At 31.2% G+C, this 57671-nt stretch carries 51 protein-coding genes (2 of these 51 running past the window's edge); 37 read left to right on the top strand and 14 right to left on the bottom strand.

Features of this window, described 5'->3' with window-relative positions; genetic code table 11:
• The 3 genes from BQ7358_RS04070 to cysE form a co-directional block, all read left to right on the top strand.
• Positions 1-617, top strand: the 3' portion of a protein-coding gene (locus BQ7358_RS04070) for an RluA family pseudouridine synthase (RefSeq protein ID WP_062174580.1). 265 nt of this gene lie to the left of the window's left edge; the window shows 617 of its 882 coding nt (coding positions 266-882); its start codon lies off the left edge, out of view; the stop codon is at positions 615-617.
• Between the two features lie 233 nt (positions 618-850).
• On the top strand, positions 851-1759 hold the full coding sequence (locus tag BQ7358_RS04065) for a PLP-dependent cysteine synthase family protein (protein WP_062174579.1): 909 nt from the start codon (positions 851-853) through the stop codon (positions 1757-1759).
• Positions 1759-2280, top strand: coding sequence for a serine O-acetyltransferase (cysE, locus tag BQ7358_RS04060; protein ID WP_083577634.1), 522 nt, complete (start codon positions 1759-1761; stop codon positions 2278-2280). The genes BQ7358_RS04065 and cysE overlap by 1 nt, the downstream gene beginning before the upstream one ends.
• 214 nt (positions 2281-2494) lie before the next feature.
• Here cysE and BQ7358_RS04055 read toward each other — a convergent pair whose 3' ends face one another.
• Both BQ7358_RS04055 and recU read right to left on the bottom strand, forming a co-directional pair.
• Positions 2495-4621: a transglycosylase domain-containing protein gene (locus BQ7358_RS04055; protein WP_072520240.1), complete on the bottom strand. Its 2127-nt coding sequence runs from the start codon at positions 4619-4621 to the stop codon at positions 2495-2497.
• Between the two features lie 6 nt (positions 4622-4627).
• On the bottom strand, positions 4628-5203 hold the full coding sequence (recU, locus tag BQ7358_RS04050) for a Holliday junction resolvase RecU (RefSeq protein WP_062174574.1): 576 nt from the start codon (positions 5201-5203) through the stop codon (positions 4628-4630).
• Between the two features lie 168 nt (positions 5204-5371).
• On the opposite strand from recU, the gene BQ7358_RS04045 reads away from it, so the two are divergent.
• The 5 genes from BQ7358_RS04045 (at position 5372) to pta (ending at position 14143) form a co-directional block, all read left to right on the top strand.
• The gene (locus BQ7358_RS04045) at positions 5372-7072 is read left to right on the top strand and encodes a proline--tRNA ligase (protein ID WP_062174572.1); all 1701 of its coding nucleotides are present in this window, start codon (positions 5372-5374) and stop codon (positions 7070-7072) included.
• Between the two features lie 108 nt (positions 7073-7180).
• A complete protein-coding gene (locus tag BQ7358_RS04040; RefSeq protein ID WP_072520239.1) occupies positions 7181-11524 on the top strand; it encodes a PolC-type DNA polymerase III in 4344 nt (1447 codons plus the stop codon).
• Between the two features lie 179 nt (positions 11525-11703).
• Complete coding sequence (murA, locus tag BQ7358_RS04035; protein WP_072520238.1) at positions 11704-12972, top strand: UDP-N-acetylglucosamine 1-carboxyvinyltransferase; 1269 nt, start codon at positions 11704-11706, stop codon at positions 12970-12972.
• A gap of 9 nt (positions 12973-12981) precedes the next feature.
• Positions 12982-13149 carry a DNA-directed RNA polymerase subunit beta gene (locus tag BQ7358_RS04030; protein WP_021752888.1) on the top strand — a complete coding sequence of 56 codons (168 nt, stop codon included), beginning with the start codon at positions 12982-12984 and terminating at the stop codon, positions 13147-13149.
• 13 nt (positions 13150-13162) lie between these two features.
• Positions 13163-14143: a phosphate acetyltransferase gene (gene pta, locus BQ7358_RS04025; RefSeq protein ID WP_062174566.1), complete on the top strand. Its 981-nt coding sequence runs from the start codon at positions 13163-13165 to the stop codon at positions 14141-14143.
• A gap of 35 nt (positions 14144-14178) precedes the next feature.
• Here the strand turns inward: pta and BQ7358_RS04020 are convergent, their stop codons facing one another.
• Genes BQ7358_RS04020 through BQ7358_RS04010 form a run of 3 tightly spaced genes read right to left on the bottom strand, consistent with a single transcriptional unit; the run spans position 14179 to position 16630 of the window.
• Positions 14179-14814 carry a TetR/AcrR family transcriptional regulator gene (locus tag BQ7358_RS04020; protein ID WP_062174564.1) on the bottom strand — a complete coding sequence of 212 codons (636 nt, stop codon included), beginning with the start codon at positions 14812-14814 and terminating at the stop codon, positions 14179-14181.
• Positions 14815-14832: 18 nt separating this feature from the next.
• Positions 14833-15909, bottom strand: coding sequence for an ABC transporter permease (locus tag BQ7358_RS04015; protein WP_062174562.1), 1077 nt, complete (start codon positions 15907-15909; stop codon positions 14833-14835).
• Complete coding sequence (locus tag BQ7358_RS04010) at positions 15887-16630, bottom strand: ABC transporter ATP-binding protein (RefSeq protein WP_062174560.1); 744 nt, start codon at positions 16628-16630, stop codon at positions 15887-15889. Before BQ7358_RS04010 ends, BQ7358_RS04015 begins: the two co-directional genes overlap by 23 nt.
• A 233-nt stretch (positions 16631-16863) precedes the next feature.
• Between BQ7358_RS04010 and BQ7358_RS04005 the strand changes: the two genes are divergently transcribed.
• The 8 genes from BQ7358_RS04005 (at position 16864) to BQ7358_RS03970 (ending at position 23579) form a co-directional block, all read left to right on the top strand.
• Entirely contained in the window at positions 16864-17523 is a 660-nt protein-coding gene (locus BQ7358_RS04005) for an O-methyltransferase (RefSeq protein ID WP_062174558.1), read from the top strand.
• Positions 17524-17543: 20 nt separating this feature from the next.
• Positions 17544-18470, top strand: coding sequence for a peptidase U32 family protein (locus BQ7358_RS04000; protein ID WP_062174556.1), 927 nt, complete (start codon positions 17544-17546; stop codon positions 18468-18470).
• Between the two features lie 225 nt (positions 18471-18695).
• Complete coding sequence (locus BQ7358_RS03995) at positions 18696-19967, top strand: peptidase U32 family protein (RefSeq protein WP_062174554.1); 1272 nt, start codon at positions 18696-18698, stop codon at positions 19965-19967.
• Positions 19967-20593, top strand: coding sequence for a uridine kinase (udk, locus tag BQ7358_RS03990; RefSeq protein WP_062174552.1), 627 nt, complete (start codon positions 19967-19969; stop codon positions 20591-20593). Before BQ7358_RS03995 ends, udk begins: the two co-directional genes overlap by 1 nt.
• A gap of 49 nt (positions 20594-20642) precedes the next feature.
• Positions 20643-21131: a transcription elongation factor GreA gene (gene greA, locus BQ7358_RS03985; RefSeq protein ID WP_021752879.1), complete on the top strand. Its 489-nt coding sequence runs from the start codon at positions 20643-20645 to the stop codon at positions 21129-21131.
• An 8-nt stretch (positions 21132-21139) separates the two neighbouring features.
• Entirely contained in the window at positions 21140-21823 is a 684-nt protein-coding gene (mtnN, locus tag BQ7358_RS03980; RefSeq protein WP_062174550.1) for a 5'-methylthioadenosine/S-adenosylhomocysteine nucleosidase, read from the top strand.
• 194 nt (positions 21824-22017) lie between these two features.
• Positions 22018-22986 (top strand): lysylphosphatidylglycerol synthase domain-containing protein, encoded by a 969-nt coding sequence (locus BQ7358_RS03975; RefSeq protein ID WP_021752877.1) that lies wholly within the window; start codon positions 22018-22020, stop codon positions 22984-22986.
• Positions 22983-23579, top strand: coding sequence for a glycerol-3-phosphate acyltransferase (locus tag BQ7358_RS03970; RefSeq protein WP_072520237.1), 597 nt, complete (start codon positions 22983-22985; stop codon positions 23577-23579). Before BQ7358_RS03975 ends, BQ7358_RS03970 begins: the two co-directional genes overlap by 4 nt.
• A gap of 80 nt (positions 23580-23659) precedes the next feature.
• Here the strand turns inward: BQ7358_RS03970 and BQ7358_RS03965 are convergent, their stop codons facing one another.
• The gene (locus BQ7358_RS03965; protein ID WP_072520236.1) at positions 23660-26734 is read right to left on the bottom strand and encodes a YhgE/Pip domain-containing protein; all 3075 of its coding nucleotides are present in this window, start codon (positions 26732-26734) and stop codon (positions 23660-23662) included.
• 453 nt (positions 26735-27187) lie between these two features.
• Here BQ7358_RS03965 and BQ7358_RS03960 point away from each other — a divergent pair, with 453 nt between their 5' ends.
• The 4 genes from BQ7358_RS03960 (at position 27188) to BQ7358_RS03945 (ending at position 30086) form a co-directional block, all read left to right on the top strand.
• Positions 27188-27844 (top strand): HAD family hydrolase, encoded by a 657-nt coding sequence (locus BQ7358_RS03960; RefSeq protein ID WP_072520235.1) that lies wholly within the window; start codon positions 27188-27190, stop codon positions 27842-27844.
• Positions 27845-27957: 113 nt separating this feature from the next.
• Positions 27958-28953: a D-2-hydroxyacid dehydrogenase gene (locus tag BQ7358_RS03955; protein WP_062174542.1), complete on the top strand. Its 996-nt coding sequence runs from the start codon at positions 27958-27960 to the stop codon at positions 28951-28953.
• Positions 28954-29196: 243 nt separating this feature from the next.
• Positions 29197-29631: a LytTR family DNA-binding domain-containing protein gene (locus BQ7358_RS03950; protein WP_062174540.1), complete on the top strand. Its 435-nt coding sequence runs from the start codon at positions 29197-29199 to the stop codon at positions 29629-29631.
• An 11-nt stretch (positions 29632-29642) separates the two neighbouring features.
• Positions 29643-30086 (top strand): DUF3021 domain-containing protein, encoded by a 444-nt coding sequence (locus tag BQ7358_RS03945; RefSeq protein ID WP_062174539.1) that lies wholly within the window; start codon positions 29643-29645, stop codon positions 30084-30086.
• Positions 30087-30495: 409 nt separating this feature from the next.
• Here the strand turns inward: BQ7358_RS03945 and mscL are convergent, their stop codons facing one another.
• The 4 genes from mscL to pepF all read right to left on the bottom strand — a co-directional run bounded on the left by mscL (position 30496) and on the right by pepF (position 35046).
• Positions 30496-30873, bottom strand: a complete 378-nt coding sequence (mscL, locus tag BQ7358_RS03940; protein WP_062174537.1) for a large conductance mechanosensitive channel protein MscL — start codon at positions 30871-30873, stop codon at positions 30496-30498.
• A gap of 181 nt (positions 30874-31054) precedes the next feature.
• Positions 31055-31570, bottom strand: coding sequence for a DUF948 domain-containing protein (locus BQ7358_RS03935; protein WP_062174534.1), 516 nt, complete (start codon positions 31568-31570; stop codon positions 31055-31057).
• 82 nt (positions 31571-31652) lie between these two features.
• Positions 31653-32951, bottom strand: coding sequence for a UDP-N-acetylmuramate--L-alanine ligase (murC, locus tag BQ7358_RS03930; protein WP_062174532.1), 1299 nt, complete (start codon positions 32949-32951; stop codon positions 31653-31655).
• A gap of 286 nt (positions 32952-33237) precedes the next feature.
• Positions 33238-35046, bottom strand: a complete 1809-nt coding sequence (gene pepF, locus BQ7358_RS03925) for an oligoendopeptidase F (protein ID WP_062174529.1) — start codon at positions 35044-35046, stop codon at positions 33238-33240.
• 257 nt (positions 35047-35303) lie between these two features.
• On the opposite strand from pepF, the gene BQ7358_RS03920 reads away from it, so the two are divergent.
• Positions 35304-36680: an ISL3 family transposase gene (locus BQ7358_RS03920; RefSeq protein ID WP_072520105.1), complete on the top strand. Its 1377-nt coding sequence runs from the start codon at positions 35304-35306 to the stop codon at positions 36678-36680.
• A 10-nt stretch (positions 36681-36690) separates the two neighbouring features.
• Here the strand turns inward: BQ7358_RS03920 and BQ7358_RS03915 are convergent, their stop codons facing one another.
• Positions 36691-37017, bottom strand: a complete 327-nt coding sequence (locus tag BQ7358_RS03915) for a YutD family protein (RefSeq protein WP_231723782.1) — start codon at positions 37015-37017, stop codon at positions 36691-36693.
• A gap of 3 nt (positions 37018-37020) precedes the next feature.
• Positions 37021-38220, bottom strand: coding sequence for a serine hydrolase family protein (locus BQ7358_RS03910; RefSeq protein WP_072520234.1), 1200 nt, complete (start codon positions 38218-38220; stop codon positions 37021-37023).
• Between the two features lie 539 nt (positions 38221-38759).
• On the opposite strand from BQ7358_RS03910, the gene rpsF reads away from it, so the two are divergent.
• From rpsF to BQ7358_RS03840, 14 genes are all read left to right on the top strand, one after another.
• Complete coding sequence (gene rpsF / locus BQ7358_RS03905) at positions 38760-39047, top strand: 30S ribosomal protein S6 (protein WP_062174525.1); 288 nt, start codon at positions 38760-38762, stop codon at positions 39045-39047.
• 13 nt (positions 39048-39060) lie between these two features.
• Positions 39061-39612 carry a single-stranded DNA-binding protein gene (locus tag BQ7358_RS03900; protein ID WP_062174523.1) on the top strand — a complete coding sequence of 184 codons (552 nt, stop codon included), beginning with the start codon at positions 39061-39063 and terminating at the stop codon, positions 39610-39612.
• A gap of 24 nt (positions 39613-39636) precedes the next feature.
• Entirely contained in the window at positions 39637-39885 is a 249-nt protein-coding gene (rpsR, locus tag BQ7358_RS03895) for a 30S ribosomal protein S18 (RefSeq protein WP_021752292.1), read from the top strand.
• 99 nt (positions 39886-39984) lie between these two features.
• Positions 39985-41205, top strand: coding sequence for an HD domain-containing protein (locus BQ7358_RS03890; protein ID WP_062174521.1), 1221 nt, complete (start codon positions 39985-39987; stop codon positions 41203-41205).
• Positions 41206-41438: 233 nt separating this feature from the next.
• The gene (locus tag BQ7358_RS03885; protein ID WP_072520233.1) at positions 41439-42980 is read left to right on the top strand and encodes a DEAD/DEAH box helicase; all 1542 of its coding nucleotides are present in this window, start codon (positions 41439-41441) and stop codon (positions 42978-42980) included.
• An 11-nt stretch (positions 42981-42991) separates the two neighbouring features.
• On the top strand, positions 42992-43594 hold the full coding sequence (locus BQ7358_RS03880) for a ComF family protein (protein WP_062174517.1): 603 nt from the start codon (positions 42992-42994) through the stop codon (positions 43592-43594).
• Between the two features lie 151 nt (positions 43595-43745).
• Positions 43746-44291, top strand: a complete 546-nt coding sequence (gene hpf, locus BQ7358_RS03875; protein WP_062174515.1) for a ribosome hibernation-promoting factor, HPF/YfiA family — start codon at positions 43746-43748, stop codon at positions 44289-44291.
• Positions 44292-44466: 175 nt separating this feature from the next.
• On the top strand, positions 44467-45042 hold the full coding sequence (locus tag BQ7358_RS03870) for a DJ-1 family glyoxalase III (protein WP_062174512.1): 576 nt from the start codon (positions 44467-44469) through the stop codon (positions 45040-45042).
• 409 nt (positions 45043-45451) lie between these two features.
• Entirely contained in the window at positions 45452-47557 is a 2106-nt protein-coding gene (locus tag BQ7358_RS03865) for a Cna B-type domain-containing protein (RefSeq protein ID WP_072520232.1), read from the top strand.
• Between the two features lie 50 nt (positions 47558-47607).
• A complete protein-coding gene (locus tag BQ7358_RS03860) occupies positions 47608-48648 on the top strand; it encodes a Cna B-type domain-containing protein (RefSeq protein ID WP_072520231.1) in 1041 nt (346 codons plus the stop codon).
• Positions 48649-48958: 310 nt separating this feature from the next.
• Entirely contained in the window at positions 48959-50512 is a 1554-nt protein-coding gene (locus BQ7358_RS03855; RefSeq protein ID WP_200773558.1) for an SSURE domain-containing protein, read from the top strand.
• A 105-nt stretch (positions 50513-50617) separates the two neighbouring features.
• Positions 50618-51310, top strand: a complete 693-nt coding sequence (locus tag BQ7358_RS03850; protein WP_062174509.1) for a response regulator transcription factor — start codon at positions 50618-50620, stop codon at positions 51308-51310.
• Between the two features lie 47 nt (positions 51311-51357).
• Positions 51358-52407, top strand: coding sequence for a sensor histidine kinase (locus BQ7358_RS03845; protein ID WP_062174508.1), 1050 nt, complete (start codon positions 51358-51360; stop codon positions 52405-52407).
• Positions 52408-52542: 135 nt separating this feature from the next.
• Positions 52543-53817 (top strand): MFS transporter, encoded by a 1275-nt coding sequence (locus BQ7358_RS03840; protein ID WP_062174506.1) that lies wholly within the window; start codon positions 52543-52545, stop codon positions 53815-53817.
• Between the two features lie 55 nt (positions 53818-53872).
• Here the strand turns inward: BQ7358_RS03840 and BQ7358_RS03835 are convergent, their stop codons facing one another.
• Together BQ7358_RS03835 and BQ7358_RS03830 are read right to left on the bottom strand one after the other, a co-directional pair.
• Positions 53873-54943 carry an SH3 domain-containing protein gene (locus tag BQ7358_RS03835; RefSeq protein WP_062174504.1) on the bottom strand — a complete coding sequence of 357 codons (1071 nt, stop codon included), beginning with the start codon at positions 54941-54943 and terminating at the stop codon, positions 53873-53875.
• Between the two features lie 12 nt (positions 54944-54955).
• Entirely contained in the window at positions 54956-55735 is a 780-nt protein-coding gene (locus BQ7358_RS03830) for a M15 family metallopeptidase (RefSeq protein WP_062174502.1), read from the bottom strand.
• Between the two features lie 303 nt (positions 55736-56038).
• On the opposite strand from BQ7358_RS03830, the gene BQ7358_RS03825 reads away from it, so the two are divergent.
• Complete coding sequence (locus BQ7358_RS03825) at positions 56039-57031, top strand: DUF2232 domain-containing protein (protein ID WP_062174500.1); 993 nt, start codon at positions 56039-56041, stop codon at positions 57029-57031.
• 4 nt (positions 57032-57035) lie between these two features.
• Positions 57036-57671, top strand: partial view of a DHH family phosphoesterase gene (locus BQ7358_RS03820; RefSeq protein ID WP_062174498.1) — the 5' end (the start) only. Its footprint extends 1314 nt past the window's final position; only the first 636 of its 1950 coding nucleotides appear in the window; the start codon lies at positions 57036-57038; the stop codon falls past the right edge of the window.

Below are 57671 nucleotides of genomic sequence, written 5' to 3'. Positions count from 1 at the left end.
TATTAATTGTAAATAAAGAGATTAATCTCCCCTCTATACCATCACGTAATGAAGAAGATGAATCACTTTTAGAAAGGGTAAATTATTATTTTAAAGAGCAAAAATATACAACAATTCCACATATAGTAACAAGACTTGATAAAAATACTTCAGGATTGGTATTGATAGCTAAGCACAGACATATTCATGCTTTATTCAGCAAAATGAAGATTAATAAGTTTTATTTAGCACTTGTCTTAGGTAAAGTCGAAGAACAAGGAGTTATAGAAGCTAATATAAAACGGCAAAAAAATAGTATAATTATACGAGAAGTGGCAGAAGACGGGGAATATGCGAAGACATTTTTTGAATTGGTGAAATATTATAACAAAAAAAATATCAGTTTGGTAAAACTTCAACTTTTTACCGGAAGAACTCATCAAATAAGAGTTCATATGAAGTATATAGGACACACTCTTTTAGGAGATGAGTTGTATGGAGGAAGTTTACAGCTGATAAAACGACAGGCACTGCATTGTAGACAGTTGCAGTTTGAACATCCGATAACTAAAAATAAAATAGATATAACCTGCCCTTTGCCAAATGATATGGAAAAAATAATAAGGGAAAATTACTAGATAAAAGTGTGGAAAATATTTAAAAATAATAGTAAAAGAAAATTTAACAACTTGCATTATAACAAATTAACATTGAAAAATTTAATTATAGCAGGTTGTTTTATTAATTATTTGAAAATGTATTAGAATGCGAAAAAATTCAAGCAAACTCTTTATTTTTATCAAGGGTTTATGTTATAATCATAGTCAATAAATAAAATATTCATAATTGGAAAGAAAAAGGAGGAAGTTTTATGATAGCGACATCACTAAAATTTGTGGGGAATACACCTATTTATCAACTGGATAACACAAATATTTTTGTGAAACTGGAGAAGTATAATTTAGGAGGTAGTGTAAAAGATCGTGCTGTTCTTGGAATGTTAGAAGAGGCTATGCGTCAAAATGCAATCAATAAAGATACGATTATTGTTGAACCGACCAGTGGAAACACCGGTATTGCCGTTGCAATTTTAGCTTCAGTTCTTGGGATTAAGGCTGTTATTATCATGCCTGAGAGTATGAGTGTAGAACGTCGTAATATTATTAAGGCATACGGCGCTCAGTTAATTCTTACACCTAAAGAATTAGGGATAAAAGGTTCTATTGAAAAAGCTGCACAAATTATAGAAAAATACGATAATGCCATTTCATTAAGTCAATTCGATAATCCCGCTAATCCGAATTATCATTACAAAACAACGGCAAAAGAAATTTTGGAGCAAGTTCCGGATATTGATGTGTTTGTAGCCGGTGTAGGAACAGGTGGTACTTTTACCGGGGTAGCTAAGTATTTAAAAGAGCATAAACCTGAAGTTATATCGATAGCAGTAGAACCGGCAGAGTCTCCTGCTATTAGTGAAGGACATGGTGGAGTTCACAAAATTCAAGGAATTGGTACAGGATTTATACCGGAAAACTTTAAAAAAGAGTATATGAATGATATATTTACGGTATCAAGTGAAGAAGCTATTGAAGAAACAAAAAATTTCTTAAGAACGACAGGTATAGGGATAGGTATTTCATCAGGTGCGGCAATAGCCGGTGCCAAAAAGGCAGCAGAGAAGTATCCAAATAAAAAAATTGTAACCATTCTTCCTGATGGTGTAGATAAATATTTATCTGTACTTGAATTCGAAGATATTGTTCATGTAGAAATATAATGAAATTTTTTGAAAATTTACGCTATAATATTAATAGAGTGCTGAAAGAGGATCCTGCTGCTAAATCTAAATTAATGGTTTATTTAACTTATCCCCATATAAAAGCTCTTAATTATCATTTTTTTGCACATAAACTCTATAAGAAAAATCACCACACTTTGGCTAGGATATTTTCTAAAAGGGCGAGAAGAATAACAGGGATAGAAATTCATCCCGGTGCAAAAATAGGGAAAGGTTTATTTATTGATCACGGAATGGGAGTTGTAATTGGAGAAACAGCTGTAGTTGGTGATAATGTAACCCTTTATCATGGTACAACGTTAGGTGGTACAACTTTTAATCCTATAAAACGTCATCCAACAGTTGGCAATAACGTCATGATAGGTGCCGGGGCTAAGGTGTTGGGTAATGTAACTATTGGTGATAATGTAAAAATAGGAGCGAATGCTGTTGTTAAACATGATGTGCCAACAGGGGCTGTGGTGTATGAAGCAAGACCGACTGTAAAATTAAAAGATTAGTATATGGAAAAGAGGGATTGGTTCAAACTCTTTTTTATAGGTATTTTCAGATAAAATAAAATCTACAAGAAGAGAATATATAATAAAAAAGTGTCCGGCTTAAAAGTTAAAAATTTTAATAAAATTTACTTTAAAGAGCCTTTCCAAAAGTAAGGAAGCGACTTAGAAACCGTGATTTCATTAGAAATCGATTTTTAAGTCGCTTTTTTTAGTTTTATCTTCTGGTGTTTCGTTTTGTATTTCTACTGTTAGTTGTTGAATTAGATCCCGCAGTACCACTTATTGAATTAAATGCTGTGGTAAGAGAAGATCTGCCGTTTCGTTCATTTTCTGCAGCTTTAGCCTGATACACTGCATCACGGTTACTACCGGCGTACATATAATCCGTTTCCGTGTTTCGTTCTTTGGAGTATTCAACACCATTTTTAGTAACAATACCGGCAGGTTTTTCAAAAGGAGCGGGTGCTTTGTTGTCCGAAACCTTCTTCATTATATCTGCCATTATTTGTTGTGTTGTTCCTGCATGAGTGGGAGAAAGAGCTTTAGCTGCGGAGTCCACCGTATCTGCACCTTGCCAAACGGAAACGGTGTATTCCGTAGAATATCCGATCATCCAGCTATCTTTGGTTGAGTTTACTACATCAATTCCATAGTTGAGATATGCACTATCGTCAAAGGTACTTGATCCGGATTTGCCTGCCATATTAAAGTTTTTAACTTTGCCGTTTGGTGATGTACCGTTGTTTGATAATACGTCTTTCAGTATTGAGGTCATAATGTAGGCTGTTTCCTCCGACATTGCTTTTACTGGTTGTTCTTTCATGGATTGTAGTTCTCGTCCGTTAGCATTAAATATTTTCACGACCGTTGATGGTTTATTGTAGTATCCTTTATTACCGAAACTTGCGAATGCTCCTGCCATTTGTAACGGAGAAACTCCATCAACGTTACCACCAATAGCGGTGGTCGGTTCATCTTTTGAAACGGGAATACCTAATTTTTCAGCGAAATGTTTAGAACGTTCGAAACCAACCCTTTCAAAGGCTCTAACCGCCGGTATATTATATGACCAAGACAAAGCTCGACGCATAGAAATATTTCCGTGGTAAGCTCTATCCCAGTTTTGAATATAGAAGTTTGTCCCGGCTATTTTATAAGGTGTATCTGAGAATGTAGTTTGACTGTCCCAGCCATAATACTCAATGCCGGGTGCATAGTCCACTAGCGGTTTAATCGCAGAACCGGGTTGGACTTTTGCATCTGTCGCATAGTTATAACCGCCGGCTTTATAATTTTTACCTCCACCGACAGCCTCGATTAAGCCGGTTTTTGTATCAATAACTGATATTGCGGCTTGAGAAGCGTGCGGTTTCATTGGGGCACGTTGATTATCCAACATATCTTGAACATAAATTTGAAGTTCTGAATTAAGGTTAGTATAGATTTTTAAACCTAAAGAAAAAGGATCTTTAACATTTTCAAAGTTTTTATTCTCTTTTAATTCTTTATTTAATAAATCTATATAGGCAGCATATTTAGGGTTATATGTATGTTGATTGGCTCTTTCTTCTTTTGTTTTGCTTACTAGACCTTCGGTTATTGGAGTATTTATCGCTTTGTCGTATTCATCTTTTGTTATTTTGTCATTGTTTAACATGGCATACAAAACGGTGTTACGACGTTTCGTTGCATCTTCCGGATAATCATAAGGATTATATAGGATAGGTTGTTGAGGAATACCGGTCAAAAGTGCTATTTGCGGTATAGTAAGCTCATTCAAGTTTTTATTGTAAAAATATTTTGCTGCTGTTTTTATTCCGTATTGACCATCAGAGTAATAAATTTTATTAAGATACATCTCAAGTATATCGTTTTTGGAATATTTGTTTTCCAATTTTAAAGATAAGTAGGCTTCTTGAGTTTTTCTTTCTAATGATTTCTCTGCTGTAAGTAGAGAAGTTTTAACTACTTGTTGTGTTATTGTACTGGCTCCTTCACGTGCGGAGTTTGAACGAACATTAACAATGATGGCTTTAATCAAACGTATAGGATCTAAACCGATATGTGAATAAAAGCGGGAATCTTCAGTAGAAAGTACGGCATCTTTTACGTTTTCCGGAATGTCGTTAATTGATACATAATCTCTTTTTTCCGCACCGACGGTTGCGATTAAGTTAAGGTTTTTATCATATATTTCCGACGATAGCGGATCTTGAAGATTTGCTCTTGTTATATCAGGTACATCTTTAAGTTCTTTAGCAAAAAATGCCAGAACAACAAAAAATAAAATTAAGGCTAGCGTAAAAAATATTGAACTAATATACTTAAATATGTTTTTCATTTAATACTAAAACTCACTTTCATTATTTTTTATAATACTTAAATAATCTAATCTAATTTTGTAGTGGAAAGATAATTCAAATCCGTTTTCTTCGAATTCGATTAATTTTATAGATTTTCTTCCGCCATTTATTGCTCTTTCATAAAAAAACAGAAAATTTTTAAAGGGGAGAAGAAAAGTTCTATCTATTTTTTTAAATCGCACAATAATAAATGTAATACCACCATGCTTTAATATTTGTTTCATATGAATAATTTGATGTTCATGAATATTGGTTAAGGAAAAAGATGTTGTTGAATTAGTTTCTTTAGCCTCAAAATCAATATACTTTCCATTAAAAACACCATTATAATCTGTAGTAGACGGTATTTTATAAAATGCTTTTGTAATCATCGCACTTGCTCGATTTGGATAATTGACCTCTACTATTTGAATAGGTATCGGTTTTTTATGAATGACGGCAACATTATTATTTAAGTAATATTTATTCGCAAAGTTAATATCACTTTCTAGTTCCATTCCACGATTGGAATATTTAGTCTTCTGAACGAAATTATTTTTTTTATTTGGATAGTTAAACATCTTAATTCTCCATAAAATTATTATCCTTTTATTATACTATATAATTTTAATAAAAGAAAATGCTATATACAATTTTAGAAAAAATTTTAAATTTTATAATATTGTGAGCCAATATCCAACTTTTATGGTATAATAGTATTAATTTTAAAATATAAGAGGTGGTATTACATGAGACAATCAAAAACGTTTATTCCAACGACAAGAGAAGTACCATCCACTGCAGAAGCAATTAGTCATAAGTTGTTAATTAAAGCGGGGATGGTTAAGCAAGTATCTTCTGGAGTTTATACTTACTTGCCGCTTGCGACTAAAGTAATTCAAAAAATAGAAAAGGTAATTAGAGAAGAACACGAAAAAATCGGTGCTTCAGAATTGTTAATGCCGATCCTTCAATCAGAAGAATATTGGAAAGAATCTGGACGTTGGTACAAAATGGGTGACGAGCTTATGCGTGTTACCGATAGAAAAGGTGCAGGATATGCCCTTAGTCCAACTGCAGAAGAGGTGGTTTGTCAAACTGTAAATAACATGGTGACGTCTTATAAACAACTTCCGGTGAATTTATATCAATTTCAAACTAAATTCCGTGATGAAATTCGTCCCCGTTTAGGCCTTTTAAGAACAAAAGAGTTTATAATGAAAGATGGTTATACATTCCATGATACTCCGGAATCATTGAGAAAGTCTTATAATGATTATTATGGTGCATATAGTAAAATTTTTAGTAGATTAGGTTTAAAATATCGTATAGTAAAAGCGGACTCAGGAAATATTGGCGGTAGCTACACGCATGAATTTCAAGCATTAGCGGAAATAGGGGAAGATACGATTGTTTATACCGAGGGAAGTGACTATGCTGCAAATATTGAAACTGCCGTTGTCGTAGAAGAAAATTACAAAATGCCGACAGGTTTTGAGAAAAAAGAACGTGAATTGTTAGAAACACCTGAACAACAAACAATTGATGCAATAGCTGCATACTGTGGAGTTGAAACTAATCGTGCTATGAAAGCTCTGGCACTAAAAGCGGATGGCGAATATTATTTAGTTCTAATGCGTGGAAATGATCAATTAAATGATCTTAAATTTAGGAAAGCCACCAACACATCAGAAGTAGAGATGGCTACCGAACAGGAAATTGAAGAAATTATGGGCGGTTATGTAGGTTATATGGGGCCATTCGGTATTAAAAATTGTAAAATAATCGGAGATAATGCGATTAAATATATGTATAATCACAGTTGTGGAGCGAATAAAAAAGGATTCCACTATATTAATGTAAATCCCGGCGATTATCCTATTGATGCACATTATGATTTGCGTATGATTGAAGAAGGGGACTTGGCAGAAGATTTATCAGGTCCGGTAAAATTTGCTAAAGGTATCGAAGTAGGGCAAGTGTTCGAGCTTGGTAAAGGTTATTCGGAGGCTATGGATGCAACTTACCTTGATGCTAACGGACGAGCGAATCATTTTTACATGGGGTGTTACGGCATTGGTGTAACACGTATTATTTCTGCAATTATTGAACAACACAATGATGAAAAAGGTATTATCTGGCCATCAATAGTTGCACCATATCAAGTACATCTTGTTTGTATAGATACTAAAAAAGCTGAACAAATAGAAGTTGCGGAAAAATTATACGAAGAATTAACAGCAGCAGGAATAGAAGTCCTTTATGACGACAGAAATGAACGTGCGGGAGTTAAATTTAATGATGCCGACCTGTTGGGTATGCCTTTACAAGTTATTGTAGGAAATAAAGCAAGTGAAGGTTTAGTAGAAATAAAAGAACGAAAAACACTGGAAAAACAAGATACATCTGTGGCAGATGTTCTAACCGTTGTGCAAAAGTTTTTTAAATAATTACTAAAATAAAAAAAGTAGCTAAGCGGTGCAGAAGTTATATATTTTACATCGTTACAATAATATGCAACCATTTTATATATTAAGCTACTTAAAAAAGGAGACACAATGAGCAATAAACATTTTTCTCTATTAATAGATACTCTTGAACTGGCTGAGGAATTAACCGATTCAAATTTTGAAAATTTTTCGCTGGATAATATAGAAAAAGATAACAACAATAAAGTATGGACTTTTAACTTTAGTGGTAATGCACTGCCGGATGTTGCTCACTGGACACTGTTTATTCAAAAATTACGAGATAGTTTTCTAGGAGACTATCTCGTTAATTATCGTTTAAGTACAAACGAAAGAGTAACAGATAAAAAAATTATAGAATACTGGAAATATGTTATATTAGAAAATTTTGGTGAGGTATCCGGTGTTCTGATAGAAAGTATTTTATTCAGTGAAGTAAAGGTTCAAGATAAAAACTTATTAATAAAAACAATGGCACCGTCAATTTGGAAAAACTTTGTTAGTGAAAGAAAAAACGCTATCTTAGATAGCTATAAAAAATTAGGGATAATCATTGAAGATATTGTACCTGAATTTGCTAAGACAAATGTTCATGATATAACAGAGCAACAAGAAGCAAAAATTTCCAAAGAAATGGAAAAATTAGAACAGATAGAACAAAAAGAAACTGAGAAAAAAACAAAAGAGCAACCGAAAAAAAATCGAGGTTTTAATGCAGGAACCAAATACGGAAAAGAAATTCATGATGCGGAAATAGTAGACATAAAGGATGTTATCGGCTATTCCGGTGATGTAACCATAATGGCTCAAGTATTCGGAACAGAGCAGATTGTTCACAGGAACGGCTCAAGTCAATATAGATTGAAACTTACAGATTATAGTGATTCTATTATATTACGATTATTCGGTAACAACCCTAACTCTAAATTTCAAAATAATCGTCGTAATCAACTGATTGAATTGATACAAGGTATTAAAAAAGGTCAATGGATAAAAATATTTGGTACTGTCAGCAATGATCCATATTTAAGAGATACGATAATTGAGCCGAAAGCTATAGAGGTGACTGCTAAAGAAGAAAAAAAAGATAGCTACAACGGGCGAAAACGAATTGAACTTAATACCCATACAAAAATGTCACAACTGGAGGGTATTTCTTCGGCGGAAGATTATTTGATAAGAGCAACTTCTTGGGGGCATGAGGCAATTGCATTTACCGATACTTACGGTGTGCAGGCGTATCCGGAAATTTGTTTAAAATCAAAAGAAAAAGATATTAAAACAATATACGGACTTAATGCGTTTATTATGGACGATAGCCTTACAGCGACAACAAATCCAAAAGAACTTCGATTAAAAGATGCAACATATGTTGTATTTGACGTTGAAACAACAGGATTATCAGCGGAAAGAGACAGATTAATAGAAATAGCTGCCGTTAAAGTAAAAAACGGTGCTCAAATTGACACATTTGAAAGTTATATTAATCCGAAACGACCAATATCAGAATTGATTACACGTTTAACGAGCATTACTGACGAGGATGTAAAAGATGCTCCGTTTGAAAAAGAGGTAATGACAAACTTTTATAACTGGCTTGATAAAGATGATATACTTGTTGCTCATAATGCAAAGTTCGATTTAGGATTTTTGGATAAAAGTTTTGAGCGATTAGGCTTAAAGAATAATAATCATGCAAGTATTGATACACTATTTATTTCACGTGCTGAAAATAAAGAAGCAAAACGTCACGGATTAAGTAATCTTACGAAGTTATACAAGGTAAAATTAGTTCAACATCATAGGGCGATATATGATACAAGAGCAACGGCGGATATCTTTATAAAAATGCTCGATCAACTTTATGCACTGGGGATAGAATACCATAATCAAATTGATAGTATGATAGATTTAAAATTAGCACACAAGCGTTCAAGGTCATTTCCTTGTTCAATACTTGTAAAAAATGCCCAAGGATTAAAAGATTTATTTAGATTGGTGTCATATAGCTGTACGGATTATTTATCGTCTGGGAAACCGACTATTCCCCGCAGTTTGTTGATTAAATATCGAAAACATTTACTTATAGGAAACGGAAATTCTGATAATGAAGTATTTGAAGAACTACTTAATGCCAAGGAAGATAAGGTTGAACAAATTATTGATTTTTATGATTATATAGAAATACAGCCCAAACATCATTATGAAAGTTTTATAAGAAGTGAGCGTATTGATGACGAGGCGGAGCTGGAAGAGATTTTAAAACACTTAATCAGTTTGGCTAAGAAAAAAGAAAAGTTAGTTGTTGCTACCGGAGATTGTTATTATTTGGATGATTATCAACATGTTTATCGCCAAATTTTACGACTAACTGTAAAAAATAATCCGGGAGCTAAGGATATTAAGCCGTTGGCTACATTTTTAACAACAGAAGAAATGCTTAAAGAATTTTCATTTTTAGATGAAAAATTAAGACAAGAAATAGTTATTGATAACACACATGTTATTTCCGATATGATAGAAAAAGTAGTTCCGTTGAAAGATAAATTGTATACACCAAATATTGAAGGTGCGGCAGATGAGGTAAGAAACTTAAGTTATAGTATGGCACATAAAATCTATGGAGAAAATTTACCGGAAATCGTAGAAAAACGCCTTGAAAAAGAACTTGCATCAATTATTGGGAATGGTTTTTCGGTAGTTTATTTGATTTCGCATAAACTGGTAAAAAAATCACTTGATGATGGCTATTTGGTAGGTTCAAGGGGCTCTGTAGGGTCATCACTTGTTGCTACGATGATGGAAATTACCGAGGTAAATCCACTATCACCGCATTATGTTTGTCCTAAATGTAAACATAGTGAGTTTTTCGTTAATGCTGAATATGCTTCTGGTTTTGATATGCCGAATAAAAATTGTCCGCATTGTAATGAGAAAATGAAAAAAGACGGTCAGGATATTCCGTTTGAAACTTTTTTAGGTTTTAATGGCGATAAAGTTCCCGATATTGATTTAAACTTTTCAGGAGAGTATCAAGCGACAGCACATAATTTCACAAAAGAAATTTTTGGAGAAGATTATGTTTATCGTGCGGGAACTATTTCAACCGTAGCTGAAAAAACGGCATATTCATTTACACGTGATTATTACGAAAAGCATGAGATTGATAAACGCAGTATTGATATAGAACGTATTGCCGCAGGGTGCGAAGGGGCAAAAAGAACAACCGGACAACATCCGGGAGGAATTTTGGTTGTGCCTAATGATATGGATATTTTTGATTTTACACCATATCAATATCCGGCAGATGATGAAACAAGTACGTGGAGAACGACACACTTCGATTTCCACTCAATTCACGATAATATTTTAAAATTTGATATACTGGGGCATGATGATCCGACTATGATAAGAAAACTTCAAGATTTATCAGGAATAGATCCAAAAACTATTGATGTATCAGATCCGGAAGTTATGGGGATTTTCTCAACAGTTGAAGCACTTGGTGTAACACGTGAACAGGTTGATTCTGCGAGTGGAACATTTGGAATACCGGAATTTGGAACAAACTTTGTTATTCAAATGCTTGATGATACAAAACCGACTACATATTCAGAACTTGTCCAAATTTCCGGATTGTCGCATGGGACGGATGTTTGGCTTGGTAATGCTCAAGAATTAATACGGAACGGTACATGTAAACTGAAAGATGTTATCGGATGTCGTGATGATATTATGGTTTATTTAATTCATGCGGGTCTTGAAGAAGGATTATCATTTAAAATAATGGAAAGCGTTCGTAAAGGTAAAGGTCTTACAGAAGAGTTTGAACAAGCTATGAGAGAAAACGATGTACCGAATTGGTATATAGATTCATGTAAAAAAATAAAGTATATGTTTCCTAAAGCGCATGCTTGTGCGTATGTACTTATGGCACTTCGTATAGCTTGGTTTAAAGTTCATCAACCGTTGATTTACTACTGTGCGTACTACTCGGTAAGAGCAAGCGATTTTGATATTATTACGGTTGTCAGAGGGGAACAGTCACTTAAAGAAAAAATAAAAGAAATTAAAGAAAAGGATAAGAATGAAGTAACGACAAAAGATAAAGACGCACTGGTGAGTTACGAAATAGCAAATGAAATGTTACAACGTGGTTTTACGTTCTCAAAAGTTGATTTGGAAAAATCATTAAGCCATGATTACATTATTGAGGATAATAAGCTGATACCGCCTTTTTCTATTGTGCCGGGATTAGGAGATAATGTGGCAAATAAAATAGTTCAAGCACGTGAAGAAAAACCGTTTTTGTCGATAGAAGATTTATCAAAACGTGGAAGTGTATCAACTACAATAATAGAATATTTAAGAGAAATGGGAACGCTAAAAGGTTTACCGGAAAGAGCGCAATTATCATTTTTTGATGAATTGTAGAAAATGTTTAATCACAAAAGATAAAAAATAACAAATTTAATTTTAGAACATCTTATTTATAACAATGTTTAAAATAGAAGATTTTCATCATTAGAAAAAAAATTCAAACTTTATTTATTTTAAGATTTGTGGTAGTATAGTAACTGTATAAATGTGAATACAGATTTGGAGGAATACACTTGAAAAAAATAGTTGTTAAAGGTGGGACGCCTTTAATAGGAGAAGTACAGATTTCAGGTGCAAAGAATGCGGCACTTCCGATACTTGCGGCAGGACTGCTTGCAACTGAAGGTACGAGTAAATTTTACAATGTTCCTAAATTATCAGATATAAAGACAATAAGCAAACTATTTGAATCATTAGGAGTAAAAGTAGATTATAAACCGGAAGAAAATACATTAGAAATAGATGCGAAAAGACCATTGTTAACAGAAGCATCGTTTGAATTTGTAAGTAAAATGCGTGCATCATTTCTTGTACTGGGACCGATGTTGGCACGTGAGAAAAAAGCGAAGGTAGCAATGCCCGGAGGGTGTTCGATCGGTAGTAGACCTATAGATCAACATTTAAAAGGATTTGAGATATTGGGTGCAAAAATTATTCAAGACGCAGGTTTTGTTGAGGCAAGAGCGGAAAAAGAATTAGAAGGTGCAACGATATTTTTCGATTTTCCCAGCGTTGGGGCGACCCAAAATGTCATTATGGCAAGCTGTTTAGCAAAAGGTAAAACCACGATTGTTAATGCGGCACAAGAGCCTGAAATAGAAGATATGATTAACTTTTTAACAAAAATGGGTGCTAAAATTTCAGGTAAAGGCACTTCTGTCCTTGAAATTGAAGGTGTTGATAAATTGACAGGTGCTGAGCATACTATTATGTCAGATCGTGTGGAAGCGGCAACGTACATGATTGCGGCAGCTGTGACTAAAGGCGATGTTTTTGTAAAAGGTGCATTATATAAAGATAACATAGCACTTGTTAGTAAAATGCGTGAAATGGGCATATCAATCGAAGTATTGCAAGACGGAATGCGTGTGAGTAACCATCTTGATATATTAAAACCGATAGATGTAAAAACACTACCACATCCGGGATTTTTAACGGATATGCAGTCAATAGTAAGTGTATTGACATTATTGGGTGAGGGTGTCAGTACCATTACGGAAACGGTATTTGAAAATCGTTTTATGCATGTCGAAGAATTACGAAGAATGAATGCAAAAATTAGAATTGAAGGACGTAGTGCTTTAATAGAAGGACCGGCACGCTTAGAAGGAACAACAGTTAGAGCGACGGATCTTCGTGCAGGAGCAGCACTTATTATTGCAGGACTGATTGCCAAGGGGACAACGAAAATTATTGATATTTACCATATAGATAGAGGGTATGTTGATATTGAGAAAAAAATGCGTAAACTTGGTGCTCATGTTGAAAGAATTGAAGAGTAGGAACTGCCTATGAAAATAGACAATACTATTCTACGTTACTTACGCAATATAGCCTTGATATTGCTTGTGTTCTATATCGGAACAATTATAGGTTATGTTGTTTTTGGAAAAGGCAGCTTAATGGATGCCGTTAGTTTAAAGTCAATAAAACATATTAAAGATATTATATACAATTAGGAGGAGTAAGAAGATGACAAGTAATTTATTTGTGGAGCTTCAAGAAAAATTAGAAGGGAAAAAAGTTAGAATCGTATTGCCGGAAGCATATGATGAACGTATTTTAGAAGCGGCTGTTAAGCTGAGTTCAACAAGTTATGTACAACCGGTACTAATCGGTAAGCGTGAAGAAGTGGAGAAATTAGCACAGCCGTTATTCTTAAACGTATCAGGTATTGAGTTTATTGACCATGAAAACTACGAAAAATATGACGAAATGTTAGCTAAATTCGTAGAACGTCGTGCCGGCAAAGTAACAGAAGAAAAAGCACGTGAATTGTTAAAAGATGTGAACTATTTCGGTACAATGTTGGTTTATATGGGGGAAGTGGCAGGACTGGTATCGGGAGCAATCCATTCAACCGGAGATACCGTACGTCCGGCATTACAAATTATAAAAACTAAACCGGGTGTAAGCAGAACAAGCGGAGCATTTATCATGTCACGAAATGCGTCACGTTTTATCTTTGCCGATTGTGCGATTAATACAAGTTTAGATGCACAAGCATTAGCAGAAATTGCAGTAGAAAGTGCAAAAACAGCTAAAAGTTTTAATATCAATCCTAAAGTAGCGATGTTGAGTTTTTCAACTATGGGATCAGCTGTTACAGATGAAACCAAAAAAGTGGCGGAGGCTACTAAATTGGTAAGAGAAAAAGCACCAACATTACCGGTTGGAGGGGAACTGCAATTTGATGCTGCCTTTGTCCCACCTGTTGCAAAATTGAAAGCACCAAATTCGGAAATTCAGGGAGATGCAACAGTATTTATCTTCCCAAGTTTAGAAGCGGGTAATATCGGGTACAAAATTGCTCAACGTCTAGGAGGTTTTGAAGCGGTAGGACCGATTTTACAAGGCCTTAATGCACCGGTAAATGATCTGTCACGCGGTTGCTCAAGCGATGATGTATTAAAATTATCACTAATTACAGCGATTCAAGCAATCTCAGAATAATAAATTAAACAACTAAGAAATTGCTAACCAATTTCTTAGTTGTTTTCTATTAACGACTGATATATTTGTTTTTCTATTAATAATAAATCTTCTTCTTCATTTTCACTTTCAATATAAAAAATAAAACATTGTGAAAAATAAGCGAAAAGCGGGCCTACAATTATACGTAATACTTGAGTAATATTTAAATTGTTATTAAAACGTTTATCACTCTTTAAAAGTATGAGGTGCAACGTTTTTAATTTAGAATTAATAGGATCGTTTTTAATCATGTTTTTTAGATTACTGTTAAACTCTTTATTAATAATAAATTCTTGGAAAAAGATACGTACTAATTTTTGATTTTTTTTCATAAATTCAAAACGATTAAATACTAGGAGATGAATCATATCTTTAAGATTTTTTTCCTGATTTATGCCGGCGACAAAAGAAGCGAGGATAGGTGGAAATCCGATAGATATAATACTATTTAATAAATCATCTTTTGTTTTAAAATATTTGAATAAAGTAGCTTGACTCATACCTGCTGTTTCGGCTATCTTAGCGGTAGAAGTACCGTGAAATCCTTTTTTCGAAAAAAGATCGATTGCAGCAAGGATGATTTTCTTTTTTCCGGCAGGCATATTTGCTTCTGATAAGTATTCTGTATAAGACATTAAAATATTTGACATTAGAGCTCCTAACTGATTTTAAACTTTTCTATAACGACGTAAGCCTATTATATTTAAAATTGTTAATACTATTAGAAAAATAATAAGTATTACAATATTTTGGCCTATTTTTCCAAGGCTATAACCGTGTAAAATGATATTACTTAGTGCCTCACCTGCATAAGTAAGTGGTAGAAATTTTCCTAAGTTAACCGCCCAAACACCCATGTTTTTTAGTGGAATGATACCGGATAAAAAGAGTTGCGGTATTATTACCAAAGGAATAAACTGCATCATTTGAAATTCAGATTTAGCAAGAGCTGAAAGTAATAACCCAAATGATAAGGCAATTAAGGCTAAGACTACATTAACTATTATAACATAAAACAGCTTTCCTACAAGTTCGATTTTTAATAAATTTACTGCAGAAACGACAATGACTGTTGTTTGAATAATAGCTAAAATTCCGTATGAGAGCATATAGCCGAAAACTATTTCAAAATGACGAACCGGAGTTGCTAATAATCTTTCTAAAGTACCGCTTGTTCTTTCTTTTAGTAATCCCATTCCGGAAATTAGAAAAACAAAGAAAAAGACGATAAAACCAACTATAATCGGTATCATTTTAGTAAAAAAATTAGTATCCTTATTTCCATATTTGAAGTTTTCATTAATAGTTGATTTATATTGAAGGATATTTATTTGTGGTGGAAGTTTTTTTATAATTTCTGTTGTATTAACTTTTACCAGTGAACTGATTAATACTTGTCTGGTGAAAGATGTTTTGATTGCATCGGTATTTTCATAAGTTACGGTATAACCGGTATTATTGTTATAAGTAATAGTAGCATCAACAGTGTTATTATTTAATAAATCATTACCTTCTTCATTGGAATGGACATTAGTAATAGTTACATTATCAACAGTTTTTAATGTTTCCGTAACAGAGGTAGGAACATTGAAAGTAGCCAGATTAACGGATACTTTATCACTGCTGGAAAACATCAGATTCATCAACCAGAGAACAAAGATAGGAGCTACAAACATCATAGCCAATGTTCTTTTATCACGAAATAATTCTTTTAAAATACGGTTAGTTATTGCTAGAATACGCATAATTATCCCCCTTTTCAATATTTAAAAATACTTCTTCAATATTAGTAGAGTTAAATTGTTTTTTAAGTTTCTCCGGAGTATCGCAAGCTGCTATTTTACCGTCATGTATGAGTGCAACCTTGTCGCATAGCTCAGCTTCATCCATAACATGTGTTGTTACAAGAATACCGGTACCATTATTTTTACGTTCAATAAGTTCATTCCAAATAGATTTTTTTAACAATGGATCAATACCCACGGTCGGTTCATCTAAAACTAAAAGTTTCGGAGAACCGAGAAGTGCGATAGCTAATGATAGACGTCGCTTCATACCGCCGGAATATGTTGAGACATTTTTCTTTAAGTGTGCCGTTAAATCAACGACAGCGGATACTTTTTTAATCTCTTTAGAAAGTTCCTTTTTGGTCAGCCCTTTTAAATTACCGAAAAACTTTAAGTTTTCATAACCGGTTAATAATTCATATAAGGCATTTGATTGTGCCATATAGCCAATACATCCTAAAATTAACCTATTCGGCATTTTACTGTTAAGTATTAAAGCAGTTCCGGCGTCTGCTTTTTCCATGCCTAACATTGTTTTAATAAGAGTAGATTTTCCGGAACCCGACGGGCCCAATAAACTTATAATCTCATTATTAAACAAGGTAAATCGTACATTATTTAAAACAACCGTATTATCAAACTTCTTTTGTAAATCTTTTATGTGAATTAATTTTTCCATAATAGCTTCCTCCTTAATCAAGTGAGTATTCACTCACTCTTACAATTCCATTATAGTGAGTAAACGCTCACTTGTCAAGGGAAAATCTAAATAAATATTTTATAAAAAGTTGTTCTATATATTTGGGAGAATATATGGTGCTTACAATTATGGGCTGTTCAATAATCAAACAAATTGCATTTATTAATATATTTATGGTATTATAATATGATGTATAAATTATGGAGGAAGATATGGTTGCTATAGAATCAAAAGATGATTTATATATCATTAATTTATTAGAAGATTTTGATGAATTTTATCAAATGTTAGAACAATATGCAAAAGAAAATCATGTGCCGATTATTGATAAAATAGGCATTCGCTTTCTATTACAACTATTAAAAATTAAACAAGCGAAAAATGTTTTAGAGATAGGAACAGCGATAGGATATACAGCTCTAAAATTAGCGGAAACTATCGGTTGCAAGGTAACAACATTGGAACGTGATGACAAAATGTATGAAATTGCTACAAATAATGTCATGGAACGTGGGCTTAGCGAAAAAATAACTTTAATACATGGTGATGCACTGAAGTTACATAGTAAGGTAATAGCTAATGCACCATACGACATTGTATTTATTGACGGAGCTAAAAGCCAAAACCGTAAATTTTTTGAATTGTACGAGCCATATTTTACGGATGATGTTGTAGTAATAACGGATAATGTTCTATTCAAAGGTATGGTAGCAAATTCCGATATTATTGAACATAGTAAAAATTTAAAACAACTATTAAAAAAAATTAATAATTATAATGAATGGTTATTAAAACATGAACAATACGATAGTGTAATACTACCTATTGGGGACGGTATTACAATAACTACGAAAAAGAATAAAAAACTATAATTTTTAGAAAGGGCAGTACGATGACGGTAGAGTTAGTAGTGACACCTAAGAGTATCGAACATATTTATGAACTAATTAACGTTGGAGCAGACGGTTTTATCATAGGTGAGGAAAAATATGGTTTGCGTTTGGCAGGAGAGTTTAAGCGAGCCGAATTAAAAAAAGCGATTGAGATTATTCATCAAGCCGGGAAAAAAGCATATGTTAGCGTTAACGCTATCTTTCACAATAAACACTTAGATGATTTGGTAGATTATCTACGTTATTTAGCAACACTGGATATAGATGCTTTGATTTTTGGTGAACCGACGATAATAACAATATTACGAGATGAAAATCTTAATTTCAAGCTGCAATGGGATCCGCATACTTTAGCTACAAATTCATTTTCATGTAATTATTGGGGTAAACGTGGAGCATATCGTACCTGCTTATCTAAAGAATTAACTATTGATGAAATTTTGGAAATAACAAAAGATAGTGAGTACGAAATTGAAGTTCAAGTACAGGGAATGTTGTGTATGTTTCAATCTGTTAGAAAATTAGTTGATAATTATTTTATGTATAGTGAAAAAGAACAGTACATTGAAGAATATAGTAATTCTAAAAAGTTATTTTTATATAGTCAAGATAGAAATGAGCGTTATCCAATTTTTGAAGATTCAAACGGAACGCATATTATGAGTGCTAAGGACATTTGTGCTATTGAAGAGTTGGATAGATTGATTGAAGCGGGAGTTAGTGCTTTTAAAATTGAAGGCGTCTTAAAAGAAGAAGATTATATTACAGAAGTTACAACAATTTATCGAGATGCAATTGATTTATATTATGAAGATAAAGAAGCATATGAAGATGAAAAACAAGATTTTTATAACGACATTGAACGAATAAAACCAAAATATAGAGAAGTTGATTTAGGATTTTTCTATAAAAAAACAATGTATTAGGAGCATATTTAAAAATATTTTATAACGGTAAAGTACATTAAAAGCTCAAATTTTCAATAAAGTTTACGATGTTGAATATTTTAGCGGGAGAAATTTTAAATTCCAGCTGAAAAATTAATTTAATATAGTCATATTATAATGGTCGTATCGAAGTAAAATATTGTTATAAAGTGTTAGAGAAGATATAAAAGGAGGAAGGATCATACTTGAATGTGATCTAACTATATGGCAATAGGAAATATATCAGAAATACAAAATGGGAAACGGGTGATTGTGAAGAAGCCTGAATTACTTCTTCCAGCCGGAAATTTAGAAAAATTAAAAATAGCTATTCACTATGGTGCAGATGCCGTGTTTTTAGGCGGTCAGGAGTTTGGACTGCGTAGCAATGCGGATAATTTTACGATAGATGAAATCCGTGAGGGGTGTGAGTTTGCAGCAAAATATGGAGCAGATATCTATGTAACGGCAAATATTATTATGCACAATGAGAACTTTGCAGGTTTAGATGAATACTTGATTGCCTTGCAAAATGCCGGTGTGCGTGGTATTATTGTAGCAGATCCGTATATTATAGAAAGATGTAAAACGGTAGCACCGGAAGTTGAAATACATATTAGTACCCAACAATCAATCTCAAATTATAAAGAAGTACAATATTGGGAAAGCGAGGGTGTGCATCGTGTAGTATTGGCACGTGAAACAGGATATGAAGAAATTAAAGAAATTCGTGAAAAAACAAATGTAGAAATCGAAATGTTTGTCCATGGTGCGATGTGCATTGCATACTCGGGGCGTTGTACATTAAGTAATTATATGACGGCTAGGGACAGCAATCGTGGTGGTTGTTGTCAATCGTGTCGTTGGAATTATGATTTATATGAAGAAAGCGACACAGATGATATAAAATTATTTGATACCGGAGCAAATCCTTACGCTATGAGTCCCAAGGATTTAACATTAATTGAGGTAGTGCCTAAAATTATTGAGCTCGGTATTGATTCGCTAAAAGTAGAAGGTAGAATGAAATCTATTCATTACGTCGCAACGGTAGCAAGTGTTTACAGAAAATTAATCGATGATTATTGTTCAGATCCGGATAATTTTGTAATGAGTTCAGAATATAAAAAAGAACTGTACAAATGTGCCAATCGTGATACTGCTATGTCGTTTTTCTATGAAATACCGCAATATACAGAACAAATGTTTGGAAATGAGGGCAGCAAAAAAACTAACTATGATTTTGTAGGACAAGTATTACATTATGATGATGCTACGGGTATAGCAACTATTCAACAACGTAACTTTTTTAAAACAGGGCAAGAAGTTGAATTTTTCGGCCCTGAGATTAATACCTTTAGACAAGTAATCGGAGAAATTTACGATGAGGACGGAGAGTTGCTTGATGCAGCACGTCATCCTTTGCAAATTATCAGAACTAAATTGGATAGTAGAGTATTTAAAAGTAACATGATGAGAAAGGAAATGGGACGCTAATGAGTACAAAACGACCTAAAATTATCGGTATTGTCGGTGGAAGCGGGAGCGGTAAAACTACCGTAACAAAAAGAATAATAGAAGAATTAACGATAGATAAAGTGGCGTTAATCGAGCAAGATTATTACTATAAAGATCAAAGTCATATGACAATGGATGAACGTGTTAAAACAAATTATGATCATCCGAATGCTTTTGATAATGAACTGTTATACAACCAGTTGTTAGAATTAATCAACGGTGAAGCTGTAGAACTGCCGGTGTACGATTATGTTAACCATACACGTAGTACAGATAAAAAATATCAAGAGCCGAGAGATGTTATTATTATTGAAGGGATGTTCGGTTTATATTCAGAAAAATTACGAGAATTAATGGATATAAAAATTTTTGTTGATACACCGAGTGATTTACGTATTTTACGACGTCTTTTGCGCGATATTAACGAGCGTGGGAGAACCGTTGAATCAGTAATTAATCAATATTTATTATCAGTACGTCCTATGCACGAAAAATATATTAAACCTACCAAACAATATGCAGATATTATTATTCCGGATGGAGGATATAACGATATTGCGATTGATATTTTAATTACAAAAATTAAATCACTACTAGCAAAATAATAAAAAAAAAGATATAATAAGTAAGAAGACTTAACAAAGGAGCATAAGTATGGCATTAGAAGAAAAATTAGAATATCAAATGACCCAAGAGGGGTATGATAGACTTGTTGAAGAATTAGAACATTATAAAAAAGTAAAACGTCCGGAAGTAATCGAAAAAATTAAAGTGGCTCGTAGTTTCGGTGACCTTTCTGAAAACTCGGAATATGATGCTGCAAAAGATGAACAAGGGTTTATTGAACAAAAAATTCTTGAAATGGAGCAAATGATTCGTTATGCAGTCATTGTCGAATTAGATGAGAAAACGAGTGCTATTCGTTTAGGAAATACGGTAACATATCAAGAACTGCCGAACGGGTTAACGGAAACATATAAAATTGTCGGTAGTGCCGAAGCGAATCCTTTTGAATTTAAAATTTCAAACGAAAGTCCGGTTGCACAAGCATTATTAGGTAAAGAAGTAGGCGACATAGCTAAAGTTTCATTACCTACTGGGCCGGAAGATTCAATGGATATAAAAATCCTTGCCGTTGAATAGGTAGACGTATGATAGCTTTAATCGGAGCGATGCCGGAAGAAGTGGCAATTATTAGAAAAAAAATTAAAAATCTTAAAGAAAATAAGATAGCTCATGTCAATTTTTATGAAGGACAATATGAAAATAAGGATATTGTACTTATGCTAAGTTTACCCGGAAAAGTTAATGCAGCAATAGCAACAACGCTTTTACTTGATAATTATGATATTGATTATGTTATTAATATCGGAACGTGCGGTGCATTGCAAGGTGATATGGAAATAGGCGACATGATAGTAGCGACAGAGGTAAGGCATTTTGATGTTGATGCAACGGAATTCGGTTATGAAATAGGTCAAGTACCGCAAATGCCGGCAAAATACGAAAGTGATAAATATTTACAACAGTTAGCCGGTGAGATTGTGTTGCCAAATCATAAAGTTCATTTCGGTTTGGTGGGGACATCAGACTCATTTATTTCTAATAAAAAAATAAAGAAAAATATTTTAAAAAATTTTCCTACTATGCAGGTAGTAGAAATGGAAGCTGCGGCAATAGCACAAACTTGCTATCAATTTAACACTAAATTTATAGTTTGCCGTAGTGTGAGTGATAAGGCGGAAGAAGGCAATAGAGTAACTTTTGACGAATTCTTAAAAATTGCGGCACTTAATTCGTCAATATTAACAACAGAACTTATAAAGAAGTTGTAGCAATTAATTAAGTAATAAAATATTTATTATCATTCCGATAATGAATATTTTTATTTTATCTTATTTTTATAATTAATAAAGAAATTAAGTTTATTATTTGATTTTTCTTTAATCTTTTAATAATTTGAATTGAAAAAAAGGCGATAAAATGGTATATTATAAATTAGGAAAAATATTTATTTAAGGAAAATAATATGCACAATATAAAAAGTAAGAAATCCTTTAATTATTTAAAAGGTATTATTCAGATAATTTTGGGATTAGCAATATTTTATTTAATTTTTTCCTACTTTAAAAAAGAAATCACAAGTTTAAATTTTCGACAAATAAGGGAGTTAACTTTACAATTAGGTTATGGAAAGTTCTTTTTTATTTTGTTGTGTGGTTTGTTTGGGATAACTATTTTATGTCTTTATGATTATTTTGTTTTAAAAGCGATAAATATAACAAAACATATGTCATCATTTCGAATCTTTAAAATAAGTTTTATGACAAATACACTAAATATGGTATTAGGTTTTGGCGGATTTATCGGTGCAGGATTAAGGTATTATATGTATAAACCTTATACAAAAAGTGGGAAGACTTTAGTGACAGCAATAGGAATGATTTTAATTTCGATGTTATCAGGAATTAGTTTATTATCTATTTTTGTTATTTGTGATGTTTTTCCGGGAGAGGCACTTTATAAAGAAAAAACGATATTTTACTATTGTTTGATATTAATGTCCTTTTTCTTACCGTTGTACCTATTTTTCAGTTTAAAAAAACCGAAAATAAAAGGTGATAGATATTTAAGTGTAAAACTTACTATTATTTCTTTTTTTGAGTGGGTTTTTGCGGCGATTATTATATTAATTATCCTCTATTTCTATACAGGAAAGTCAGTATATAATAAGGAGCTTCAAATAGTCGGAGTCATTATTATAGCATCTATAATAGGACTTTTAACGATGATACCGGGGGGGTTAGGTACTTTTGATACATTAGTTTTAATCGGTTTAAAAAACCTCGGCATTAATCCTGAAGTAATCGGTGCAACGATAATAATATATAGACTTTCTTATTATGTAGTTCCGTTTTCAATAGGTTGTTTGATGCTTGCGTCAGAAGGATTAAGAACGATAAAAGAAAAGTTCAGAAAGAGAGGAGAAAAATTATGATTATAAATATTGTTTATTTTGTTCTAGCTTATTTTTTAGGGAATATAATGGGCGGAAAATTATTAGAAATTATTTATAGAGAAGAGTTTACCAATAAAGGTTCCGGGAATGTCGGAGCAAGGAATGCCGGAAGAGTTTTAGGACCTAAATCATTTGTCTTTGTGCTCGCCGTTGATTTTTTCAAAGGTTTTTTAGTAGTTATTTTATTAAAAATATTTAATATAAATGCCACTATTATTTATATCTGTATTATCTTAGTGATTCTCGGACATATTAAACCTGTTGTTTTTAAATTTAAGGGAGGTAAAGGTGTTGCAACGTTTTTTGGGTGTATAGCTGCATTATCACCGCATATGTTTTTAGTGGTAATACTTTGCGCTTTAGTCATAGCAATTATTGTAAAGAGTTTAACTTTAGGGTTTTATGCCAGTCTTACATTAGGAACTTGCATAAATTATTTAGAAAATCCATCATTTATAATTTTAGGATTATATATATTATTAGTAATTATTCTTTGTATTACGGCGTTAGGTGATATAGAAGAAGCATTTGAAAAATATTTTAGTGCTAAGAAGAATAAATCGGTTCGTTAGTGAGCCGATTTATTTTTTCTCATGCCCCGTATTTGGCACAGAGCCAAAACCCGAAAGAATTTTCTTTCGGGTTTTTATTATTAGTCAGCAGTCTGCATAGTACGATTTTTCTTAGTATAGAAAATATAATTTAGAACTAGGAACACTATTCCTAAAATCGTCAATACTAACATTGAATTATTATAAATGTTATTAGTTAATCCGCCAAGAACGGCATGTTTAACTGACATATCCGCATAGTAAATCGGAGTGAACGGAATTAAACCGTTATACAATGCCGGTAACATTTGGCGAGGAAATAGCGGGGTAGTTAGGACAAACTGCAACGCTACTAGTGAAATATTGATTATATTACCTATTTTACCAAATGTAAATGTAAAGAAATGAGCTATAATCATAAATATGATTGCTGATAATAATAATCCTGAGAAATACATTCCAAAATATTCAACCTTAAAATCAAAGAATAATTTCATAGAAATTACTTCTATTACAACTTCTAATAGGGAGAATATAACCATAACCGACAGTTTACTGATAAACCAAGTTAATGTGGGAATACCGTTTTCTTTCTGGTATATCGGATATAATATATTGAATATTACAGCACCTATAAGTAATCCGAATACTAAGAAAAATGGTGCTAGGGCGTTACCGTAGCTGGTTTCGTTGGCTATATCGCTGGTGTTGGTTTTAATTGGATTTGCCAACATGTCTGAATTTTTATCTCCGGTATGAGCTGTGTTTAACTGAGTAGCTCCATTTACTAAACCGGTGGCTAATTTATCCGAGCCTTCTTTAGCTTTTTGCATTCCATTAATAAGTTCAGGAGTTTTGGCTTTCATATCACCAATACCTTTGTATAATTTTTGTCCGCCGTTATTAAGTTTTTGAATACCGTTCAACAGTTCAGGAGTTTTGGCTTTCATACCATCAATACCTTTGTATAATTTTTGTCCGCCGTCATCAAGTTTTTGAATACCGTTCAACAGTTCAGGAGTTCTGGCTTTCATATCACTAATACCTTTGTATAATTTTTGTCCGCCGTCATCAAGTTTTTGGATACCGATAGAAAGTTCAGGAATTTTAGATTTTAATTTTCTAAGCCCTCTATTCAAATCGGTAGAACCTTTTTGTAGGGCGAAGGTATTATCTGCTAATCTTTTTATCCCTTGAGCCATTTCACCGGTTGTTAAGCTGGTAGCTGTTTCGTCAACTCCATTTTTATATCTTTCGAAACCGCTCGTAAGTTGTGGGCTTTTAGAAATAAGTTCTTTAATTCCATTTGCCAACTTACCACTTGTCAGGCTGGTAACTGTTTCATCAACTCCGGTTTTATATTTGCTAAAACCGTTAGTTAATCTAGGAGTTTTTTGATTCATAACAGAAAGACCCTCTTTTACTTTAGAACTTCCTACAGCTAATGGATTAACACCTGCTTTAATATTGGAATAACCGTCAACCAAAGATAGCAACTGAGTTTTTATATTACCGACATCAACTTTATCTATTTCCTTACCAAGTTTTCCTAGTCTTTCTAGTGATTTATGAAGATCTTGGTAACTTTTCATAATTTGAGCAAGTTCAACTTTAATATCATTGTTATTATTTATCTCTGTATTATTCACTGTTGAAATTTGCGAATTACTTACATCACTTTTAGCGGCATTTAAAATAGCTGTTTTTTGTTCTTCGGTTAAAGAAGTCGAATTTAACTGCTGTTTTAAAGATGAAAATGATACATCGGTAGATTTAACAGTTGTAGTTGTTGTATTATTTTTTAAATTTGTTTTATCAATAAGTTTTTCAAGTTTAGTAATTTCATTTCCAAGTTTTTCAAATTTTGATGATATAGAGCTGTTTAGTTGTCTTGAACTTATTTTTAAATATTGTAACTTCTCGGTTAGAGAAGAAAGTTTAGCTTTATTATCAGCAATCTCCTTATCCGATGGAAGTTTTCTGTTAAGTAAATCAAGACCGTTAGCAATTTGGTAAGCCCCATTGGATAATTTAGGAACACCGTCAGCTAATGTATTAATTCCGTTTGCCAGTTCAATTCCGCCGGTAAGAAGTTTTGTTAAATCTTCCTGCTTAGCATCTAGTCCACCGCCGATTTGTCTAACACCTTCGGTATAACGAGAAATACCATAAGCCAGAGAATTTCCGCCATTAATTAAGGAATTTAGGTTGTCTTTTTTAGAAAATAATTTTTCATTTAAAGTAAGAATACCGTTAGTATATTGAAGCAAACCGGAATGAAGTTTATTATCTCCGTTAAATAATAAATCAATTCCGTTAGCAAGCTCATCTTTTTTACCGTTAAGGATACTAAGTCCGCCTGCAAGTTGCCTTGACCCGTTATGAAGTTGGTCAATCCCGTTACCTAAACGTTTACTACCATCATTAAGTTTTGATAAGCCGCCTGTAAGTTGTCCTGACCCGTTATGAAGTTGGTCAATCCCGTTACCTAAACGTTTGCCGCCGTCATTAAGTTTCGATAGTCCGCCCGCAAGTTGTCCTGACCCGTTATGAAGTTGGTCAACCCCGTTACCTAAACGTTTACCGCCATCATTAAGTTTTGATAAACCGTCAGCAAGTTGTCCTGAACCGTTTGCTGCTTTACTAAGTGAAATTCCAATGTCGGAAAGTTTGTTATAAAGTGTAGAACTATACGTTTTTACAACTTGGTCTTTTACTGTATTGGTAAGGTTACTTGCAACAGTTTCCATGATTTTTTCTCCATTTTTACTTTTTGTAAAATTGGTTTTAAAATCAATATTCATCTTTTCCGGATTTTCATTTGATAAGGTAGTCGCATTTTTAGAGAAGTTTACCGGTATCGTAACTATCATATAGTAGTCACCTTCTCGAAGTTCTTTTTCAGCAGTATCCTTATCAACGAACTGCCAGTTTATTTTCTTATTTTCTTTTAGTTTGTCTACCATAGATTGTCCAATTTCAAGTCGTTTACCATTAAAATCAATGGGTTTGTCCGTATTGACAACGGCAACTTTTAGATTGCTCGTATTATCATAAGGAGTCCATACAGATTTTAAAAATGTTCCTGCATATAAAATTGGAACTAGTGCCACTAACGATAGAGAAACAAGAAGTTTTTTACTTTTAAGTAAATGTTTAAATTCTTTTTCTATCATAGAACCTCCTAAGAGCATATTAATTTTAATTGAGAAAACTAATTGAAATAAAAATTCTTAAATTATATTAGTTAATCTCGTAATGAATATTTTAAACCTATTTACACTAAAAGTCAAAATATTTTTTAGTTATAGTGAAAAAATTAATTTTAATATAATATATAAAAAAACATAATAAAGATAGAAAGAGTAACTAATATTATTGTTATTATTTCCGAAAAAACTGTTATATCAATAAAAGTTATATAAAAAAGGATTTAATTATAATTCAATAAACATAAATATCTTAATTAAAAAAATTATATTATTTAGGATGATTTTCAGTCTATATTAATGAAAAATCTAGTTTATCATTAGCATTTGATATTATATTTTAATATTTATTAAATAATTTGAAAGAGCATCTTGTTTGACGTATAATTTAAGTAAAATAAAGTAAAGTAGGAAAAAAGTATGATAGAAGCAGTGTTATTTGATATGGACGGGTTAATGGTGGATACGGAAAAACTTTCAACAGAGGCGTTGATCCGTTGTGCTAAAGAACAGAATTATGAAATGAGTGTTGATGAAACACTTCAGGTTTTAGGGTTTACAGAAGCTAGTATCTATGAATTTTGGACAAATTATTTTAAAGATACAAAAGTTGATGGAAAAAAGTTGACAGAAGATCATTACAAATATATAGAGAATATTTTATTTACAACAGGCCCGGATAAAAAACTGTTTGTGGAAGAATTATTAATTTATTTAAAAGAAAATAATTATAAGGTAGGTGTCGCTTCGTCTTCGGGACTACATTATATTAAAAATAATCTGAAAAAAACAGATTTAGAAAAATATATAGATGTAATAGCAAGCGGTGCGGAAGTGGAAAATGGGAAACCGGCACCGGATGTATTTTTATTGGCTGCAAAACGCTTAGGAGTAAAACCGGAAAATTGTCTAGTGTTAGAAGATTCAAAAGCCGGAATAAAAGCTGCAAAAAGTGCCGGAGCAACGGTTTATATGGTACCTGATATGTTTATACCCGATAAGGAAGTAATTGAAATAACGGATAACATAGTAGAAAATCTCGGAGAAGTAATAGAAATTTTTAAAAAAATAAATTAAACGTAAATTTATTTCGGGGAATAAAAAATATTATAGAAAACAATTTAAACAAATTGAAAAATTGTAATCGTTTGTGATACAATAAAATTAACGAAAACAGGAGGAGAATAATTATGAAATTAGTTCTATTTAATGTAAGGGAAGATGAGAAGAGTGCTGTGGATAGCTGGATAAAAGCACATCCTGAAGTAGAAGTTGCGACTTATCAAGAGGAATTAAATGCTGCTAATAAACATCTTTTAGATGGGGCAGATGGAGCTGTTTTTGCGGCAAATAAACCTTTTGATAAAGAAATTTATCCCTATGCCAAAGCGCAAGGTGTAAAAGTTTTTTCAACACGTTCAGCAGGGTTTGATGTTTTTGATAGACCTTTGTTAAAAGAATTGGGAATTAAGTTGACGAATGTTCCATCATATTCACCGAATGCAATAGCAGAACATGTTTTAACAACAGCATTAAGAATTAGTAGAAATACAATTAAGATTCAACGTAATGTAGAAAAACATAACTTTACATGGAATCCGGGTATCTTATCTCGTGAGCTAAGAACACTTACTGTTGGAGTAATCGGTACAGGACGAATCGGAACTCAAGCTGCACGTTTATTTAAAGCGGTAGGTTCAGAAGTAATCGGTTATGATGTTTATCCGAATGATGTAGCTCGCGGAATATTAACGTATGTTGATAATGTTGATGAGTTAATCGAAAAATCAGATATTATTACTATTCATATGCCGGCGGTGGAACAATACAAACATATGGTAAGTGATGAATTTTTAGCTAAGATGAAAGACGGCGCAATCTTATTAAATGCGGCACGCGGAATGTTGGTAGATACAAAAGCATTATTAAAAGCATTAGATAGTGGAAAACTTTTAGGCGCAGGATTAGATGTCTATGAGAACGAAAGTAAATACGTTCCGAAAAATTTTGAAGATAAAGATTTTGATGATGAACTTCTACAAACATTGATAGATAGAGATGACGTTATTTATACACCGCATACAGCATTTTATACAGAAACGGCTATTCAAAATTTAGTAGACGGTGGATTAAATTCGGCTATTGATGTTATTAAAACGGGTACATCAGTAAATATTATTGAATAATAGTGGAGAGATATAAAATACACTGCAATTTATTGATAAAAAATTAAAAAATACTAAGTAGTTAAAAAGGGCGATGTAGTAAATGTGTTAATTTCCAATTTAATTTTGGAGATTATAGTTTAAAACATTGTCCTTTTTTCTATTTAATTTACACCATATAGACAAAAGAAATTACCGTATATACAAAGATGGTAGATAAACGTTATCTGTTTTGATATAGTATAAATGAAAGGAGTAATTGGTATGAAACTGGAATTAAATATAAATAAAGATATAAAAGAAACTTTAGTGCATATATATACTCGTACGGTTGATGAGGAAGTACAAAATTTAATAAATTATATAGAACATAATACAACGTATCTTGTAGGGTATAATGAAACGGAAACACGAATATTGAAGTTTGATGAAATAGTGCGTATTTTTATAGAAAATAGAAAATTATATGTAAAAACTATTGATAATATATTTACCATAAAAATGAAATTATATGAAGTGGAGAAAATTTTAGGAAAAGATTTTGTTAAAATTTCTCAGAGTGAAATAGCCAATATACATTATATAAAAAATTTAGATTTAGGAATTAAAGGAACGATAGCAATTAAATACACGAACAAAGATGTAAGTTATGTATCAAGAAGAATGATAAAAACATTTAAAATAAGGTTAGGAATATAGGAGGAAAAAAGATGAAATTAATTAAAACAATATTCATATATGCATTACTGGGTGTCGGGATAGGAAATATTATAACACTGGGGTTCAGCATAGCGTATGGTAGTTATTTACCGGGAGTACCGAAATTTATAGATAGTTTTGGTAGCGTTAATAGTGCGGTTGTAGTGCAAACCGTTATCTATATGATATTGGGTATATTACAAGGCATCGCCGGTATTATTTTTAAAAATGCAGAATATACGGGGTTAGCAAAGATATTTATTGTGCATTATATACTTATAATCGCACCGCTTGTATTAGCCGGATATTATTTATGTTGGTTTAACAGTATAAAAACATTGCTAGGTATGTTGGTATTTTCCAGTATTATATATATTATAATCGCTGTTGTTTCATATTTTACTATAAAATCTGATATAAAAAAAATTAATGCAAAACTTGGGAAATATAATTAAAATAAAATCAAGTAGATATAACGGAATTTTTTAGGTAGATTCATTATTTCTGCTTGATTTTTTAATATACATTATTTTAAAAATATATTTCAGCAATGGTTAGCAGTGGTATGGACGCCTACAACTAACTTAGGTTAATTCGTAGAAATAAGGTATGCAAGGCTACTCTAATCTTTACGAACAAAGTGAGTAAAAGATTAGCTAGTAGCTACTGCCATGGGTCAGCAGTTGACACTAACGTATCATCTACGCCTATGGCTTTGATGATACTAGTGTCTTTGAATACGTCACTTCTAAGATTTATTCGTGCTAAAGGCACTCATAAACCTAAGAATTAAAGAGAGTTCTTAAGGTTGCCACACCACTATAAAATCAGCAACAAAAAATATTTTGTATATAAATATATAGATTATTTTTCTGATTTTAATAAATCTCGAATTTCTTTAAGAAGCTCTTCTTTAGCATCAACTTCAGGTGCTGCTTCTTCAGCTTCTTCCTGTTTAACCATTTTATCTTTGGCAGTGTTAATTGCTTTAACAAATATAAAAATAGCAATCGCTGTAATTAAGAAATCAATAACGATTTGGATAAAGTTACCATAGTGAATACCGTTCCATATCAGATTAGTGAAATCCGGTTTTGATGGGAAAATAAGTAAAATTAGCGGCATCATAATATCCGCAACTAATGAACTGACAATTTTACCGAAAGCTGCCCCCATAATTACCCCGATAGCAAGGTCCAATACATTGCCTTTAAAAGCAAATTTTTTAAATTCATTTAACATAAAAACTGTTCCTCCTTTTAAAAATTTAATACTAAAGTATAATAAATGAAAAATTGAAAAAAATCAAGTATAAACCTAAAAAAATCGAAAATATAAAGGGAATATTAACAAAAATAAACTAAGATTTTAGCTTTAAAATCCTAGTTTATAGCGGTTTATATAAGTATATACAAATTAAAATTTATTCAGTTTCTTTTTTTTGTTCTTTTTTTAAAAATTTATCTAATAGCTTAGATGCTTTGGCTCGGTTTGAATCTACTTTTTCGGATAAATCTTCAAACTTTTCGTCTGTACTTTTCTTAAAGCCGGTAACATTATTTTTCATATTACCGACAGAGTTATTCAAACCATTTATTGAACTTGCAAGTCCTTCTGCCGAATTAAATAGCGGATCCAATTTTTCAGATTTAACCTGTAAATCTTCAGCTAAAATATTAGTGTTTTGTAAAAGAATATTTGCTTCAACCATAATAGGTTCTAAGTTGCCTTCTACTTTTTTAACGGTTTCATTTAAGTCTTTAGCAAGAGTTAATGCATCTTCTGCAATATCGGTGACATCTTCTGCACACGCCGTAGCTATATTAAGTGATTTTCTAACTGTTCCCAGTGTTATTGCCGCACTAATACAAATAATAAGTACACCCACGCCGGCCAAAAAGATTCCGGCATAAGCTAAAATAAGCCAATTAATAGTCATATTAATATTTCCTCCTTGGTTACATACATAACTATATTTTAAAGTATTGTAGTTTTAATTACAACCTATTTAGTTATATTCTCTAAATTTTTTCAAGAAATTTATGACAAAGTTTGTTAATATTTCCGGCGCCCATAAATAAAAGTACAGCATTATCAAAGTTTAATTTCGGGAAATCTTCCTCGCCATTAATAATGTCAGAACCGGTTGTTACTTTTTGTAAATCTTCTATTCCGACGATTTTAGCTTTTTCTCTAACTGAAGCAAAAATCGGGCATAGAAATGCTTTATCAGCAGTAAGTAAACTTTCAGCAAATTCATTTAAAAATTTAGCGGTTCTTGTATAAGTATGAGGTTGAAAAATCGCAATTATTTTTTTATCAGGATATTTTCGTCTTGCACTATTGATAGTCGCTTTTATTTCGCTTGGGTGATGAGCGTAGTCATCAACAACAACTAAACTTCCTACTTTATGCTCGCTGAAACGACGCTCTGCAGCTTTGTAGTGATTTAATGCCTCTTGAATTTCCTCCGGTGCAATACCGATGATATCAGCCAGTGAAATCGCAGCAGCTGCATTGGAAATATCATGAAGTCCGAAAACTGCCATTTTAAATGTAGCAAGTTTTTCACCATATTTATAAATATCAAAAGTGCTAAATTCAGAAGTTGTAGTTAAATTTTTAATTTGATAATCATTACCATCATTAAAACCGTAAGAAATTAATTTTGCTTTTGAACTTGTCAGCTTGGAAGCAAGTTTATCATCTCCGCAGAAAATAACAGCTTTTTTAACTTGATTAACAAAACTTTGGAAAGCAGAAAAGACATCATCTTCATCTTTAAAGTAGTCGGGATGATCAAAGTCGATATTCGTTACAATAGCATAATCAGGATAATAAGCTAAAAAGTGGCGATAGTATTCACATGCTTCAGCTACCAAAAAGTCGGAATTTTTTTGCCCCGAACCTGTTCCGTCACCGATAAGGTAAGATGTGATGAAATTGTGTTTGAAGATATTACTGACCATAGTAGTAGTTGTAGTTTTACCATGTGCTCCGGTAATAGCTATTGAAGGAGTTTCACCTAATAATTTTCCTAGAAATTCTGAGTAAGTGTATGTTTTAAGCCCTAACTCTTTAGCACGAACATACTCTTCATGATCATCATTAAAGGCATTTCCCAATATAACCTCATAACCTTCTTTAATATTTTCCGGACTATACTCAAACATTGGAATATTTCTTTTTTCTAATTTTTCTTGGGTGAAGAAATAGGTAGCAAGATCAGACCCCTGAACAGTATGCCCCATATCATAAACGATTTGAGCAAGAGAACTCATACCCGATCCCTTAATACCTATAAAGTGATATTTACTCATTGCGATTCTCCTATATATGTTGTTAATTAAATTTCAAAATTTTTTATCAGTATTACAATTTTATCTTAAAATAAAAAATTTTTCAACCGTTAGCACTCTTAAATTAAACAAGGTAAAAAATTTTAATTTTTGATTGAAATGTAAAGTAGAAGCCGATTTTAACAGTTATCTTAATTTAGATTATAGGTGTCGACTTCTACTGACTATGTTTATAAATATTTGAGTTTTTATTAGATATTTTCTATATTATCAGGAATAAAAGAAAATATTATGTACGACTTATCGTTTAATTTTTTAATTCTTCTGTTAAATTATACAGTTCATCTATTAGGTAACCGATATAGTCAATAGCTTCTTTTAACGGTGCTTCTGTACTAACATCACAACCTGCCAGTCTGGCAAGCTCAAGTGCTGACATACTTCCCCCTTTAGAAAGAGTATTTAACCACACTTTTGCATGATTATTATCTTTTTCAATTTTATTAGCAATAGCTGTTCCTATGGTAAGGCCGGCAGAATAAGTATATGAATATAGACCCATGTAATAATGAGGTTGACGCATCCAAGTTAATTCCGCACCTTCATTTATCTCAAGGCTATCTCCAAAAAATTCTTCCATAACTTCACGTTTTACATCGGATAACACATCGGCATTTAACATTTCGTTATTATCTACTTTTTTGTAAATTCTGTCTTGATATACAGCCTCAAGATAATGTGTTACCATATTGTGAAAATAAGTTCGGCTAATCATATTGCTGATAACCCAACGTTTAAAGTGAGCGTCTGTGCTGTTTTTAAGTAAATAATTCGAAACAATAACTTCGTTACATGTTGAAGGTGCCTCAACAAAATATAACGAACAATCGAAGTTTAACATTGTTTGATGTTTTCCGGCATTCATAAAGTGATAGGCATGCCCTAATTCATGAGCAAGAACAAATACTTCGTTCATTTTTCCTGTCCAAGATAATAAGATAAATCCGGCAACATTAGGAACGGTAGCACAGAATCCACCGGTACTTTTCCCGATATTCTGAGGGAAATCTGTCCAACGTTTATCATAACTTTCATCAATCATCTTAACATAGTCATCGCCTAAAACACCAAGTGCTTTTTTTAGATAAGAACGAGATTCGTCAATGGTCATGTCTACTTCGAAATCAGGGTCTAAATTAATTTTGCAATCAGAAAATTTCATATCTTTGATGTTATGTTCACGTGCTAATAATTTAATATAGCGACGAATATGTGGGGCAAGATCTGTCATTAGAACACGAATTTGTCGATCGTATAATTCTCTATTAACGTCTTGATTAGCTAATAAATAATCGATAACACTATCATAACCGCGCATGGTAGCGATCATTTTTTCTTTTTTTATTTGTGAAATATATTCATTGGCAGAAGTATTTTTATATTTTCGCAATGTAGAATAAAAACTTTCCGCACCTTTTCTGCGAATATCTTTATTATTATCCATTTCATATAGGTTTTCATATAAGACGAAGCTGTTTTCAAAAGTTTTGCCGTCTACTTCAAAACTGTCAAACTTCATATCTTCATGTTTTGTTACTTCATACAAATGGTAAAAATTAGGTAGATTTTCAAAATTTGAAATTACTTGTTCGGCATCTTTTGAAAGTGTATATTTTTTACTACGAATAATTTTTTCAAAAAAGTATCTTAAATCGGGGCGGTACTTATTAACAAAAGTATTAATAAATTCTTTATCTAAATCTACAAGAGTGGTTTGGAAAAAACTCATATTACTTGCCCAGTAACTTGAAACTTCTTGGAAAAGTGTTGCATTATTAATGACGTTATCATTAAAGCGATCCACGGTCATAGGAAGTTCAGCGTAGTGTGAAAGTTTGTATAATTCTTCTTGAAGCTTTTCGAATTCTTTAAGAGCTTTGTCAAGAAGTTCAAAAGAAAGCTCTTTATTCTCATAATTATTTTTAAATGTATTAATATCTTGTTTTACAATCTTTAAAGTTTTTTTAAAATCTTCTTCTGTTTTATATAGTAAACTTATATCCCAAGTGTAGCGTTCATCAACTTCACTACGGGGAATTAATTTCAATTCTGTCATAGCTAGTCTCCTTAAAAATTTTAATTAATATAATTATATCTCAAGTTGAATGAAAGATAAATAGTAAAGAATGTGAAAAACTCCTAAGAGTTTTGAAGAATACTTCAAACTTCTTAGGAGCTTTTAAGAATTTCGGTTGTATAATAAATACGGGGCATGGGAAAAATCCATACCTCGTATTGTTTTTTAATATACAAAAAGACAAATATCCAATATAATTAAAGTGCAAAAAAATAAACTATGAAAGGATATCTGTCATGAATAATTTTAACACAAAAACAAAAGAAATAAAAGAGGGAGAATTCATTAAAAACCTACTACAAATAAAAGATAAAAATATAACTATTGAGAAAACACATAACGAAACTATAAAAAATAATCAAAAGTACTTTGTATTCAAAGGTACCTTAACATATAAACCCAAGAAGTGTGAATGCTGTGGTTGTCTTAATAAAGGTTATACTGTAGTTAAAAACGGCTTTAATGAACTTACTAGAATTAATCTATTAAAAATATCAGGTATCCCTGCTTATTTGGAACTAAGAAAGCAACGTTTCAAGTGTAAAACTTGTAATAAAAAATTTGTAGCTACTACTTCTTTTGTAGATAAATACTGTAGTATTTCTAAAAATGTTAAGTTTTCTATAATGAGTGATTTAGCTGATACTTTATCTTTTAAACAAATAGCCAAAATGAATAATGTATCGGTTAATACTGTTATAAGAACTCTTTATAAATGTAAATCCCATGTAGACATTCTTAACTATAATACCTTACCTGAGTATTTATGCTTTGATGAGTTAAAGTTTACTAAAGATAGTAAAAATGGTATGAGTTTTATTTTTTTAGATGCTTTAACTCATGAGATTATTGATATAGTTGATGGTAGAACTGAGTATATTTTAAATAATTATTTTTCCAGATTTTCTAAAGAGGCTAGAAGTAATGTTAAGGCTATTTGTATTGATATTTATACTCCTTATATGAAGTTGATTAGAAATAAGTTTCCTAATGCTGAAATTGTTATAGATAGGTTTCATATTATTCAAAATGTTAATAGAGAACTTAATAGAACTAGAGTTAAGCTAATGAATATTTACAAAAAACAAAAAGGTATTAATTATACTCTTTTAAAAAATAATTGGAAGTTAATATTAGAAGATGAAAGTAATGTTACTCATGGTAGGTTTTTCTTTAATAGGAGTTTTAGGAGTTTAGTTACTAGACGTGATATTTTAGATTATTTATTAGGATTAGATTGTATATTTAAGGCTAGCTATGAGAGAGTTCAGGATATTAGATATGCGATAAGGTATAGAAATGAGTTGGAGTTTAAAGAATTAATTGAAAAATCTACTATCGGTTTATCTGATGGTGTTAGTAAGGCTATTAATACTATGAGAAAACATAAAGAGTATATGCTTAATAGTGTTAGGTATTCTATCTCTAATGGTTCTTTGGAGGGTATTAATAATAAGATAAAGGTTTTAAAGAGAGTTTCTTATGGTTATAATAGCTTTTATAACTTTAGATTACGCATTTTAGTTGTTTCTAGGTTATTTGTTTCTGAGTATAAAAATAATATTTCTTTTAAGGGCGTTTTGAAAAATGCCAAGCAACACTGCATTGCTTAGCATTTTATCCTTATTTTTTCTCATGCCCCGTATTTGACACAGAGCCAGAATTTCTTTTTTTAACAACGAAAAATGGAGAACCAAAATTACAATATTCTAAAATAAAGTCTTCCAAATTATTGATATTTTTGGAGTTTGTACTATCTTTCGTTAAAACAAAACCTGTTAGGCGTAACTTTTCGTGAGAAATATCTCCGACGATAAAAGGTTTATTTTTAAGAACGTCTACTAAACGTTCTTCGAAACTTTCCTTTTGAAAGGCATCTTTGAAATTATAAATTAATTCGTAAATAATTCCATCAACTTCAAAGATTAAGTTATTTTGTTCAATCTCCATATTTTAATCCTTTCTAACAATAGGTTTTATAATATACAATGCCATAAAGACAAGTGAATAAACAGTTAGAATACCTGCGGCAAAGTATTTTGTTCTATTGATAATAATTGTTGTTTTTTCCAAATTACTCTTTTTACTGAAATTAACATCATTAATAAAATTAGATTTTACTTTAGTGAATTTTCCTGAGTCATTATTAGAAGAAAAATCAGAATAAACAGTTCCGTCATTAGCTGAAACAGTTTCGTATTTTTGGAATAATAGGATACGTTTATTCATAAGTAAATAAGTAACGTCTTTTATAGAATGTTTTTCATAGAATAAGTCATAAATATCATTTTCAAAAGTAATATTTTCATTATTAATTTTATAAGAACCGGCTTTAAGAGCTAATTTATAGCTATAATTAGTAAAAAGATAATCATAAGTTTTTTGAAGACCGGCGAAAAATTTGTCTTTGCTATCGGTCTGGTTTAAAGTGGTAATCAGTAATTTGGTATTACCGCTATAAGCGAACGTAACGCTGTTTTTACCGGAATAATCAAGACCTAAGACTCTGAATTTATCAGATTCGGCAAAATTAACACTATTATCCGCACTCTCGCCTGAAGCAAAAGTGTACTTAGGATTTTTTGTAATTTCTGTTAAACCGGGATAATTTTTTAGAATTAAACCGGTAAGATAAGAAATATTTTTCACTGTACTCTTATTATCATCACTTACTGTTAAAGAAGATAGTGTAGTGTCGGTTAATGACATATCGGAAATAAGATTTTGTGCATCGTTAAGGTTAAAATTATATTCTTTAAAAATAGAGTTTAAAAGAGCATTTGATTCTACATTTTCCAGTAAAAATAAAGCATCTTTAATACTAATTTTATTGCTAAGTTTGTATTTGGATAAAATACTATCACTCTCCGTGATATTTATCGTACTGTTAAGATTGATTTTATTATTTTTTAAACCATCGGTTAATAAAAATAGTGCAAGGTAATTTGCTAATTTACTAACTGAAGTCTTTTCATTTTCTCCACGCTTTGCGATAATTTTTCCGGTGTTAAGCTCCGATATAACTATGTGGCTATTAGTATCACCGAAATTTGAAATAGCGTTATTATCTAAAAATGTTGTTTCCGCTTTAACATAACTAGGAACTAATAATGTCAAAAGCATAACAACAATGCTAATTTTTTTTAATTTCATACAGATTTTCCTTTATTTACAAGTAATCAAATATTTTTTGCATACTAGATATATGATATTAAAGTAAATTTAACTAAAGTTAAAATCTTCGTTTTATTATATATTTATATACAAAATATTTTTTGCCGCAGTGGTGAGGCAGTCTTAAGAACTTTCTTTAATTCTTAGGCTTATGAGTACTTTTAGCACAAATAAATCTTAGAATTAAAGTATGTAACAAGAGCTTGAATTTTAAGAAACGTAGTGACAATGAAATTCATGTTCCGTTATATACTTCACTAATAGTATAGTACAAAATGAAAGAAAAAGCTAATATGAAGTAAGTATAAACAGTCATAATAAAATATAAAGGATATAATTTTAAGCGGTATTTTTGTAGAAAATTATGTCGCAAATTAGTGTGAAAATAATTTTTGAAAATATAGGACTATTAGTTGATTTTTATTTTTATATTTGATACAATAACTGCTAGAGTAATTTTATTACTCCTTACTCTCGCTAAAATAGGGAGTCGCAAAGACCAAAAGGAGGTAACACACATGAGAAAATATGAGGTAATGTTTGCTGTTCAACCACGTATTGATGAAGAAGCTAAAAAATCTGTGGTTGATCGTTTTGTAAATATTCTTTCAGAAGGTGCAGAAGCCGTTGAAGTAAAAGACTTAGGTAAAAAACGTCTAGCATATGAAATTGAAGACTTCAGCGATGCATACTACTATGTAGTAGAATTAACTTCAGAAACAGATGCGTCTACAAAAGAATTTGATCGTTTAGCAAAAATTAGCGATGATATTATTCGTCACATGGTTGTAAGATTAGAAAAATAAGAGAGGGTAGACTATGATTAATAACGTAGTGTTAGTTGGAAGATTAACGAGAGATCCAGAATTAAGATATTCTAGTTCAAATATACCTATGGTTTATTTTACGGTAGCTGTTAACAGAACATTTACCGATCAAAATGGGCAACGTAATGCGGACTTTGTCAGCTGTGTAGCGTTTAGAAAACAAGCTGAAAATATGGCAAGATTTCTTGCGAAAGGTAGCTTAATAGGTGTAGAAGGACGTATTCAAACACGTAATTATCAAGGTAAAGACGGTAATACTGTTTATGTTACGGAAGTAGTAGCTAATACTGTTCAATTTCTAGAGCCTAAGTCTAGTACAAATAGACAAAATAACGGATTTGACTCAATGAGTTTTAATCAACAACAATCTCAACCAAATCCATTTAACAGTGGATATTCTAATTCAAACCAAGGACAAGCTAATACAGCTATGCAGGATTTTATTAATGACAGTTCATCATTCTCTGATTTTGGAGAAAATTTCCCAAGTAATTTAGATGATGACTTCATGCAGGATGTAGTAAATCCGTTTAAAGAAGATTAAAAAAAACATAGGAGGATATGCAAAATGGCAGTAAATAACAATCGTCGTAATAATATGCGTCGTCGTAAAAAAGTATGTTATTTTACAAAAAATAATATTGAATTTATCGATTATAAAGATGTAGAATTACTAAAAAAATTCATCTCAGAACGTGGGAAAATCTTACCACGTCGTGTAACAGGTACTTCAGCTAAGTATCAAAGAATGTTAACTACAGCAATTAAAAGAGCTAGACACATGGCACTTTTACCATACGTTGTAGACGAAAAATAAGAATAAGAAAATCTGACAGACTTAGGTCTGTCTTTTTTTTATCAGCTTTGTTATAATAACTGTGTAAGAAACAATGTAGTAATGAAAGGAGTTGTTTAAATGCAGTTAAATAAATTAGAAGAAACAAAAGTGCTAAGAGATCCGGTGCATAGTTATATACACATTAAATACAAAGTAATTTGGGATTGTTTGGATAGCAAGGAGTTTCAACGTTTACGTCGTATTCGCCAACTCGGTGGTGATTTTCAGGTATATCCAAGTGCAGAACATTCACGCTTTTCTCACTCTTTAGGTGTATACGAAATAGTTCGTCGTATGGTAACGGAGATTAAGTCATTAAGTGTGGAGCTAACCGAATATGAAAAAGTGTGTGTTATGTTAGCGGGGCTATTACATGATGTTGGGCATGGACCTTTTTCGCACGCTTTTGAACATGTGACAAAATATAATCATGAAGAATATACGGCGAAAATAATTTTAGAAAATACACAATTAAACAGTATATTGTGTAAAGTTCATAAAAAATTACCGCATGATATAGTATCAATTATTCAACATACTCATCCTAATGATATATTAAATCAAATTGTTTCAGGACAATTAGATGCAGATCGCATGGATTATCTTTTGAGAGATTCATACTTTTCAGCAACGAGTTACGGGCAGTTTGACCTTGAACGTGTGTTAAGAACGTTACGTGTTAGGAAAAATATTGACGGAAAAAAATATTTAGTGACTAAATATACGGGTATTCACAGTGTAGAAGATTATATTATGGCAAGGTATCAGATGTATTGGCAAGTATATTTTCATCCGGTAGCCCGCAGTTATGAAACGGTATTTATTCAGTTGTTTAAACGTTTAAAAGATTTATTCAAAGTAAATCCCGAATATTTTGCCGACCTTACCGTACTCGTACCATTTTTGACCGATAGAAAAACAAGTGTAGAAGATTATTTTAAACTGGATGAAAATGCGTTGTTTTACTGTTGTTCGTTAATACAAAATAAAGATGATATTATTGCGAGTGATTTGGCGTATCGTCTGCTAAATCGCAAACTTTTTGAATATGTTGACTATAGTGATGATAATTTAGCTCAAATAAAAAATATGTTAAAAGAAAAAGGCTTAGATGAAAATTATTATATTCGTATAGAAAACATAGCAACAAGTGTTTACACTCCATATACCGGAAGAAAGATTTTGATAGAAGATAGAAATGGGAATATTATTGCTTTAGAGCAAGCCAGTACGATTGTTGATTCTATAACAAAAGGTCAAACTAAAACAGAAGGAACGATATTTTTCCCGAAAGAATAAAATTTATGAAATATAACATATACTAAAAGCAATCTTCGTAACGAACAAATAATTGAATAATAATAAAAAAGATGAATTAACGAAAGAGAGTTCATCTTTTTTGTAGTTTTATATAAAAAATTAGTTTTTTGTTAAAGAGAAAATTAACCTAGATGATAAATTACAAAAATAATGACAAAATAAGTTTAACTTAAAGAAAAATAGCTGTATAATGAACACAGGAGGAAAGTAAGATGTTTTTTGATACATATTGTGAATTTATTGAGGCATTATATTATGTAAAATATTCAACGTTAGATGAAGAAGAAAAAATAAAAATATATAATAACATTTACCAAGAATACAGGGAATATAATCATTATAATAAAGATTTTGAACAAATATATAGTGATATTATAAACAATATTATTTGTGAAATTTCACAAGAAGAATATTTATATCTCAGCCGATATAACGGTCTTTTATTATCTATTAATCAACTTATATCTCTAAAAATAAAAATTCATTATTTAGATTATAGTTCATATATAAAAAGAGTTTTTTGTGTTGAACAAAAGGATAAAAAATATCACTGCTTACAGTGTGATAATAAGGTGCAAAGTAATTTTTTTACTTTTATTTATAACAAAAAAGAGGTTGTTTACTGCAAACGTTGTGTGAAATTTGGTAGAGCTGATAACAGAGTGCCGAAGTTTTATATAAATATCCCCTTAGAAAATATTAAAATAAAAAAACCTGACGTTGAACTTAGTTTTGAACAGAAGAAAGCATCATGTAGTCTGGTAGAAAATTTAAAACAAAACAAAAATACATTAGTATGGGCAGTATGTGGAGCGGGAAAAACCGAAATAGTCTATGAAACGGTATATAGAACCATTAACGAAAATAAAACTCTATGTTTTGCCGTTCCGAGAAAAGACGTGGTAAAAGAATTGGCAATTAGATTTAGACGAGATTTTAAAGAATTGGCAATTAATGTTTTACATGGTGATGAAAAAATATTAACCGGGTCAAAAATATACATAATGACAACTCATCAACTAATGAAATATTATAATTATTTCGATGTAGTTATTATTGACGAAGTTGATGCTTTTCCGTATTATGGTGATTCTTTATTAGAAGAAGGAGTACTTACCGGTTTAAAAGAAAATTCTTCCCTTATATTTTTATCTGCAACACCATCAAAAAAAATTAAAAGATTTGTAGATGAAATTATAAAAATACCGATAAGGTATCATAAACATTTATTACCGATACCCAAAGTCAAGATAGAAAAAAATAATGTATTTATTTTAGAAGAATTATCAAAAAATTTAAAGGATTTTATTTTAGAATCATTAAAAAATAAACGGAAAATTCTAATATTTGTGCCAGCTATTGCAATGTGTGAAAACTTAGTAAATTATATAAAGCTATTGTTAGAAGATGACAGTATTTTTATTAACAGTGTTCATAGTGAAGATAAAAAACGTTCTGAAAAAATAGCGGATTTTTATAGTAATAAGACTAATATTCTTGTAACGACTACGGTGCTTGAGCGTGGTGTTACCTTTGACTACTTAGACATAGCGGTTTTTGACGCAAGCCATAGTCATTTTACAAAAGAGGCGTTAATCCAAATATCAGGAAGAGTAGGCAGAAAAGAATATGATAATTCTGGGAAGATTATTTTTTTAACAGATAAAGTAACAAAAAATATAAACTCTGCGATTAAAGAAATAAAGTATATGAACGCACTAGCTAAACAGAAAAAGTTGAATATTAAAAAATAGGGAGAGTTATTATGAAATGTAGTTTTTGCGATAAGGAGATAAAAGAGAAACTCAGCTTTAAAAATATTTTTTCCAAAAAAGAAACTATAAAATTATGTGATAGATGTAGAGAAAATATCAGTATTAATAAAATCAGAATTGAAAATTATACTTTATATTATTTTTGTAATTATAAATTTATTAAAGAAATAATTTATAATATAAAATACTTTGGAGATATTTCTCAAGGAATAAAATTTAAAAAATTATTTAAAGAGTTTTTGAGATTATATAAATTTGATATTATTACAATCGTACCGTCAAATATAACGAGAGAAACTATTCGAGGTTACAATCATATTGAGTTAATTTGTGAACTTTGCGATGTAGAGTATAAAAAATTATTGACTTGCTCATATCGAGAAAAACAGGCGAAATTACATAAAAAAAGAATGGAAAATAATTTTAAACTCCTTGGAGATACGGTAGGGGAAAATAATAAAAAAATTTTAATAGTAGATGATGTTTTTACAAGTGGTAATACATTGAAAAATTGTGCGAAACAATTAGAAAATAAATTTAAAAATTGTGAAATTAGTTTTTTAACATTAGCATTTACCGAAGATAAAAAATAGATTTAAAACCTTAAAAATACTTTAATTTTATAATGCTAATTCTTAGTAAAAAGATATTGATAATGCTTTTATAAAATGGTATAATGAAAATATAAATAAAGGGGAAAACCTATAAAGCAGTTAGGTTGCTTTATGAAAGGAGTGCTTTAAAATGTTAAGATATCAAGTACGTGGAGAGAATTTGGAGATTACTCAACCGATTAGAGAGTATGTTGAAAACAAAGTTTCTAAATTAGAAAAATACTTTGCTGAAAGTTTAGAAGCAAACGTTTATGCTAATGCTAAAGTATATAAAAATAGTAAGAAAAAAATTGAAATTACCGTACCGCTTAAAGGTGTAACTTTACGTGCGGAAGAAGTTAATGAAGACTTGTATGCTGCCGTTGATTTGGCAGTTGACAAACTTGAACGTCAAATGAGAAAACATAAAACAAAAATTAATCGAAAAGGTCGTGAAAAAGGCTTTATCAATGAAAACTTATTGACAAGCGAATTAGTAGAAACGGAAGAATCAACATTAGATTTCGGCAAAGTAAAACAATTAACAGTAGAATTAATGACAAGAGAAGAAGCTGTAATTCAAATGGAACTTTTAGGACATGATTTCTTCGCATTCTTAGATGCAAAAACTAACGAAATTTCTATAGTTTACAAACGTCGTGATACAGGGTACGGTGTATTGGAAATTTCTAAGTAAATAATTAAATAAGAGTTTAAACACTGAGCAACTATCTTCCGCAGGTAGTTGCTTTTTTGAATATAAGATATAATAAATGTTATAATTTTTATTATTTCAAATGTTATTTCTTTTTATTTTTAAAACGATAAGTTAAAATAAAACTATAAAACATAATTAAAGGAGGAGAATTAGAATGACAAAAAAAGTAGCTTTATTCGTGGAAAATGGTAGTGAAGAATTAGAATTTATTGCACCGTTAGATATTATGCGACGTGCCGGATTAAATGTAGATCTTATATCTGCAAATAACGAAAATTATATAACCGGTTGTCACAATGTGAAAGTATTAGTCGATAAAAAACTTAAAGAAATAGAAAATATTTTAGACTATGATGCTATAGTTATCCCCGGTGGACTGCCCGGAAGCACCTTGCTTAGAGACAATAGAAAAATTATTGAATTTTATCAAACAATATATCAGAAAAATAAATTAGTAGCTGCCATTTGTGCAGCTCCAATAGTGTTAAGTAAAGCGGGGATACTGAAAGATAAAGAAGTAACATCATATCCGGGATTTAAAAAAGAAATAGAATGTAGATTATACAACAGTGCTAAAGCCGTTGTTGTGGACCGAAATGTTATTACGGCACAAGGGCCGGCAGTAGCTACGCTTTTCGGGTATGAAATAGTTAAATATTTATTAAATGAAAGAAGTTCAAATGACATAGCGAGTGAAATGTTAATGCCGATTTTAAAAAATAATCTATAGGAATAATTAAAACAGTTTAAAAGTAAAAAGAGCTAAGATTTGAGAAGTATAATTCTTAAAATCTTGGCTTTTTAAAATATTTTGCGATAATGTATATAATTTTAATTTATATTTTTTGATAAGTTAGTTATAAATACCGGTTTTTTGAATATTATTTTAAGCTACAATAAAAGACTATTAAATAATGTTAGTATAGGGAAAAGAGTAAGATAATTAAATAAAAATGGACAAAAAACTAGGATTTAATTTACAATAAAACTGCGGTATGTTATAATATATCGTGGAGTAGGTTATTAGTTTGCATTACTGATATGAGTGTGTTTATCTTGTCAGGTATGTTATAGTGTATGTAATATTTAAGGTGTAAATTAAATCCTACTTAAAAATACAAAGAAAGGAAGAAGTATTCATGAAAAAGAAAATTTTTATATGGATAACGACTGTACTTTTAATATGTAGTACAATATTGACTACAGTTATAAGTTCAAACACAAATATTGCTAGGGCAGAAGGTGGAAAACAGGGAGAGAATTTAACTACAAGTACAAAAGTACAAAAAAATGAAGTTAAAAAAGAAACTCAAGGCAAGAGCACCGAAGCTACAGAGAAAAAAGTTAGCGATAAAGCTGATAATACAGCAAAAACAAATGAAAAAGCTGACAATACTGTGGATTTAGGTGTTAATGCTAAAGGAACTACAAATATTGTATCAGAGAAAAGAGGTGAAACCGAAAATATTCCTGATAATATAATAAAATCTATAGCAAGAAATGCCGCAATGCATAATGATATAATTACAGAAATGTATATCACTGATAACGATGGGAAACCGATACCTAAAGATGGAGTTAAGATGTGGGAAACTTTTAAAGTAAACGCTAAGTTTGCTCTTAAAGATAATAAAGTTCATAAGGGTGATACTAGTACAATAAAATTACCTGACGAATTAGCTTTTAGTACCACAATAGATTTTGATGTAAATGATTCTGAAGGTAAACTAGTAGCTAAAGCTGTAATAGATTCTGCTACTAAAACAATTACTTTAACATATACGGATTATCCTGAAAAACACTCAGGTGTAAAAGGAGAGCTATTCTTCTACGCAAGGGTTGATGAAACTAAAGTTAAACAAGAAAAAGATATTAATCTTAAATTCACTATAAGTAATGATGTAACAATTTCTGCAGGGACATTACATTATAAAGGACCTAATAAAAAAGTTGATACTACAGTAGATAAAACCGGTGTACAAGACGCAAAAGATAAAAGTCTTTTCCACTATACCGTTGCTGTTAACAGAAGTGCTACAGATTTAAAAAATGTAGTTCTTAAAGATAGACTGGGTGACGATATTTACAAAGTTAATATACTAAAAGATACTATTAAAGTGTATGAAGTAGAATGGTTTTGGGATACAGATAAGGCATATTGGAATTATAAAAATCAAAAAGATGTTACTGCCACTTACAAGAGTAAGATAACTATGGATGCTGACCAAAAAGGATTTTCTCTTGAATTAGGGAACATCGGTAAAAAAGGTTACATGGTAACTTATGATATAAAAGCTGACTATACTCCTGCAGATGGAGAAGTATTTACAAATAAAGCAATATTAAAGCATAGTGGAACAGAAAACTATGAAATGAAATTTGATTTGAAATATTTGGCAGCCGGAGGTAAAGCGGAAGGATATGTGTACTCTATTAATCTACTTAAAAAAGATAAAAATGGAGGAAAAGCACTAAAAGGTGCTGAATTCCAAGTAACACGTGATACAACCGGACAAGTAATAGGGAAGTTTACGACAGATGATAACGGAAAAATATCAATTACAAAACTGTTAAAAGATAACTATACTATTAAAGAAACAAAAGCACCTGACGGTTATAAATTAGATCCGACAGAAATAAAAATCGGCCCAAATGATTTTGGTAGTGATAAATCAATAACTAAAGAAGTCCTTAACGAAAAAGATACAATAAAAATCTGTGGAACAAAAACATGGGACGATAACAACAACCAAGATGGCAAACGCCCAACAAAAATCAAAGTAAAATTACTGGCTGACGGAAAAGAAGTAGCTACAAAAGAAGTAACGGAAAAAGACGGTTGGAAATATAGCTTTGACAACTTGGACAAATACAACAAAGACGGAAAAGAAATTAAATACACAATAGATGAAGAAGTAGTAGAATTCTACGAAAAAGCAATAGATGGCTTTAATTTAACAAATAAACACGTTCCTGAAAAAACAAAAGTTGAAGGACTAAAAACATGGAACGACAACAATAACCAAGATGGAAAACGTCCAACAAAAATCAAAGTAAAACTACTAGCTGACGGAAAAGAAGTAGCTACAAAAGAAGTAACAGAAAAAGACAACTGGAAATACAGCTTTGACAATTTGGATAAATACAAAGACGGAAAAGAAATTAAGTATACAATAGACGAAGAAGTAGTGGAATTCTACGAAAAAGCAATAGACGGCTTTAATCTAACAAACNAAAAGAAGTAGCTACAAAAGAAGTAACAGAAAAAGACAACTGGAAATACAGCTTTGACAATTTGGATAAATACAAAGACGGAAAAGAAATTAAGTATACAATAGACGAAGAAGTAGTGGAATTCTACGAAAAAGCAATAGACGGCTTTAATCTAACAAACAAACACGTTCCTGAAAAAACAAAAGTTGAAGGACTAAAAACATGGAACGACAACAACAACCAAGACGGAAAACGTCCAACAAAAATCAAAGTAAAACTATTAGCTGACGGAAAAGAAGTAGCTTCAAAAGAAGTAACGGAAAAAGACAACTGGAAATACAGCTTTGATAATTTGGATAAATACAAAGACGGAAAAGAAGTTAAATACACAATAGATGAAGAAGTAGTGGAATTCTACGAAAAAGCAATAGACGGCTTTAATCTAACAAATAAACACGTTCCTGAAAAAACAAAAGTTGAAGGACTAAAAACATGGGACGATAATAACAACCAAGATGGAAAACGTCCAACAAAAATTAAAGTAAAATTATTGGCTGATGGAAAAGAAGTAGCTTCAAAAGAAGTAACGGAAAAAGACGGCTGGAAATACAGCTTTGATAATTTGGATAAATACAAAGACGGAAAAGAAGTTAAATACACAATAGATGAAGAAGTAGTAGAATTCTACGAAACAATAATACACAATTTTAATCTAATAAACAAACATGTACCTGAAAAAGTAAGTGTAGCAGGACTAAAAACATGGATTGACAACAATAACCAAAGTGGCAAACGTCCAACAAAAATCAAAGTAAAATTATTGGCTGATGGAAAAGAAGTAGCTTCAAAAGAAGTAACGGAAAAAGACGGTTGGAAATACAGCTTTGACAATTTGGATAAATACAAAGACGGAAAAGAAGTTAAGTATACAATAGATGAAGAAGACGTAGCAGGATATACAAAAGAAATAAACGGTTATAATTTAACAAACAAATTATTACCACCGCCACCAACACCGCCACTACCAAAAACAGGACTAACAGATAGCGGATTAGAAAACTTAGGAATAGGATTGTTGGCAGCTGCGTTATTAATAGTAGGTAGAAAAAAATATCTGCGATAATTAATAGCTTTGTATTAAAGTTAATAGAATAAATTATACAATAAAATTTAGTATGTAAATTTCTAAATGTATAAAATAGTATGGAGGATAAGAAAATTATCCTCCATATTTATGTTGTAACGGTTGAAAGGTATAAAGAATTGAGCTTATTTTATATTTTTACTCAACTTTAAAGAAGTTATTTTCTAATAAAAACCGAATATAACAAATAAATAAGGATTATTTAAGAAATATTTTAACTTTTTCTAAGAAGTATTTAATTTTAATTTTGTATACTTTAATCATAAAGAAAAAATAAGGAGAATATTTTATGCAAAATAATCGTATGAGTTTAAATAATGAAAAACGTAATAAATGGTCAATTAGACGTCTTAGTGGAGTAGGAGTTGCTTCAGTAATTGTAGCAAGTAGTATGATAGGAGGTGCTGCCCAAGTAAATGCCGCTGAATTAAAAACCAACAAACTTACGGAAGTAAAAGAAAGTAGAGATATTTTACAACCTAAAAATATAGATGAAATTAATAAGAAATTAGAGATGACAGGTAAAAGTATAAAAAAATCGGATATGATGACCGAAAATTCTAAGGTGGAAAAGAAAGTCGCTGATAATAAAGCTGAACCAAAATCTCAAGATAAAAATATGAAACATAAACATGAAATGACAAAACCGGAAGATGTAAAAAAATCAGTATCGGAAAATATTAAAGATAAAATAGATGTACCGGCAAGTTATTTAGAAAATGCAAAATATCCCGGACCGTTTACAGCAGGGGTAAACCAAGTAATACCATATGAAGCCTTTGGAGGAGATGGAATGTTAACAAGACTGTTACTAAAATCATCTGACAAAGCACCGTGGTCTGATAACGGAACAGCGAAGCACCCCGGACTGTTACCATTGGATAAATTAACAAATGGTCATTACTTCTACAATGTAGAACTGGACGGAAAAGCAAAAGGTAAATCGGATAAAGCATTGCTTGAGCAACTAAAAGCAAACGGAACACAAAGTTACTCGGCAACGGTAAAAGTATACGGTTCAAAAAACGGCAAACCTGATTTAAGTAACGTTATAGCAACCAAAAAGGTAACGATTAACTTAAAAGGAATGATGAAACACGAAATGACAAAACCGGAAGATGTAAAAAAATCAGTATCGGAAAATATTAAAGATAAAATAGATGTACCGGCAAGTTATTTAGAAAATGCAAAATATCCCGGACCGTTTACAGCAGGGGTAAACCAAGTAATACCATATGAAGCCTTTGGAGGAGATGGAATGTTAACAAGACTGTTACTAAAATCATCTGACAAAGCACTGTGGTCTGATAACGGAACAGCGAAGCACCCCGGACTGTTACCATTGGATAAATTAACAAATGGTCATTACTTCTACAATGTAGAACTGGACGGAAAAGCAAAAGGTAAATCGGATAAAGCATTGCTTGAGCAACTAAAAGCAAACGGAACACAAAGTTACTCGGCAACGGTAAAAGTATACGGTTCAAAAAACGGTAAACCTGATTTAAGTAACGTTATAGCAACTAAAAAGGTAACGATTAATCTTAAAGGAAAACATAACCACAAAGATCATAATCATAACGGGCATAATCCAACAGATCCTATGAATAAAGGACATATGGGTATGGGTGGACATCATGGGCATCATATGCATTCATCAAATACCAACCAAAACGGTTCGCAGTTAACCAATAGTACAACTAATCAAGGAACTTTATCAAACGGTAAAACAAGATTGCCTAATACAGGTCAATCTGAAACGAATTTGACATTGGCAGGAATTATTGGACTTATCTTTGCGAGTATTCTTGGGTTCTTTGCGATAAAAAGAAAAAACAGATAATAAAAGTAGGGGCATAAGTATATATTAAGAGGCTTTGCTTGAATATAAGAATAAGATAGTGCTATACTCTTACTGTATAGCACTATTTTTTAAGAGAGGATAAATATGAAAAATAAAATTTTGTTGGTAGATGATGAAATAGAAATAACGGAAATAAATAAAAGGTATTTAGAACAAGCGGGATATGATGTAGTAACGGCTCATGACGGGATAGAAGCACTTACAATATTTAAGAAAATGAAGATAGATTTAATAATTACGGATATTATGATGCCGAATATGGACGGATATGACTTTATAAGTGAGATTCAATACATAAATTCTGAACAAGCATTTCTATTTATTACGGCAAAAACAGCAGAGCCTGACAAAATTTATGCGCTTAGTATGGGAGCTGATGATTTTATAACTAAGCCGTTCAGCCCGAGAGAGCTTGTGCTTAGAGTGAGAAATATTTTGCGTCGAATAAAAAAAGTTGGGGTAGCATCAGAATCAATTACTTTAGGTGATCTTCAAATAAATCATGCCAGCAGATTGGTAATTGTTGGAGAAAAAGAGTTGGATTTAACCGTAAAATCTTTTGAATTATTATGGCTTTTAGCAAGCAATCCGGAACGTGTTTTTTCTAAAACGGAGTTATATGAAAGAATATGGCAAGAAGATTATGTAGATGATACTAATACTTTAAATGTACATATCCATGCACTTCGTCAAGATTTATCTAAATACAGTACAGAAAAAACTCCAACCATTAAAACGGTTTGGGGATTAGGATATAAAATTGAAAAAGCTGTATAGAGCGATTGTAACTTTAAGTATAATAATTTTAAAGAAAGGAGATAATAATGAAACTAAAAAATTATATTTTAATTGGATATTTGATTTCAACGTTAATAACCATTATAGCGGTTATTTGGGCGGTAAATAAAATGTTAATTGATACAAAAGGTACATATTTTATTATTTTAACAACTATTGTAGCGAGTGTTATAGGAGCCGTAGTCAGTTTGTTTTTATTATCTCGTGTATTCAGCTCTTTAGCGAGTCTAAAAAAACAAGTTAACTACGTCTCTGAAAAAAAATTTGATTTTGTTACAGATGTGAAAAATCCAATAGAATTTGCTGAATTGGCTAAGGCATTCAATGAAATGTCAAAAAATCTGGAGGAAACTTTTGAATCTTTAGCTGAGAGTGAAAAAGAAAAAAGTATTATGATTGCTCAACTATCGCATGATATAAAGACCCCTATAACGTCAATTCAGGCAACAGTCGAGGGTATGTTGGACGGCGTAATTGATAAAAAAGAGTATCCACATTATTTTAAAACTATAGGACGACAAACCGAGCGACTTAATAAACTTGTAGAAGAGTTAAATTATTTAACACTTAATACTTTTGATAAAGAGAATGATTTTACCGGTAAAGATATTATTTTCTTGGATAAGTTATTAATTGATTGTATGTCAGAATTTAGACTGTTGATAGAAAAAGAAAAAAGGGATATTTACATTAAAGTTATTCCGGAATCAGCTAAGATAGTTAGCAGTTATGACAAATTATTACGTATTATAGTAAATCTTATAAATAATGCTTTTAAATATTCAAAAAAAGGAACGAAAGTCGAAGTTATTGCAGAAGTAAAAAATAATAAATTGCAAATTTCAGTTATAGATGAAGGACAAGGTATTTCACCGGAAGAATTGGATAGTATCTTCAAACGATTTTACAGGGTAGAAACCTCTCGTAATTTAGAAACCGGCGGCTATGGATTAGGGCTTTCTATCGCAAAGCAACTTGCTCATCAGCTTAATGGTGATATATTGGTAAAAAGTGAGTATGGAAGGGGAAGTACATTTTCTTTAATCTTAAATGATATAGAAAAAGATAACTCGTAAGAAATGTATAATAAAATATTTTTACTGATAATTTTAAAAGGGGATTTTACCCTTTTTTTCTTTGTAGCATTCCTATCAGCTGATATATTTTAAATTTTATGTTATAATTCAAAAGGTTAATAATTTTGTTGGGAGATGATTAAAACAAAAATTTTACTTTCTTTAATTATGATTGTTTTTATTTTGGCAGTTGTATTTTATTTATCAAGGAAATTCGAGCTAAATAAAAATCAAATGATAATTTTTTGGATTTTGGTTCTTTTTTGGTCTGCAATCAGCATAATAAGGGCATATCGAAAACTGTATGCGATAACCCCTGTTGAGCATGGCGGACTTTCGTTAAGTCCGGTACTTGCGGCTCAAATAGCGGCGGGCTATGGGCTTACGAGTTTAATAGTAAGATTACCGATGTTTTTGGCGAGTGATATTTTCAGAAGAAGAAAAATATTTGTTCAAATTTCATTGTTTTTACTTATTATTACTTCATTTTTAGTAGCATTTAACGGAAATTATATTACGTTGTATCTATCCTCATTATCTCTTGGGCTTAGTGCAACGATGTTGGCGTTATTTAATGTTATTTTTTCGGAAACTTTTTCCGGAGATAAGGTGGCTGTTTCGGTGTCCATTCTTTCAGCAGCACCATTGTTGGCAGAGTTTGTGGCAGCACCAATTCAATATGTTATGACTATGAATACATATAAACATTTCAACTATATGTGGATAGTGTCCGGAAGTATTGCTGTTGCAACATTTATTTTAACATTTATGATGAAAGATTATGCATCTAAAGACAGTAATTTTTCTTTTAATAAGGTTAGAACAGTTTTGAAACATAAAAGTTTTATTTATGTTTGTTTATTAGCGTTGTTGTTATCATTTATAAAATTTTCTACTAGCGGTGCTAATATGGTAGCTTATGGAAAAACTGAATTAAATATGTCTCCGCTTATGCTTGCTTATATAGATGCAGTATTTGCAGTTCCGCAATTAATAGCGGGTATTTTAGTAGGAGTTTACTTTACAAGAAAAATTGGTATTCAAAAAACATTGTTGGTTTGTTTTAGCAGTGCTTTAATATTTTACATTATAGCACTTTATGTGAGCAATCCCTACATTATCTTTGTAAGCTATATCTTTAACGGGTTAGCGTATGGAGGGTCGTATAATGTTTTAATTTCCCTTGCCATGCAGTATTTTGATAGAGAATATAGAAATATCAGTATGGGTATTTATCAAGCATTTTTTGCACTTGGTATTTATTATGGTGACTATGTTTATGTTTGGATAGCTAAACATATTAAAAATGGACTTTTAGGATTTAGTCAAGGGAAATCAATATTCTTAATTGTTATTTGTATAACACTTCTAAGTATGCTTATGGTTAAGCTAAGGGTAAGAGACAACTAAGTTATAAAAAAACACAAAAGACTTTATTTACTGAAAATCTTTTGTGTTTTTGTTATTATTCGAGAAGATCAGCTCTTATCCAGCCATTTTTCCCGTTGTAGGTTACATATGCCCATTTTTCACCGTTTGAATTTTTTTCAATATAGTGTTGAGATATACGTTGACCAACTTTTATAGTTGCTAAAATTGAACTTGAGTCATTAGCAGAACTTCTAAGATTTACTCCTTCAGTCGGTTTGACATAAACTGTTCGTTCTTCAGAAGGGGTTGAATTATTTGAAGAATTTGACGATTTATCTTTGACAATAATGGTTTCTTTTTCCTTCGTTTTTTCGTTTAAACCGTTAACGGTGAATTGACGTTTAAATTCTCCGGTAGTTTTTAAATTTAATTTTTTTGCGGTATTTTTGTTAAGGGTAATAGTTACTTCCACTTTATCGCCATTTTTAAGCCCGTCTTTTTTATCAAAACTAACATCGGGGTTAGCAAGGAAGTTTGATATTTCTGATGTTGTATTATTTATATCGGGAACTTTTTTTATATCAACTTCAGGTTTTCCGTCGCCTTCAGTACCATAAGTTACAAAGTTGACTTCATATTTAGATAAATCAATAACAGCTTCTTTTTTTATAAATTTAGTATAACCAAAGTATAATCCGACAACAAGAACTGCGAAAGTAACTATACTCGTTAAAATAATTGGAACAATACTTTTTTTCTTCTTGTTACTATAACCGTCGGATGGGGTAAATTGTTGATTGTTATATTGGTCATTGTTATGAGTTTTATTTATAGGCGGTATGAAGTTTGGGTGATCGTTATGGTTTGTGTTACCGGAATGATTTTTCGTATTGTAGGTAACGGGATTCTCGTATCCGCTACTATTTTGTTCAACATAGTTTTCTTGTGTTCCAAAATCGTTATAATAGTTATTGCTATAAGGGAAAAAATTTCCTTGTTGATCGTAATAACCGCTTTGTGTATGAAAATTCCCCTGATTGTCATAATAACCGTTCAGTTCAATATAATTACCGTTTTCATCATAATAACCATTTTGATTAAATTGGTGTTCATTATTTTCATTATAATTTTGAGGGTTAAAACTATTGTTTTTTTCGTTATTCATATAATTCTCCTTTTACTCTAAATAATCTCCACCCAAGGCGTTTAAATATTCTTCGAGTGAAATATTTTTTTCATAAATTGTTTTGGCAATATTTTCTCCGACATAACGGATATGCCAACTTTCAGCCATGTAGCCGGTTTTATTAACAAATTCGGGTTTATATCTTATAATAAAGCCGTAGTAGTGAGCGTTATCAGCAAGCCAACGTGCAGCTTGTACGCTACTGTCACTGGTGCCGCTGGAACCTAGCAGTTGACCGTCATTATCGATTAAATCGAAAGCTAAACCTGTTTGATGTTCGCTATAACCCGGACGTGCGGAAAAAGTATCGGCTTCTTTTTTACCATGCTCATTAATGTAGTTGTTATAAAGTTCGGTTTGAGTTTGATAACTTCTAAAGCCGGAAACTTGATTTGAAACATTAAGGTTACGTTTTTGTGCATCTTTAATAAGTTTATTAACATTTTGCCTAGCCGTAGCATCTTCTCCCGGATTATAATTTTTAGGAAGTGGATGCTTCTTATTTGCCAGTAATATTCCGTTGATGACAGTTGGTTTATTAATATTATCCGGAGTTTTTCCACGAAGACTGTCTAAAGCTTCTACTGGATTATTGGTATCCGACTCTTTATTTTTTTCATCTTGAGAAGAATTTTCTTTCTTAGTTACAGTTTGAGAGTTTTCATTCGTGGTGTTTGAATTATTGTTAACTGATAAATAATAATAACCTCCAAGTGCGAAAATAAGGACAACTAAGACTGTGGTAGTTATTGTAATAATATATTTTTTCATAATATTCCTCCTTTTTAAATTATTTTCTTCTCTACACACATAATAATAGTTTGAATAATAATCTTTGTCAATTATTTTAATAAAAAATTATAAAAATTAATAAAAAAAATTTAAAGGGAGAGCTGTGAAATAAAAATAATATTTTTCTTTAAAAAATAGTTCTAATTTGGTATAATAATAAGGATAATGTTGATTTAAAATATTGAAAATTATTAATTTTTGAATAAAAACAAATTTGAGATTAACTTATTTTTTATTCTGTATAAAAAATTAGTTTTAATTAAAGAATAAAGGAGTGTTAAATTGAAAGATAACATTTCACAAATGATAAAAGAAGAATTGGAAAAATTACTTGCAAATAAATTTTTCTTTAAAGAACCAAGTAATAAAAAAGTAATAGCTTATAGTATAAGTTTTATTCTATTAGCATTATTAGGGGCGTTGCTTAGGGTAGAAATAATAGCCGCATTTTTATCGGTATTCCCTTTAACTTATGTATTAGGAGCTAAAGGCGAAAAATTATATTTACCGCTTTCAACAATAGGAATTGTTATAGTTTTGGTTCTTTCACCGTCAGGGTTTGCTCTTTGGTTTACATTACATATTTTTATAGCTTATATTATTTATAAATTAATTTGCGATAGACATTCTAAAGTTATTTTGCTTTTAACTATGACAGCATTTTTGTTTTTGGGGCTGGCAATTTATGTAGCGTTACTTATTAAGCAAGGTGCATTAAATATTAATTTTGAACAAATATCTAAAATAGTAAATGATAATGTTAATACCATGATAATGGCAAATAAAGAGATTGATAAAAATTTACTTCTTGCAAATTTTGAATCATTTAAGAAAACTTTCCCGGTAACGATATTTGTAGCGTTATTTGTTTATAGTTTAGGACTTGGACAGTATACCTTAACTATGTTATCAAAAGAGTATGTAATTATACCGACGTTTCCTAAATTTAGCAGAATTATGTTAAGCACTAAAATAGGATATTTTTATGTTGTGTTAACCTTGATTAGTCTATTTTTAGAAATGCAAAATACAAATAATTATGACTTCTGGACGATTGTTACACAAAATGTTGTCGGGGTATTAGCGTTGGCATTTACGCTTAACGGGCTGTTTACCGTCTTTTTCTTTGTGGAGCAGAATAGAGGTGTAAAGGCGGTTAAACCGTTGTTGGTGATAATGATGATTTTTCTAAGTCCGATATTTGAACTTATCGGTTTTGTTGACAGTTTATTTAAGTTAAGAGAAAAATTTATGACATTGCGGAAAGGAAGATAAGTATATGAGTGAAAAAAGAAAATACGAAGTACTTATTTTAATAATATTTATCTTAGGTGCGGTATTTATTTCGATATTCAGTATAGAAAGTTTAATCGTCTATCTTATAGTAGGTCTATTGTTGCTTATTCCTTTTTATTACCACGGACAAAAACAAGAAGAACAGACAACAAGGTATATCAATAAGTTGACTAACAGGATTAAAGATTCGACTGAGAAAGGAATAAATAAATTCCCTATTGGAATTATTGTTATTGATGAAGAAAAAAATATAGAGTGGGCGAATAATTTTATTTATAAAAATATAAAAGTTGATGAAATCCATGGTGTGAATATTTTAGAACTTATGCCGGAATTAGCCAATCTTTTTGAGGTGGAAACACCTGTGGACAACCAGTTTGAAATTTTTGGGAAACATTATAAAGTTAATTACCAAAAAGATAGCGGCTATATTTATTTCTTTGATATAACCGAGGCAAAAGTTGTAATGCAACGTTTTAGGGATACACGTCCTATTATTTTAAATTTAAGTCTTGATAATTATGAAGATGTTTATGATTCTTTAGATGATGAAGTAGCTAGCAGGTTAGATGCAAATATTGTCATAACTCTTACAGAGTGGGCGAAGAAAAACAGTATT

The sequence above is a fragment of the Gemella massiliensis genome, from assembly GCF_900120125.1.
Lineage (GTDB): Bacteria > Bacillota > Bacilli > Staphylococcales > Gemellaceae > Gemella > Gemella massiliensis.
Note: the sequence above shows the minus strand (reverse complement) of the source record. Positions and strands in the feature narration are given on the sequence as shown.

Excerpts from the sequence above, each read along its gene's own strand:
- BQ7358_RS04065 (WP_062174579.1), top strand. The coding sequence starts at position 851 with ATGATAGCGACATCACTAAAATTTGTGGGGAATACACCTATTTATCAA.
- cysE (WP_083577634.1), top strand. The coding sequence starts at position 1,759 with ATGAAATTTTTTGAAAATTTACGCTATAATATTAATAGAGTGCTGAAA.
- BQ7358_RS04055 (WP_072520240.1), bottom strand. The coding sequence starts at position 4,621 with ATGAAAAACATATTTAAGTATATTAGTTCAATATTTTTTACGCTAGCC.
- recU (WP_062174574.1), bottom strand. The coding sequence starts at position 5,203 with ATGTTTAACTATCCAAATAAAAAAAATAATTTCGTTCAGAAGACTAAA.
- BQ7358_RS04045 (WP_062174572.1), top strand. The coding sequence starts at position 5,372 with ATGAGACAATCAAAAACGTTTATTCCAACGACAAGAGAAGTACCATCC.
- BQ7358_RS04040 (WP_072520239.1), top strand. The coding sequence starts at position 7,181 with ATGAGCAATAAACATTTTTCTCTATTAATAGATACTCTTGAACTGGCT.
- BQ7358_RS04030 (WP_021752888.1), top strand. The coding sequence starts at position 12,982 with ATGAAAATAGACAATACTATTCTACGTTACTTACGCAATATAGCCTTG.
- pta (WP_062174566.1), top strand. The coding sequence starts at position 13,163 with ATGACAAGTAATTTATTTGTGGAGCTTCAAGAAAAATTAGAAGGGAAA.
- BQ7358_RS04020 (WP_062174564.1), bottom strand. The coding sequence starts at position 14,814 with ATGTCAAATATTTTAATGTCTTATACAGAATACTTATCAGAAGCAAAT.
- BQ7358_RS04015 (WP_062174562.1), bottom strand. The coding sequence starts at position 15,909 with ATGCGTATTCTAGCAATAACTAACCGTATTTTAAAAGAATTATTTCGT.
- BQ7358_RS04010 (WP_062174560.1), bottom strand. The coding sequence starts at position 16,630 with ATGGAAAAATTAATTCACATAAAAGATTTACAAAAGAAGTTTGATAAT.
- BQ7358_RS04005 (WP_062174558.1), top strand. The coding sequence starts at position 16,864 with ATGGTTGCTATAGAATCAAAAGATGATTTATATATCATTAATTTATTA.
- BQ7358_RS04000 (WP_062174556.1), top strand. The coding sequence starts at position 17,544 with ATGACGGTAGAGTTAGTAGTGACACCTAAGAGTATCGAACATATTTAT.
- BQ7358_RS03995 (WP_062174554.1), top strand. The coding sequence starts at position 18,696 with ATGGCAATAGGAAATATATCAGAAATACAAAATGGGAAACGGGTGATT.
- udk (WP_062174552.1), top strand. The coding sequence starts at position 19,967 with ATGAGTACAAAACGACCTAAAATTATCGGTATTGTCGGTGGAAGCGGG.
- greA (WP_021752879.1), top strand. The coding sequence starts at position 20,643 with ATGGCATTAGAAGAAAAATTAGAATATCAAATGACCCAAGAGGGGTAT.
- mtnN (WP_062174550.1), top strand. The coding sequence starts at position 21,140 with ATGATAGCTTTAATCGGAGCGATGCCGGAAGAAGTGGCAATTATTAGA.
- BQ7358_RS03975 (WP_021752877.1), top strand. The coding sequence starts at position 22,018 with ATGCACAATATAAAAAGTAAGAAATCCTTTAATTATTTAAAAGGTATT.
- BQ7358_RS03970 (WP_072520237.1), top strand. The coding sequence starts at position 22,983 with ATGATTATAAATATTGTTTATTTTGTTCTAGCTTATTTTTTAGGGAAT.
- BQ7358_RS03965 (WP_072520236.1), bottom strand. The coding sequence starts at position 26,734 with ATGATAGAAAAAGAATTTAAACATTTACTTAAAAGTAAAAAACTTCTT.
- BQ7358_RS03960 (WP_072520235.1), top strand. The coding sequence starts at position 27,188 with ATGATAGAAGCAGTGTTATTTGATATGGACGGGTTAATGGTGGATACG.
- BQ7358_RS03955 (WP_062174542.1), top strand. The coding sequence starts at position 27,958 with ATGAAATTAGTTCTATTTAATGTAAGGGAAGATGAGAAGAGTGCTGTG.
- BQ7358_RS03950 (WP_062174540.1), top strand. The coding sequence starts at position 29,197 with ATGAAACTGGAATTAAATATAAATAAAGATATAAAAGAAACTTTAGTG.
- BQ7358_RS03945 (WP_062174539.1), top strand. The coding sequence starts at position 29,643 with ATGAAATTAATTAAAACAATATTCATATATGCATTACTGGGTGTCGGG.
- mscL (WP_062174537.1), bottom strand. The coding sequence starts at position 30,873 with ATGTTAAATGAATTTAAAAAATTTGCTTTTAAAGGCAATGTATTGGAC.
- BQ7358_RS03935 (WP_062174534.1), bottom strand. The coding sequence starts at position 31,570 with ATGACTATTAATTGGCTTATTTTAGCTTATGCCGGAATCTTTTTGGCC.
- murC (WP_062174532.1), bottom strand. The coding sequence starts at position 32,951 with ATGAGTAAATATCACTTTATAGGTATTAAGGGATCGGGTATGAGTTCT.
- pepF (WP_062174529.1), bottom strand. The coding sequence starts at position 35,046 with ATGACAGAATTGAAATTAATTCCCCGTAGTGAAGTTGATGAACGCTAC.
- BQ7358_RS03920 (WP_072520105.1), top strand. The coding sequence starts at position 35,304 with ATGAATAATTTTAACACAAAAACAAAAGAAATAAAAGAGGGAGAATTC.
- BQ7358_RS03915 (WP_231723782.1), bottom strand. The coding sequence starts at position 37,017 with ATGGAGATTGAACAAAATAACTTAATCTTTGAAGTTGATGGAATTATT.
- BQ7358_RS03910 (WP_072520234.1), bottom strand. The coding sequence starts at position 38,220 with ATGAAATTAAAAAAAATTAGCATTGTTGTTATGCTTTTGACATTATTA.
- rpsF (WP_062174525.1), top strand. The coding sequence starts at position 38,760 with ATGAGAAAATATGAGGTAATGTTTGCTGTTCAACCACGTATTGATGAA.
- BQ7358_RS03900 (WP_062174523.1), top strand. The coding sequence starts at position 39,061 with ATGATTAATAACGTAGTGTTAGTTGGAAGATTAACGAGAGATCCAGAA.
- rpsR (WP_021752292.1), top strand. The coding sequence starts at position 39,637 with ATGGCAGTAAATAACAATCGTCGTAATAATATGCGTCGTCGTAAAAAA.
- BQ7358_RS03890 (WP_062174521.1), top strand. The coding sequence starts at position 39,985 with ATGCAGTTAAATAAATTAGAAGAAACAAAAGTGCTAAGAGATCCGGTG.
- BQ7358_RS03885 (WP_072520233.1), top strand. The coding sequence starts at position 41,439 with ATGTTTTTTGATACATATTGTGAATTTATTGAGGCATTATATTATGTA.
- BQ7358_RS03880 (WP_062174517.1), top strand. The coding sequence starts at position 42,992 with ATGAAATGTAGTTTTTGCGATAAGGAGATAAAAGAGAAACTCAGCTTT.
- hpf (WP_062174515.1), top strand. The coding sequence starts at position 43,746 with ATGTTAAGATATCAAGTACGTGGAGAGAATTTGGAGATTACTCAACCG.
- BQ7358_RS03870 (WP_062174512.1), top strand. The coding sequence starts at position 44,467 with ATGACAAAAAAAGTAGCTTTATTCGTGGAAAATGGTAGTGAAGAATTA.
- BQ7358_RS03855 (WP_200773558.1), top strand. The coding sequence starts at position 48,959 with ATGCAAAATAATCGTATGAGTTTAAATAATGAAAAACGTAATAAATGG.
- BQ7358_RS03850 (WP_062174509.1), top strand. The coding sequence starts at position 50,618 with ATGAAAAATAAAATTTTGTTGGTAGATGATGAAATAGAAATAACGGAA.
- BQ7358_RS03845 (WP_062174508.1), top strand. The coding sequence starts at position 51,358 with ATGAAACTAAAAAATTATATTTTAATTGGATATTTGATTTCAACGTTA.
- BQ7358_RS03840 (WP_062174506.1), top strand. The coding sequence starts at position 52,543 with ATGATTAAAACAAAAATTTTACTTTCTTTAATTATGATTGTTTTTATT.
- BQ7358_RS03835 (WP_062174504.1), bottom strand. The coding sequence starts at position 54,943 with ATGAATAACGAAAAAAACAATAGTTTTAACCCTCAAAATTATAATGAA.
- BQ7358_RS03830 (WP_062174502.1), bottom strand. The coding sequence starts at position 55,735 with ATGAAAAAATATATTATTACAATAACTACCACAGTCTTAGTTGTCCTT.